This is a genomic window from Roseiflexus sp. RS-1, from assembly GCF_000016665.1.
In the GTDB taxonomy this organism is placed as follows: Bacteria; Chloroflexota; Chloroflexia; order Chloroflexales; family Roseiflexaceae; genus Roseiflexus.
Genome location: NC_009523.1, coordinates 1,440,885 through 1,497,343, shown reverse-complemented (window position 1 = coordinate 1,497,343; position 56,459 = coordinate 1,440,885). Strand labels below are relative to the sequence as shown.

Sequence of the window (56,459 nt, the reverse complement as noted above, 5' to 3'; positions counted from 1 at the left end):
TGCACTGTTTTCGCCAGCAATGCAACATCGCTCACAACCGTCTCAATAATCAGGGATTGACCAGTGCGATGGAGCGCCACAAGCTGTCGTCACAATGCATCGTCTGGTTCAATTCCCAGCGCTCGCAGACGCTCGCGTAGCGCGCGCAGACGCGCTTCGGCTTCCGCCCGCGCCCGTGCTTCGGCTTCCCGCGCTTCGGCTTCCTGCCGCGCGCGCGCCTCCGCCTCCACCCGTGCGCGCGCTTCGGCTTCCCGCGCTCTTGCTTCCTGCCGCGCCCGTGCTGCCGCTTCTTTCGCCCGCACCGCCGCCTGCTTCGCCCGCGCTTCCGCCTTCGCCGCCTGCCGCACCACCGTCACATAGTCCCCGATCTCCCGCCCCGCCGCGTCATAGCAGACCACGTGGTCGCGCCGTATTCCGAGCCATACGTCGGCAATCGCCAGATGCACCCGCCCGTCGGCGTCCGGCGCCTGCAACCGGTACGCCGTACCTTCCAGGCGATAGTCGAGCAGACGCAACCGTCGCGTCCCGCCTCGCCCCGTATCGTCCACAATCACGTACTGCGCCACTCCCGCCCGCGCGTACTGCTCCACCTTGATCACCACATCGTTCTCACGCGCATCCAGCGAGACGATCTCAATGATCAGCGCCGGGCGCGCCCGTTCGACCGCCACCTCAAACGTGCTCCAGTTGCGCCGTTTGCGCACGCCGGGGATGACCATCACGTCCGGTCCGTGTGCGCGCAGGTCGGGGAGGTCCCACGCAATGCGCACGTCGCTGAGCACAATCGCCCGACGGGACGGCTCCAGGCGCGCGCGCAGCACAGCGGTGAGGTACATCCGGTCGGTCTCGTGGCGATCGCTGTGCACAATGAAGTCTCCCACTTCAGGATGGAGCACGTCGTCAAGAGTAAGCGGCACCTGTTCGAGGTGATGGGGATTATCGGGGGTGGGACGCGGCACGAGACGCCACCCGTAGCGGAACGGGTCGGCGTCGGCGTCAGTGAGGGGAACCGGTTGTGGCGTGGTGGTCGTCATAGGGTGTAGTATAACAGATTCTCAATCCTCATCAGCCTCCAGCCTGCCATCGCGTCACCCCACCATCACTCCCTCGCGGAACTGCAAGGCATAGAGGCGCGCATACAATCCCTGGTTCGCCAGTAACTCCTCGTGCGTCCCCTGCTCGACAATGCGCCCGTGGTTGAGCACAACGATCCGGTGGGCAATCGAGACGGTGCTGAGACGGTGCGCGATAATGACCGACGTGCGCCCGCGCATCAGGCGCTCGAACGCTTCCTGCACCAGCGCCTCCGACTCGCTATCGAGTGAACTGGTTGCTTCGTCGAGCAGCAGAATGCGCGGGTTCTTCAGCATCACACGAGCAATAGCGATCCGCTGACGCTGCCCGCCGCTCAACTTGATGCCGCGTTCCCCCACCAGCGTCTCGTATCCGCGCGGCATCGCCATGATGAAATCGTGCGCATTCGCAGCCTTTGCCGCCGCGATGATCTCCTCTCCGCTCGCATCCAGTTTCCCATAGACGATATTCTCGCGGATCGTCCCGCCGAACAGCATCGTTTCCTGCGGAACCAGACCGATCTGCTCCCGCAGACTGCGCTGCGTCACATCACGCAGATCATACCCGTCGATCAGCACCCGCCCGGATGTCGGGTCGTAAAAGCGCGGTATGAGATTGAACAGCGTACTTTTACCTGCCCCGCTCGGACCAACCAGCGCCACGATCTCGCCCGGTTGGATAGCAAGCGCAATGTTGTGCAACACTCCCTGACCGGTTTCGTACTCAAACGAAACATCATCGAACACGATCTCGCCGTGCACCGGCGGCAGAACGCGCGCGTCCGGCGCATCTTTGATTGTCGGTTGCGTATCGAGAATCTCGAACACGCGCCGCACTGCGCCCACTGCTTCGCGGAACTGACCGTACAACCCGGAGAGTTGCGCCAGGCTGGCGCCAATGGTAATCGCATAGATCAGAAAACCGCTGATCGTCGCAAATGACATGCGCCCCGCCAGCACCTCGCTGCCGCTGAACCACAGGATCGCCGCGATGCCGCTGAACCCCAGGAACGCCATCAGTCCGCCAAATGCCGATCGCAGCAGCGCCAGACGCAGCGCCGCTTTCAGGGTGCGCTGCATCGCGCGCTCATAAAGCCCGGTTTCATACGACTCACGGACGTAACTTTTGACCACCCGCACCCCTTGCAACCCCTCTTCGACCGCCACCGTCGCATCTGCCAGTTCATCCTGCACCCGGGTGCTGAAGCGTTGCAGCCAGCGACCAAAGACCGCCGCCACGGTGACGACGCTGATCGCCAGCGCCAGCACAAACCCCACCAGGCGCGGATTGAGCAGAAAGACGATGATGATCGCACCGAACAGCGCGACGATGCTCGAAAGGAATTGGGTGACATTATTCGTCAGGATCGACCGCACCTGTGTAACATCGCTGGAGATGCGCGACACGATTTCGCCGACGCGCTGGCTGGCAAAGAAACTCAACGAGAGCGTGTGCAGGTGGCGGTACAACTGAACCCGCATATCAAGCACGATCCGCTCACCGACGACGTTCAAGATATACCCCTGGAGAAACGTCAGGAACGCCTGCACAAAAAAGAGGACGATCAACGCCAGCGTCAGATTCGTCAGCAACGTCTGGTCGCCCTGCTGCAAAACAGCCTCCAGCAACTGCACGATGACCAGTGGAAAACCGAGATTGATCGCGCTTGCCCCCGCAAGCGCCAGCAGCGCACCCAGCATGTGGCGACGATACGGGTGCAGATAGTGCAGCAAGCGACGCCAGTCAACCGTGCGCACCGGTATGACATCCACCGCGCATCGTGAATTGCGAGATTGCCGGTTGATCATAGGGCGTATCTTTCTCTCAAAATGAAGGCGTTGCAAACAGGAGTTTCAGTATAGCATACGCTTTCGGAGGAAAGCCGGACGCGTTGAGATTCTCCATCCGTTACTGCATCAACTATAATGCGTGTTACTCAGAGCACGAGTCCCTGGACGGGTATGTCGAATAAACGCCTATTCCGCGCAGGCGTCTCCAATCTCAGAGGTCGTGTAAAGGAAGGCTATGAACGCCATCGAAACCGTTGTTGCTGCTGCTGTCGCGCAGATCGAAGCGAGCCATACCGCGCGTGAACAGGCGCTCACCCTGGCGCGCGCGCTGACGCGCCAGTGCGCCAACGCCATTCGTGCCGTCCATCGCCGGGAATTCACTGAAGCCGCCGCGTTGCTGGCGGAAGCCAGCGCGTCAGCGCGCGCGCTGCGCGAAAGCCTCGCCGACCATCCCGATCTCCTGTATGCTGGCTATTCCCAGGACGCGCTCAAGGAGTATGCCGAAGCCGCGCTGGTGTATGCCTTCCTCCACGGCGACCCGCCGCCCGATGCGGCGTCGCTCGGAGTCGATGCTGCGGCGTACCTCAATGGTCTGGCTGAAGCGGCTTCGGAATTGCGCCGTGCTATTCTCGATAGCATGCGCGCTGGCGCGACTGCGCACGGCGTGGCGCTGCTGGCAATTATGGACGATATCTATAGCCTGCTCATCACGATCGACTACCCGGAGGCCGTGACCGGCGGCTTGCGCCGCACGACCGATGCGCTGCGCGCAGTGCTCGAACGCACCCGCGGCGATGTCACTGCCGCGATCCGTCAGGATCACCTGATCGCAGCACTCGAAGCGTTTGAACAACGCCTTGATCGCCTGCAAGCTGCAACACTGCCACGGAATACGCCGCTCGAACAATCCGACGGGGGATAAAGGGCGTCGCTGCGTGTGCAAGGAAAAGATATGACTGCTGCGCTCAATATCGTGCTCCTGGGACCGCCCGGCGCCGGGAAGAGCACGATTGCCGAAGAACTCGTTCATCAACTCCCGCTGGTTCCGATCTCCACCGGCGCACTGCTGCGCGCCGAGATCGGCGCCCGCACCCGGATCGGGCGCGAAGTTGCGCCACTGCTCGAACGCGGCGACCTGGCGCCCGACTCGCTGATGGATCGGGTCTTGCGCGCCCGTCTGGAAACCCTGGACCCTGACGAAGGCATTCTGCTCGATGGCTACCCGCGCACCATGCGCCAGGCGCTTGGTCTTGCCGCAATGCTGGCAGACTGTGATCGGACATTGCACATGGTGATCGCCATCGAAGTTTCTGATGAAGAGGTGGTGCGCCGGTTGGGCGGGCGGCGCATTTGTGAAGGCGCCGGTGAACCGTTCCCTGTCCACATCGACGACCTTGCCAGCATCATGCGTTGCCGTGAGCGCGGCGGACGACTGGTGCAGCGCGATGATGACCGCCCCGAAATTGTGCGTCAGCGCCTCATTGCCTATCATCAGCAGACCGCACCGTTGATAGCGTACTATGCCGGTCAGGGTCTCTTGCGGCGCATTGATGGCGCCGGCGCGCCTGCCGACGTTGCGCGCCGGGCGCTGGCAGTGATTGGGGAAGAACTGAGAACCGGGAGTTAGGGGTATGGGCGCAGCGGCGCTGCGCCTCGACATCGCCTCGCCCCGCGCACACCCCCCTGTACGGGCGCAGCGGCGCTGCGCCTCGACATCACCCCGCGCCTCTCCCCTCTCCCCTAATGCCCGTCGCGCTCCGCTCTCACCTCACTGAGCGCCGCCAACTCCTTATAGTGCTGCCAGCGCGCGCGAACCGACGCCTCCGCCTGATGGAGAAGCATCTCAGCACGCTCTGGATCGCTCTGCACCAGCATGCGATAACGAGTCTCGTTATAGATGAACTTCTCAAGCGGCAGCGATGGATCTTTCGAGTCGATAATCAGCGGATTCTTCCCTTCAGCTGCCAGACTCGGATTGTAGCGGTACAGTGGCCAGTAGCCGGTCTGAACCGCCAGTTTCTGCTGATCCAGACCCTTGCGCATATCGATGCCATGAGCAATGCAGTGCGAATAGGCGATGATCAGCGATGGGCCATCATACGCCTCAGCCTCCATGAAGGCGCGCAGCGTCTGCACGTCATCGGCGCCCATTGCCACCCGCGCCACATAGATATTTCCGTATGCCATTGCGATCAGACCGAGATCCTTCTTTGGCGAGGATTTGCCCTTTGCGGCAAACTTCGCCACCGCGCCGATCGGGGTGGACTTCGACGCCTGCCCGCCCGTGTTGGAGTACACTTCAGTGTCAAGCACCAGGACATTGACCTTGTACCCCGACGCCAGCACATGGTCGAGTCCGCCGTAGCCGATGTCATACGCCCAACCATCGCCGCCAACGATCCAGACGCTCTTCTTCACCAGGACGTCTGCCAGGCTGAGCAGTTCGTGCTCACGCTCCACAACATCCGGGAACTGGCTGCGATCCAGCGTATGGAGACGCTGTTTCAGCAATTCGACCCGCTCACGCTGCGCGGCAATGCCTGCCTCGGTGCTCTGATCGGCGTTCAACAGGGCATCGACCAGGTCCTGCCCGACGACCGGCGCAAACAGCGGCAGCAGTTCGCGCACGTGCTCGATCTGCTGGTCGAGCGCCAGACGCATGCCAAGACCAAACTCAGCATTGTCCTCAAAGAGCGAGTTGCACCATGTAGGACCACGCCCTTCGGCATTCTTCGTGTACGGCGTCGTCGGCAGGTTGCCGCCGTAGATCGACGAGCAACCAGTCGCATTGGCTATCAGCAAGCGATCACCGAACAGTTGCGTCAGCAGTTTGATATACGGCGTCTCGCCGCACCCTGCGCACGCGCCGGAGAACTCAAACAACGGTTGAAGCAACTGCGAGTTCTTGATTGACCCGACGTGCAACGATGTGCGCGGCACATCAGGGATGCTCAGGAAGAAATTCCAGTTGCGCACCTCACGCTCACGCACCTCGACCAGCGGTTTCATGTTGATCGCCTTACGCCCGACCTGTCGCTTGTCCTTCGCCGGACACACCTCGACGCACAGCCCGCATCCGGTGCAGTCTTCCGACGAAATCGCCAGGGTGTATTTGTAACCGGGGAATTCCTTGAAGCGCGCTTCGGCGCTGAGGAACGTTTCGGGAGCACCTTCGAGCAGCGCCGGTTCGTACACCTTCGTGCGGATGACTGCGTGCGGGCAGACGTAGGCGCATTTGCCGCACTGGATGCAGATGTCGGGTTCCCAGACCGGCACCTCCAGCGCGATTGTTCGCTTTTCCCACGCCGCCGTGCCGGTGGGGAAGGAGCCATCGACCGGCAGTTTGCTCACCGGCAGCGAGTCGCCCTCATAGGCGATCATTGGAGCAAGCACTTCTTTCACGAACTCTGGCGCCTGTTCAGGCACCGGCGGTCGGCGGGTGAACGGCGACCGGAACCCGGCGAATTTTTCAACATCCACCTGGTACAGGTGTGCAAGCGCGGCATCGACGGCGCGGTAGTTCTGCTGCACCACCGCCTCACCGCGTTTGCCATAGGTCTTCTTAATGCTGCGCTTGATCTCGGCAATCGCGTCCTCACGCGGCAGCACGCCCGAAATGGCGAAGAATGCCGTTTGCATCACAGTGTTGACGCGCCGCCCCATGCCGCTCTCTTTCGCCACCCGGTCACCGTCGATCACATAGAACTTCAACTTCTTGCGCACAATGTCGTCCTGCACTTCGCGCGGCAGGTGGTACCAGACCTCGTCCGGTCCATACATGCTGTTCAGCAGGAAGACCGCGCCGGGTTCAGCCGCTTTCAGCACATCGATGCGTTCGAGGAAGGAGAACTGATGGCAGGCGACGAAATTCGCCCGCTCGATCAGGTACGGCGCGCGGATCGGATCGGGTCCGAAGCGCAGGTGCGACACGGTCATCGAACCGGATTTCTTCGAGTCGTAGACGAAGTACCCCTGCGCGTAGTTGTTGGTTTCTTCGCCGATGATCTTGATCGAGTTCTTATTGGCGCCAACCGTGCCATCAGCGCCCAACCCGTAGAACAGACAGCGCACCGTGCGCGGCGACTCAATCGAGAACGACTGATCGACATCCAGGCTGGTGTGGCTCACATCGTCGATGATGCCGACCGTGAAATGGTTCTTCGGCTGATCCTTCGCCAGTTCATCGAACACCGCCTTCACCATGGCGGGAGTGAACTCCTTGGATGCCAGACCATACCTGCCGCCGATTACCGGCAGATGACGACCACTCTCCGCCATTGCCGTTACAACATCGAGGTAGAGCGGCTCGCCGCTGCTGCCCGGCTCCTTCGTGCGGTCAAGCACCGCAATGCGCTGCACCGTCGTCGGCAACGCCGCCACGAAGTGCGCCACCGAAAACGGACGATAGAGACGCACGGAGACAACCCCGACCTTCTCGCCGCGTTCCGCCAGAAACGTCGCCGTCTCGCGCGCAGTTTCCGCACCAGAACCCATGATCACAATCACGCGCTCGGCATCCGGCGCGCCTGTGTAGTCGAACAGGTGATAGGCGCGTCCCGTCAACTGTGCGAACCGATCCATCGTTTCCTGAACGATGCCCGGCGTTGCTGCATAGAAGGGGTTGACCGTCTCACGCGCCTGGAAGTACACATCGGGATTCTGCGCCGTGCCGCGAATGACCGGCTGATCAGGGGTAAGGGCGCGCATACGATGCGCCGCAATCAGCGCCGGGTCAATCATTGCGTGCAGGTCGTCATCCGTCAGTTGCTCGATCTTATTGATCTCGTGCGACGTGCGGAACCCGTCGAAGAAGTGGAGGAATGGCACGCGCGCCTTGAGCGTCGCCGCGTGCGCCACCAGCGCCAGATCGTGCGCTTCCTGCACCGACGAGGAGGCCAGCAGCGCCCATCCCGTCTGACGTGTCGCCATCACATCCTGATGATCGCCGAAGATCGACAGCGCATGGGTCGCAATCGAGCGCGCCGCAATGTGAAAGACGGTTGAGGTCAGTTCACCGGCGATTTTGTACATGTTCGGGATCATTAACAGCAATCCCTGCGATGCGGTGAAGGTCGTCGTCAGCGCGCCGCGTTGCAATGCTCCATGACAGGCGCCGGCCGCGCCGCCTTCCGACTGCATCTCGATGACCAGGGGCGTCGTGCCCCACAAATTTGGCTTTCCGGCGGCAGCCCAGGCATCCGCCAGTTCACCCATGGGCGTGGAAGGTGTGATCGGATAAATAGCAATGACTTCACTCAGGCGGTACGCAATGCTGGCGGCAGCCTCATTGCCCTCCAGCGTGACCCAACTCCGTTTCATATGGTCCTCCTCGCAAGCCAGAGCGTGTGACGCAGAGACGGCCCGGCGGATGCAGGCATGTCAGCCGACTCTGGCGAGAGATATGACAGACAAGGAACGCAGAGCGCTGTGTAGCACGCTTGTAGTATACGCTGCACCAGGAAGCCGGGGGGTAAAGAAGACACAACGGAGAGTAATGCTTCCTCGCTATAGTTTGTGGGAGTTGCCACAGGTAAACAACCGAAAATGGACGTGTGTTGAGGAATGTTTACTGTGTGTAGCGACGTTCCGCCCCTCTCCTGGCGGAGCGCGTGTTACGATACACATATCTCGGGAGATAAGCGTTCAATGCTGGCGCTTAGACCGCATTTGGGGGAAATGCACGGGTCACTCCTGATACTGCGTGAGTCTTTCGTGTTTCCGCAATCGACATCGTTGTGGCGGAACGGGCACGGACGATTGACCGCATCCGCCCAATCTGGAGACAAGGCGATGTCGCCTTGCAACAGTTCTCACAATGAGGTGAGCGATGGAACGCTATGAATCCGGGCTTGTTTCCCCTGGACAGATCGACTCGCTGTTGAAACTGCGCCTCGTTCTGCTATTCGCTGAATATCCCTGGTTGCGCATGAGTGCTGCTACAGCGCAGCAACGCCTGCGTGAAAGCCCCTGGGCAATCGCCGACGCCCTCGATGAACTGGCAGGCGCCGGGTTGCTGAACCGGGTGGAGTGCTGCGGTCAACCGATGTACCGGTTGACCACTGCACCAGAACAGCGCCTGCGCCTCGAACGTCTTGCCCGCAGTTTCGACGATCCCCAGCGGCGCGATGAGATCTACGACCTGGTGCGCGCCACGCACCAGGAGCGCCGCTTCCGCGACATGGGCATGGCGCGGATGGGGATGACGGGTGTGCAGGAGTTCGACACGGTCATCATTTGATGATTACCAGACCGCCATGACGCGCGTCGGTCCACCGGAACCGGACGCGATTTTCGGCGCGCCCACGAAGAGCGTTGCGCCACTTGGCGGGATTGACTCCAGATTTGCCAGGTTCTCCAATCCCCACCGGTTGGTCGGGAGAATCGTATAATGCACGGCAAACGTCGTCGAAGGACCATGGTCGAGGCTCAGGGTATCCACCCCGATGCCCGAAATGCGCCGTTCGGTCAACAGGAAGTCAATCGCCTCCTTGCCAAAGCCGGGGAAGTGCATCACCCCGCTGCTGTCGGTGTTGCGAAACGCCTCGACCGAACCGGCGCGCGCTCCCCAGCCGCTCGCCATGAGCACGGCGGCGTTGTCGGGAATGCGCCCATAACGCCGCTCCCACGCCCGAATATCGTCCGGCGTCACCACCGCATCTGGATCACGGCGCACCTTTTCGGTAATGTTGATCACCACCGCTGGCACGACCAGGTTCTCGATGCGCAGCTGATCGACAAACAACCCATTGGGGGCGAAATGCACCGGTGCGTCCATGTGGGTGCCTGAATGCTCCCAGTAGGTCAGGATGCTCCCGTAATAGCCATCTTTATCGTGCGAGACCGCCTGTTGAATGCGGAACGGCGCCGCTCCAGGGAAGAGCGGAAACTGTGTGCCAAGGACGTGGGTCAGGTCCGCTACGTTGCGAAACGTGGTGCGCCGCACAGTCGCCGCGTGCGCCGAACCGACCGGCAATGCCGCAGCGACGGCGGCGCCCAGACCAAACTTGAGCAGGTTGCGTCGGCTGATCTCAGGGGACCGCATGCTGGCGAGGGTTTCCGGGGGGCACATGTCCAAACCTCCTTGTGATACGTATCCTCTCCAAAACTGCTGGGCAGCGGGTGACGGCGGAGCCAAGATCTGGTAGACTACCAACATATGCAGATACCTGACCTCAACCCCGACAGCATTGCCGATCTGGCAACCCGCCAGATCGTGATCCAGTTGCTGAACGTCATCGAGACGCTGGCGGCTGAGAACGCCGCCCTGCGGGTTGAAAACCAGAATCTGCGGGATGAGGTGGCACGGCTGAAGGGACGCTCGGGTAAGCCCGACATCAAACCACCCACGCCGCCGCCCAGCCCGCCGCCTGCGGATCATTCCTCGGAGGCCGAGCGCCGCACGCGCACGCCACGGGGCAAGCCGAAAAAGAACGCGACCCTGATTGTCACGCACGAGGAGCGCTGCGGGGTGGATCCGGCGACCCTGCCCCCCGATGCGGTGCGCCATGGGACAACCGATTCCATCGTGCAGCGCCTGCGCATCGACGTGGAGGTGGTCCGCTTCGTGCGGGAGCGGTGGTACGTCCCCAGCACCAACACGCTCATCACCGCACCGTTGCCGCCCGGCTACCGGGGTGGGTTTTGCCCCACGACCCATACCATCGTTCCCGCACTCGGTCACGGGGCAAACGTCAGTCAGCCCGCGCTGCTGCGCTTTCTGCGGGATGTCGGTCTGAAGATTGGCACGGGCACGGTGGCGCGCATGCTGCTGGATCCGAAGGGACGCTGGGCGGACGAAGCCGCCGCGATTCATCAAACCGGCCTCGCCACCGGGTCGTGGGTCGCCACCGACCAGACCAGTACCCGCGTGGATGGGCAGAACGAGGTCTGCCACGTTGTGGGCAATGCCTGGTTCACGAGCTATCATACCCGTCCCGGCGGCACGCGCCAGGATGTCCTGGCGGTCATCTGGGGCCAGGAACTCCGCTATCGCCTCAATGACGAGTCGCTGGCGTGGCTGCAGGCTCGCAGCCTGCCGCACACCCTGCTCCGCCGGCTGCGGGAGGCCCTGCCCCGCGGCACGGACATGACGGCGGCGGAACTCCAGCAGCACCTGACCAACGCCGGGATCACGCTCACCCCGCAGCAGGTACAGCCGGTCGGCGATGCGCTGGCGCTTGCCGCCTATCACGCCCAAACCCAGGCGCCCGTCCTGCGCTGGTTGCTGAGCGATGATGCCCCCGTGTATGACCACCTCACGACCACCCACGCCCTGTGTTGGGTGCATGATTGGCGGCATTACGCCAAGCTTGCCCCACGGGCGCCCCATCATCAGGCCGAACTCGCCGCGTTTGGGGAACGCTATTGGACGTTCTATCGCGACCTGCTGGCCTATCAACAGGCGCCCACTGCGGCGGAACGCGCACGGTTGGCGGATGCGTTTGACGCCTTGGTGGAAAAAGAGACCGGCTATGCGGCGTTGGATGACCGGATCAGCAAAACCGCCGACAAACGGACCCAGTTGTTGGCGGTGCTGAAACATCCCGACATTCCCCTGCACAATAATGATATGGAACTGGCGGCGCGACGCCGCGTGCGCAAACGCGATATCAGTTTCGGCCCTCAATCCCGAGACGGGGCACGGGCGTGGGATACCTTCCAAACCCTGGCCGCCACCGCCGCCAAACTCGGCGTGGGGTTCTTTCACTATCTCCGCGACCGCATCGTCACGCCGGAGACCACCCCCACCTTAGCCGAACGGGTAGCGCAACGGGCGGGTATCGCTGTGCCTTCATCGGCCTGATCCAGCGCTTTTGGAGAGGATACTGTGATACGATACATTGACGCTGCTCGAAGGAAGCCGCTGCCGGGTATGGCACGCCCCGCCAGACTGCCCATCAGCAGTGCTGACACGGTGCGATCTGAGCCTTTCCCTGTGGCAGAAGGCGCAAAGATTGTTGCGGTAGAGTGTAGTATACTCGAAAAACGTTCAACGTTCAACGTTCAACGTCCCACGCTCGATATTCAAACGTTCAACGTTCAACGTTCAACGTTCAACGTTCAACGCTCAACGCTCAACGTTCCAACGTTCAACGCTCAACGCTCAACGCTCAACGTTCAACGCTCAACGTTCAACGCTCAACGTTCAACGCTCAACGTTCAACGTTCAACGCTCAACGTTCAACGCTCAACGTTCAACGCTCAACGTCCAACGCTCAACTCCGGTCGGCAGGTGAAAGCGCTACACGGGGGCAGTCCAGCACACAAATCGCCGATTATCGGTCGATGCCACCGCCTCAATCACTGCCAGATTGTCGAACCCGTCGAGACGCTGCAAACGCGCAAGCAATTCCGCATCGCCGGTCGCGCCTTGCGGAATGATACATTCGCCGCGCTCGCTTACCAGAATCCAGAACACATCCGTCTCAAACGGACCCCGATCAGACGTTTCGATTAGAACCGCGCGCAACTCATCCCAGCGCACAACATCGACCCGTCCATCCTGATGATGACAGGACACTCCGTGTTCATCGATCTCGACCAGATACTCCGGCTTCACTGCGCCTCCTGCGTGATTCTATCCTGCAGCCCGACATCACCGCAAACCGCGCGCCCGGAGATGATGGTCGAGCCAGGCGGCTTCTTCGGGCGTGAGAGGCGGCGGGGGCGGATCGGCGCGGTAGTCGATCACCCGCTCATAATGGGCGCGCCGGTAGACCTGACGCAGCACGGCGCCAACGTCGAGCGCGACATCCGGGTCAGGATCAGCCAGGGGAACCGGGAGCACCGGCAGCGGGTCGCTGAGCGCAATCGGCCACACCTCGACCAGGGGACGGCGAGAGGCGCGGCTGAGCAGCGCGCAGTAGGCGGTCGGCGGGAGCGGCCGCGCCAGGCGGGGACGGACACCGGCGCGCAACAGGTCGATTTCCAGCAGATGGACGCTGCTGGCAAAGAGTTCCTGGCGCTTCTTTTCATAGGCGTCGGCGCCATCCGCGCCTGCCCGCTTATTGGCGGGCGAGAGCAGTTCAATGGCGGTAATGAGAGTTTGCTGCAACACCGAGCGAATCTCAATCCGGGCATAGCGGGTCGGCACCGTGATCTGCGCCGGAATGGTGAGCGGGGCGGGAGTGATGGCGGTAGTGACGGCGCCAGCATCGGCGACATCGTCGCGCACGATGCCGACATCGGGAACGAACACCTGACGGGCCGGTGCAATCTCGATGTTTTCGAGCGCGATATAGGGCGTGATGAGCGCAATATAGTTTGGACCGAGTTGCTCCTGAATGGCATCGCACATCGCACTGATCAAGCGTGCGTGCACATCGGGCCACAGGGCAGGCAGCTCCAGGTAGGGATCCATGCCGGGGAAGGGGAGTTCCATCATCACCTCCGGGCGTGTCCGTTGACCGCATGATACCACACAGCCACGCCGTCTGTATGGGTCAGAAGAATGTATGGTCTTTGAGGAAATAATCCGCCATAGCCCGCGCAGGCGGGCTTTGCATTCCATAGCCGAGGGCTTATGGTCTTTGAAGAAATAATCCGGTATAGCCCGCGCAGGCGGGCTTTGCCTTGCATAGCCGAGGGCTTCAGCCCCACGGCTAGTTCGGTATAGCGGATTAAATGCTCAATCTCCATCAGCCCCACGGCAAGGGCGCATACCGGATGTATTTCTCAATCTCCATCAGCCCCACGGCAAAGGGCGCATACCGGTTTATATTCTCAATCTCCACGAGCCCTGCGGCAAAGGGCGCATACCGGTTTACATTCAGTAATCGCCCTCCCTGATATACGGTACGCTCCAGAGCGCCACCTGCATCACGACCGATTTGAACCACGCCTGGTACATGCGATCAACGTCTTCGGGAGAGTGTCCCTTCTTTGCCAGGAACGATCTGATCGTCGCCGTGATTGGATAGATGAATGCAACCATGTAGCGGTAGTGGATGTGTGGCACAGCCTGCACCCCGTCAACGATGTTCTTTTTGCTGCGGTGATGACGCAGACCAATTTCATACGCATAATTCAACCATTGCTCGTCATACGGGCGGGTGCAGGTATCGAGAATCCACTGCCCGAAGCGCCTGCGCACAGCCGCCATATAGTCGGCATTTGGATTACCGTGCCCGTCAGTAAAGTAGTACACCAGGTGCGGATGTGAACCGACAAAACCGTACCACAGATCGAGAACATCATCGATCTGATCCGCCAGCACCTCGCCCGCCATCCGCAGGTACTGCTCATCCTCCGGTCCGAACAACACTGCCTGCTTCAAGAGGTCCAGGTCCTGCATGGTCAGGGGAGCATGCGCCACCTGGTCCGTTCCATAGGTATAGCCGGGAATTGCGGTCGCCATCATTGCAGCACCTCCTTCGTGTTTTTATCCCTGCTCTGAAGGCACAAAATCAGGGCACTCGAAATATGTTGCCGGTTCTGCCAGCGGCGCGTCTACGAATGCACAATGATGCGGTCCGCGCGGGTCGTCGGGATGGGCGTCGCGCCGAAAGAATTGACACCCCCAGCACATCTCGTACACGCGCACATAGCCGCTCTGCTGCAAACGCGCGACAATCGCCTGTGTGGCGTGCAGCAACACGCTCTGCTCAGCATCGGGCAATCCATCAACCGCTGCCTCGATCTCATCCAGCACGTTTTCTAGCTGCCCCGCCTGCGCCGCACCCGCCTCGGTCAACAGCAACGTTACTACGCGCTGATCACCCGGCAACGTCACACGCTCGATAAACCGCTTGTTTTCCAACGCATCAGCCACGCCGCTCGCCGTCGCATACGTCACTCCCAGGCGCTGCGCCAGACCGCCAACCGTGCGCACGCCAGGGCGGGCGTACTTGAGAAAGATCAATGTCTGAATCTGGGCTGGCGAAAGGTGCATCGTCTTTCCCCGTTCCCGCAGCAGATAGTCAATTGCCTGCGCGATTCGGTAGAGCGCAATCGTGATCTGTCCACCGACCGTCGTTCGATGCTTCGGATCAAAAGAAGTCATTACTTAGTACTCCTAAATAATTATAGCAGACAATGCCAGTCTGTCAATCCCTCACCATCCATCATACGGGCTTCGTGCACTGCACAGCATCGCATATAATGGAAACCATGAACGATCCGTAGAATACCATCATCACCCTCTGCCTGGCATACCCGATTCAGGCGCTGTACGTCTCTGGCAGTCACTCGCAGAAATCTACGCGCTGCGCCGTTGGATTACATCACTTTTGGACCACACGAGTGACGCGGGTATTGCCGTGTTTGCGGGGATGCACACGGTTCCAGTGCGTCAGGAACATTCCAGAACGACCGCGTGGCGCCCCGGCAGGAATGCATCCTATCGATCAAGATTTGATATGAGAAAAGGAGGTCAGGGGGATGAGGATGCACAAATGCTTCGGAACAAAGAAAACCGCTTATGTCCGCTTAAAAAACCTGCCCTTGAGAGCAGGCGGAGAAGGGGCACAGACGCATCAGAAACCAGCGGTGCGCCGGTCAGAACCTGTGCTCCCGCCCGCCCCCCCTCCATCGCACCCCACAGCATCCTACCGCTGCACCAGCGGCAGCGTGACGCGCCACGTCAGCAGAACCCGCAGCCGGGTCAGCGGGTCGCCGAGCAGGGCATAGGTCAACAGCGTTTCCTGACAGCATACGCTGCCAGTAAAGAGTTCGCGGAAGCCAGCAGCGGTCAATGCGCCCAGTGGAATAGCGCGTTCGATGTCGTTTCCTGCCGAGGACGACCAGAGGGTGCGGAAGAATCCTTCTTGCAGTTTATCGTGCCCATACGATACCCCCAACCCCGTCGGTCCCCACACCGCCACGGCGCCGCCCTTCTCACTCAGCAGCAATGCTTCGTCGATGGTCATGCCGACATAGGAGGGCCACTGGAAGGCGCTGCTCAGGCAGGTGAGCGATAGCACCACCGGCAACCGGTCGCCGTTCGTCAGTTGCAGCACATCCGAACGGTGGAGCAACCAGTTCTCCGGAGCGCTCAACTCGGTCACTGCCCACTGCTGCTGGTGTGCATGCCCGAAGTACGCAACCACCGCCGCACCATTGCCAAAGCGCGCCAGTGCCGCCGCGCGCGCTGCGGCTGCGGTTGGAATCTGCCCCGCGCCATCGCCGAAAAACACGCGATCGATCTGCATGACAGGCGGTTGCAGTGCAATACTCGCTTCCGCCTGTGCCGCAAAATCGCCGCTGCTGTCCGCATCGTCTGCCAGGTACAGCATCCGCCCGCGCCACGCACCGCCGGTCGGCGCTGTTTCGTACCCGATGATTTTGGCGACGAGCGTTTGCAGTTCGGCGGCGCTCTTCACCGGCAAACGCCCAAGCCAGACATCCGGCAACCGGTCGTCGGTCGGGTTTTCACCGTCGAGTTGCGCGTAGCAGGTTTCGCAGGCTGTCTCACCCAGCCACGGATCGACCATCGCCAGATAGGGCGGCATCAGGTTGACGTTCTTTGCACCGCGATTGGTGTAGTCAAACGGATCGGAACTCCCATCGCCGACAAGCGTCACCGCCATCGGCGGCGGCGACCATGTTCGCGCTGCATGTTGCAGAAATGAACGGATCGCGCGCGGATCGACCTGACCGGAACTCCATCCGTCATAGATGGTCTGGACATCGATTACCGCGACGGTATATCCCTGCGCTCGCCGCAGATCGAGAAGTGGCGTCAGCGCGGGGTGCAGCAGCGCCGGGGCAATGTAGACCGCATCGGCGCCAGATGGCAACGCTGGCGGGGTAAAGGGTTCGACCGTCGGCGTGAAAATGGTCCCATCGCCGGTCAGCAGGTACGAGCGCCCTGCACGATCATCCTCGAACGCCGCTCCGGTGATCTGCACCCGCACCGGCGCAGCCGGATCGGTCACGTCGTACAGGGCAAAGCCAGGCGGCGCTCCAGCGATCTGATAGGCGCGCTGACCGGATGCGCCCTGGAAGATCGCTCCCTTCCCGCCAAACTGGAGCAGCACCGGTCTGTACCACTCGATGGTATCAACCGCGACCTGTGCGTAGCCGGTGATGGCGGTCAGGGTCAGGCGCGCTTCGGTTGCGCCGCCAGCAGTTCCCGGCGCTACCAGCGTCAGCGTCGCATCTCCGGCGCTGTTCCACTCTACTGGCGCGCTGCTGCTCGACCCGATTGCGGCAGTCAGGCGACGCACAGCGCCGGATTGCACATGCACGCTTACCGTGAAGGTCATCGTTCCTGCCGCCGCCGGAAGGGTCGTTGTTACCGGAATGCTCATCCGCGCCTGATCATCCTCCGGTTGCCCTGGTTCGGCGCGCAGCAACGCTGCAAACCAGTGGTCGCCGTCACTGCCGGGGCGCCGCGAGTCGTAGTAGCTCGTTCCCCGCACCACGCCCCGCTCCAGCGCGCCGGACGGCGCTTCCCCCGATGGTATGCTGGTTGCACGAGATGCAATCCGCAATCGCGCACCATCTTCCAGCGTAAGCCAGTATGTGTCGCTCCGGTTCCAGCGGTCGCCCGGCGGCGGCGCGTAGAAGCGCAGTTCATCATCAGGATCGCCCCAGGCGCTGTTCCCGTTGACATCGCGCAACTCGACCGGGATCTCCGTGCCGGCGCGACTGAGTTTGATGCGCGCCGGTGATCCGGCGATCGCCGGACTCAGTTCGCTGACTCGGAGAATCTGCAATCCCTGGTGTTCGACGCGCACCCGCAACGCCGGGACAGCGGGGAACGCGGGGGGGCGAGGCGGAATCGAGGAAGGCGACGCCATCGCCTGGGCAAACGCGAGACCCGACTCGCCCACAGTCTCTAGCGGCGCCACCGCTTCGACCAGCACCTCAAGGGTACGCACGGCGCGCGCACGTCCATCCTGCCGATACACCGGACTCAGCGCCAGCGCCACGATCCGTTCGCCGCGCAGACGCGACTCGCGCACCACCACCACCGGCGCAACCGGCACATCATCGGGTGAGCCAGACCATGGTGCATCGTCGAGCGCAATGACGCGTGGCTCGACACCAGCATCACTGAATGCGCGCAGCGCAACCAGAACCGGTTTCACTGGCAGCGAAGGATCGGGAACAGTGGGACGCCAGGTTATCCAAACGCCATTATCAACCGGACGCACCACCGGCGCATCATCCCCGGCGCCGGTTGCTGTGGGAGATGCCATCGCACCGCACACACTGCCGATGATCAGAACAAGAACGAGAGCAAAACGTGTCATCATTGCAATCCAGGCAGCACAAGCGGCAACTCTTCTGCTGCGTTACAGAGTTACGCCTTACGGCTACGAGCCAGCAATCCGCCAGCAATCACGAGCAGCGCTATCAGTACAAGCATCAGCGGCGCTCCACTGGCGACAGATGCACCGGCGCCGGGGAGGGTGACAGGAACAGGCACGGTCAGCGTCGGTGTTGGCGTACCGACAGAAACCAGCGTAACCGTCTGCTGCTGCTGCTCCTGCACTGGCGTTCCCGGCGGTGGCGTCTCTGGCGGGGTCGTCGGCGGCGGTGTCTCTGGCGGGGTCGTCGGTGGCGGCGTCTCCGGCGGGGTCGTCGGTGGCGGCGTCTCCGGCGGGGTCGTCGGTGGCGGCGTCCCTGGCGGGGTCGTCGGCGGCGGCGTCCCTGGCGGCGTTGTTGGCGGCGGCGTGCCCGGCGGCGTTGTCGGCGGCGGCGTGTCAGTAGGACGTACTTCCACCGTTTCGGTCAACGCCAGCAGCGGCGCCTGCGGCGCAGAACGGGGTGCAGCCGCTTCCATCGCTCGTGCAAAACCGACGAGTAATCCGGTTGCCACGATACCGGCGCAGATCACCACAATCAATCGAGGCATGCGGGATGCTCCTTGTCGCTTCAGTACGCGATTGCGGCTATAGTAACAGAGGGTGATCGGTTCTTCAAGCGTCTCTTTTGAACATTGAGTCCACTGCAAAAAGGGGTATGTCACCCTGAAGGCGCAGCATTCGCAGAGGCGGATTCCATAGCGAGTCACGCACACGCATGCTTTGCTATGCATCCATCATAGTTCGTTTTTAGGGTTCTCTGCGCCCTAGTATAATCTAACGGGACACGGTATACCGTTCTGCGCCAGGTTCACGAGATCGCCGCGGAGTGTTGGGTAGCCGTGTCCTTCAACGCGACCAAGCCGAACAGGTATCTGGGCCCTCAAACCCGCATATGCTAGCAAGGCTGGCGCCGTTTTCCTCAGGAGGTTCTGTGTATGGCTTCCCGTGAGTCGCTCTTTATCGGCATTGATGTCTCCAAACAGACGCTGGATGTGGCGTTTGGCGCCGACCCGCACGCGCCACGCGAGACGATACCGTCTACCGACGAAGGTGTCCAGCTCCTGGTCACGCGACTCCAGCGCCTGCAGCCGACCCTGATTGTGCTGGAGGCGACCGGCGGGCTGGAGCGCATGGTGTTCGCCCAACTGCTCCAGGCTGGCGTGCCGACGGCGCGGGTGCAGCCACGCCGCGTGCGCGCCCTGGCGCACGCGGAAGGACGCCAGGCGAAGACCGACCGCCTGGATGCCCGGTTGCTCGCCCGCTTTGCCGAACGGGTGCGCCCGCCGCACCACCAAGCGACGGACGAGCAGCGCGCATCCTTGCGCGACCTGCTGGTCCGGCGGGAGCAGGTGATTCAGATGCGGACGGCTGAGATCAATCGGTTGACGGCTGCCGCGCCGAACCTCCGCCCGGGCATCCAGAAGCATATTGATTGGCTGGATCAGGAGATCCGTGCGCTTGAGCAGGAACGCGACAACGAGGCGGAGCGCACCGACGAGGTGCGCCGGAAACGGGAGCTGCGCGACAGCGTGCCCGGCATCGGCGCGATCACCGCACTGAACCTGCTGCTCCGCCTGCCCGAACTGGGGACCATCAATCGCAAGGAAGCGGCGGCCGTTGTGGGCGTTGCGCCGTATGCCAATCAGAGCGGCGCACAGCACAAACCCCGGCATATCTCCGGCGGCAGGAGGGATGTGCGCAGCGTGTTGTACATGGCGACCCTGGCGGCCACGCGGCGCCGTCTGGTCAGGCGCGCCTTCTATCAGCGCCTGTGTCAAGCTGGCAAGCCGCGCAAGGTCGCCATCGTCGCTGCGATGCGCAAGCTGCTGACTATTCTCGGCGCAATATTGCGTCAGCAAAAGCCCTGGGATCCGGCTGTGCATACGAGCGCCCCTTGACAAGCAACACAGTTACTCGGCGTCTCAGCGGTGCGTTTTTGCAGCGAAGTCAACACTGCCTTCACACCGCTTCACGAGACTATACCGCTTCACCCAGTTTCACCGCCTCGAAAATGCGCATTCGATGCAACAAGAGCACGATCACAACAATCGTCGCTGCCAGCAAACCGCCGGAAATACCGTACACCAGCGCGATCCGCTCCCAGTCGATCTGCACCACGAATGGTGGCGTCTCAGGATAGACCCCGGTACGCACCTGCAAGAATGGAATAAACAACCAACTTGTCAGAATACCGACCAGCGTGCCGGGAGCGGCGCCAAAACCGACGATCAGCGTCTGCTCAAAGACCAGCAGCACGCTCAACTGTCGCGTACTCAAGCCAATTGCGCGCAGGACTCCCAACTCCACCAGGCGACGCTGGAACGAGAGAAGCGTATAGGCGACAAATCCAATCACCGTCACCACAGTTGTCGCCAGAAAACCGACCGAGAGCAACCCGAACAACCCCTGTCGCTCCGGTCGGCGCAGATCGAGATCGAGCAACGTCTGCGGCGTCGAGCGGATCATGCGCAGCCCGTACCCGATGCCTGCCGCCGCCACTGCTTGCAGACTGGCGTCGGGCGCCAGCGATAGCCAGACTTCATACGGATACAGCCCGCCCTGTGAATCGAAACTGTAGTCCAGGTTCCCGATCACAAATGGCGGACCCTGATCGTAGAGCGTTGGAAAATACCTGAGCATACCAACGACCGTAAATGTGATATTTTGCGTCTGCCCGCGATCATTCATCGCCAGCGTAAACCGGTCGCCGATCCGCAGCCCTTGTTGTGTTGCGAATGTTTCAGAAACCAGCGCCGCATCGGGATAATCCGCCAGACGGTTCATCAACGCGCCGAGGGACTCATCGGCATAGTCAGGTCGCCACGCATCCGCCAGCACTGCTGCCAGGGTCGTCCGATCAACGCCGTAGAAAATGCCGCTGATTGGTCGCGCGCTCCCCACGATAATGTCTACCTTGCCAGGCGCAACGCGGGTGGCGCCGGTCACGCCGGGGATCAGCAGATACTCTTCGATCGGCACGAACAGGTACGCCGTGCTGGGTGTCGTATCGGCTTCGCCCGTTGTGCCCAGCGTGCCTCCGCTCAGATCAAGACTGGTTTCCGCCGGGGCGATCTCGCGATCGCCAGCAATGTTTGCCGATGTTATCGCCGCGCCAGGATATACGAGACGCACATCCGCCGCGCCTCGATAGTACGCCCGTTCTTCACTATGACGATCCAGTGTGAGCGCCATCGACGATGTGAATGTTGCAAGCGCCAGGGTCAGCGCAACGAGCAGCGCCGGTCCGCCATAGGCGCCCGGCGTGCGCGACAGGAAGCGCAGCGCCGTCACAAGCGCCACTCCCGGCAACAGCCCCGCAATCCATGCCAGCGCGCGCAGCAGCAGCGGTAGGAAACGCATACCGACCAGCGTGCCGGCAAACACCATCAGCGCCGGAGCGAGCAGCAACAGCGGGTTGCGAAAGGGGTCATCCGTGCCGACAGTCACGCCCGGCACACCGATCATACCGCTCAACCGTAACTGTTGATAACCATAGACTGCCGGTATCAACAACAGAATATCGAGATAGAGACGTTGCCAGAGCGGTGGGCGGGTTGCGCGCGCGCGTTCGATCTTGTAGGAAATGATCGTCCGACCGGCAGCGCTCAGCGCCGGGATCACAACGGCTGGCAGCGCCAGCAGAACCGTCGCCAGTGCATGCCAGGGGCTTGCCGGCAACAATGTCGGCGCCGGCGCGTCAAGTGGCGCAAACCGCAAAAAGGAGACAGTCCAGGAGATCACATGCGCCAGCAACAACCCCAACGGCAAACCAGCCGCCCATGCCGCTGCGCCGAGCAGCAGCACTTCGCCGAGCGCCAGCCCCAGCACCTGCCAGCGCGAACTGCCGCGACTGCGCAGAATCGCCATCTCCTGCTGCTGGCGCGCAACGGTCATCCCGGCGACCTGGAGCACAAAGTACCCGATCACGACGAGCAATGGCACTGCAAACAGCGCCAGCGTGACAGTCAACACCCGCACCTGATCACGATGCCGCTCTAGCGCCTCCATTGGCGAGCGCACGAGTTGCGCGCCGGGCAGACGCTGCTGGATGTCGGCGGTGGCGGTTGCAATTCGCTCACGCAGACGCTCGACATCGCTGCTGCGCACACTGCTGCCATCGATCGCCGTGTACCACGCCGCCAATGTCACAAATCGCGCATCCGGCACATCCGCAATCAGGGCAAAACTTTCCTCGGGCACAAGGAAGACATCGCTATACGTCGATGGCGGCTGAAACCAGTAACCGGCGTCGGCATCCGCCGGTCGCCAGATGCCTGCGATCCGCACCAGCACATCGATGCGCGGTCCGCGACCGGTCGACTCGACCCGGTAGAGATCATCGATCAGCAGCGTGTTCTTCGCAGCGGTTGTTTCTGAAACCAGCACGTCGAGCGGTCCGTCGCCGGTGAAGGGACGCGGCAGATCGCCATCAACAATCTGGATATGCCGTTCGATGCCGCTGAGGAAGCCGATACGGGCAAACAGAACTTCCCGCCCTGCACCGTCGGGAAACCCGACACGCAGTTTTTCGGTGGCGGCGAAGCGCACGCCCGGCGGTGCAGGCAGGTCAATCCCCGCCGCTGGCAGATTGCCCGCCAGTTGATCCGTCAGCAGGTACTGTTGCCACGAAATCGATGGATCGGACGCACCGCCGTAGCGATAGACCATGGCGAATGGCGGCAGCGGGTCGGCGACTGCGCGTTCGGTGAGCGCCGCCAGCAAAATGCGGTACCCCGACGCTTCGGCGTAGACCGGAATGCTGACCACCATGCCAGCTGCCAGCGTCATGCCAGACCAGACCGCCAGCGCAAGCCCAAAGTGACTCAGCAACCGTCGCCAGATGACCGGGGGAAACGAGAGGGCAATCGTGAGTTGACGCAGCATACCGTTGCCTGCTCACTCCCGCGCTGCACTCACCGTGTGGCGCAGGGCGCGAAAGCGTTCGTGAGCGCCAGCGAGGGTCGTCGGAACAAGATCATGCTGTTCGCCAAGCGCTTCGAGATAATCAAGGACGGCTTCCAGCGTCCGACTATGTTTATCATTGTCATTGTCATACGCCGGACGATTATCGGACGTGAAACAGAGTGCGCAGAACAACGCGGCATCCTCGATCATGCGCTCGATGGCGCGCTCGATCACCGGTTGGTGCAGCGCATCGAGCGTTCCGGCGTCGATCCGCAACTCATACGGTTGATTGGTGATCTGTCGCTGATCCGGGTCGGTCGTCACCGGCACATCGAGGAACGGCAGGTCGCCGGCGCGCTCGTGGTGCTGCGCATCGACATAGCGCGGGTGATGCACCACATGCTCCCACTCCACCCCAATGCGCGGCAGCATAAAACCGGGCTGCGCAATCGACCCCTGGCGAAAGCCGAGTTCGTAGAGCAGGCGATAGGTAGCGTCGCTCGCCGAATGCTTGCAGGGGCGGAAGGAGCGCGGGCGAACGCCCAGGGCGTCGGCAAAACGCTCGGCTGCGTCGTCGATCAACCGGCGTTGCACATCCGGCGCCAGCGTGCCGAGAAAGTTGCGGTACGATCCGCTCTCCGCCTGCAACGGATTCACGTACAACCCAAGTTCGACGCCGCGCCCCGCCAGTTCTTCGAGCAGCGGCGTGTGTTCGACTGCGCACTGCGGTGCGACGAACAACGTCGGCGGATACCCTGCCCGAAGCAGACGATTGCAATACCCTTCAATCGCGCGCGCGCTCTGCTCCCAGGAGCGTGGTCCTTCTTTCGCCGCGCGAATCGCAATGCTCTCGCAGTCCAGCGTAAAAAGGACATGGATCGTCAGCCGTGTTGCCATCGGCGCAATCACTCTTCAACACACAACTGTTTCAATCCGTCGCCAGATCGGAAACCATCAACGTTTTGCGCGCAAATACATACGTACAAAATAGACGATCAGCCCCTGTTGGTTATCGAATGTTAACGATCATGTCTCAAAAACGTATTGCCAAACCCGATCTTCAATGGTATATTCTCTACAAATCCCACCGATGGAAACCAACAGTGGCGTTGAGCGTGCTGGCACGATGCACGTATCAACACCGTCAACCCTGCAACGCCACAGTGTCGTGATCCTCAATGACGCCTCTTTGCAGTGTTGCACGAACTGCCTGAGCAGCATGTCACAACCGGGCTGAGTATCGGGAGTCGCATTCGGTCGTCTACAGGGAGCGGTTGCACTGGCACTGCAATCACTATCCTGGCGATAGTGCAGCCCGGTGTCTGACAGATCGGTTCAGGCAACAGGCGATCCCCACGCCGCTGGCACCGGCGGGGGATCGATTGCAGCGGCGGCGTGAGCGCCGATGCGGTGGCATTATACCACATGTCCCCCTTCCTGCTCATGCCGTCAGACTGATGTTCGATGCACCCTGGATTGTTGCCGGGGGTGCGCAGCGGCGGCGTGAGCGCCGGTGTATGTCCTTCGCCTGATCTGCACCTGTTCCGCCATCGCCGCGCGCCCGGTACACTCCACATTTGTGCATTCAAGAACGATCCGGTTTGCACTCACGCGCATACCGTTGCGTGTGGTTCGATGGAAAGGAGCACAACGATGCGACAGGTCGCTTTCTACGGCAAGGGCGGGATTGGCAAGTCCACCACGCAGCAGAACACTGCAGCCGCACTGGCATCGATGGGATACCGGTTGATGGTCGTCGGGTGCGACCCCAAGGCGGATTGCACTCGCCTGCTTCTCCGCGGCGTGCGCCAGCCGTCGGTGCTCGACACGCTGCGCGACGTCGGTCCTGAAAGCGTGCAGCTCGAAAAGGTGGTCGTTCAGGGATACGGCGGCGTCAAATGCGTCGAGTCGGGCGGACCTGAACCCGGCGTCGGTTGCGGCGGACGCGGAGTGATTACCGCTATTCAAACCCTCGAAACCCTGGGCGCATACAAGGACGATCTGGATTATGTCTTCTACGACGTCCTTGGCGATGTGGTCTGCGGCGGGTTCGCCATGCCGATCCGCGAAGGGTATGCCGAAGAGATCTACATTGTCTGTTCCGGCGAGTATATGGCGCTCTTTGCGGCGAACAACATCTGCAAGGGCATCAAGAAGTTCGCGGAACGCGGCTATGCCCGCCTTGGCGGGTTGATCTGCAACTCGCGTCTCGTTGAAAACGAGCGGGCGCTGGTTGAGGAGTTCGCGCGCCGACTCAACACGAAGATGATCCACTTCGTACCGCGCAGCAAAGACGTCCAGCGCGCCGAGATCAACAAGAAAACTGTCATCGACTACGACCCTGAACTGCCGCAGGCGCACGAGTACCGTGAACTGGCGCGCAAGATCGATGAGAATGATGAGTTCACCATCCCTACCCCGATCACACAGGACGAACTCGAGGATCTGATGCGCGAATACGGTATCGTGGATTAGCGGCGCGTCAGCGTCATGGAGGCTCTCATGGACGCTTCATCCGCCGGATCGTGTCAGGGCGTCTGTTTTCCCAACATCGACCTGAGCACGCATCCATGTTACAGCCGCGCAGCGCATTTCCGCTTCGGACGCATCCACGTTCCGGTGGCGCCGCGCTGCAACATTCAGTGCAACTACTGCATTCGCCGGTATGCCTGCCCGAATGAAAATCGCCCCGGCGTTACGATGCGCGTGGTATCGCCCGATGAGGCGCTGCAAACTGTGCGCCATGCGGTCGCCCGCGACCCGCGCCTGCGCGTCCTTGGCGTCGCCGGTCCGGGCGATGCGCTGGCAAACAATGCAACACTGACCACATTCGAGCGCGCACGCGACGAATTTCCGCACCTGATCCGCTGTCTCTCCACCAACGGCTTGCTGCTGCCGGATCAGATCGATGCCATCGAGCAGGCTGGCATTACCACGCTGACTATCACGATCAATGCAGTTGACCCGGCAATCGCTGAGCAGATATACGCTCACGTGCGGTATCGCGGCAAGACCTATCGCGGGCGTGAGGCGTGTACGCTGCTTCTGCGCAATCAACTGACCGGTCTGCGTGAAGCGGCGCTGCGCGGGATGGCGGTCAAGGTCAATTCGGTGCTGATACCGGGCGTCAACGATCATCACCTGATCGATGTCGCGCGCACGGTCAAAGATCACGGCGCGTACATCATGAACATCATCCCGCTCATGCCCCTGGCAAAGTTCGCCCACCTGCCGGAACCTTCACCCGCGCTGGTCAATCGGGTGCGCGACGAATGCGCGACGGTCATCGAGCAGTTTCGCAACTGCCAGCGATGCCGCGCTGATGCTATCGGCGTGCCGGGCGAGGAGGGGTGCGGCGCGGGCGAACGAGTCTGTATTCCGAAGTTTCTGGCGCAGCGAAAGGAGCAACGCGATGCAGTTCAAATGCAATCAGACCCTGCCTGAGCGAGCGATCCATATCGCGCTCAAGGGACCGGGCGGGAAGTGTCAGCGCGGCGATGGCACCACCTGTTTCATTGCCAACAACGTGGCAACGACGCCTGGCGATATGACCGAGCGCGGCTGCACCTACGCCGGCTGTCGCGGCGTCGTCGGCGGACCGGTCAAGGACGCTATTCAACTGACCCACGGACCGATCGGGTGCGCGTTCTTCTCCTGGGGCTACCGTCCGCACCTCGCCGACAGCGATTTTCACATGAAGTACACCTTCGTCACCGATATGAACGAAACCAACATCGTCTTCGGCGGCGAGAAAAAGCTGCTTCAGTCGATCATCGAAGCCAATGCCGAGTTTCCCAATGCGAAGGCGGTGTTCGTCTACAACACCTGCTCTACGGCGCTGATCGGCGATGACGGGCGCGACGTCGCCAAACAGGCGGAAGCGATCATCGGCAAACCGGTGGTGTTCTTCGAGTGCGAGGGGTTTCGTGGCGTCAGTCAGTCGATGGGGCACCACGTCGGCAACGAGACGATCTTTCGTCAACTGGTCGGCTCGGTCGAACCGGAGGGCGATTTCAGCCGCTCGATCAACATCATCGGCGACTACAACATCAAGAATGACATCCGCACCTTCGAGTATCTCTTCGAGGCGCTTGGCTTGCGGATCATCGCCCGCTTCACCGGGAACGTCTCAGTGGACGACCTGAAGATCATGCACAAAGCGGCGCTCAATATCGTGCACTGCCAGCGATCCGCCACCTACATCGCCGACATGATGAAGGATAAGTATGGCACGCCGTACATCAATGTCACGCTCTGGGGCATGAAGAACATGGCAAAAGCGCTGCGCGACACCGCCGCGTTCTTCGGGCTTGAAGCGCGCGCCGAAGAAGTGATCGCCCGAGAAGTGGCGCGCATTCAACCCTACATCGACGCCTATCGTCAACGCCTGCAGGGGAAGCGCGTCTTCATCTACCAGGGCGGTCCGCGCGTCTGGCACTGGATCGAACTCCTGCGCGAATTGGGCATGGAGACCGAGACGGCAGCCACAACCTTCGGGCATACCGATGATTACGAGAAGATATTCAACCAGATCGGCGAAGGCGCGCTGGTTATCGACAACCCGAATGTCCCCGAAATCGAAGAAATCCTGACCCGTCGCCGTCCCGACCTGTTCATCTCAGGCAACAAGGAGCGATACCTGGCATACAAAATGGGCGTGCCGTTCGTCAATGGGCATACCTACGACACCGGACCCTACGCCGGTTTTGTGGGCATGGTCAACTTCGCGCGCGATATCGATAAAGCCCTGCATGCGCCGGTCTGGAATATCGTGCATCAGCACGCCCGACCTGCACCCGTCGCCCGCCACGCAGTCCACGGATCTGAGGAGGTGGAGTCATGACCAGCTGTCTGACCCTTCAGGAACGAGCCGTTGCCATCAACCCGACCCGTTCCTGCGCGCCAATCGGGGCAATGCTCGCCAATTACGGCATTCACGGCGCTATCACCATCAACCACGGCTCCCAGGGATGCGCCACCTACCCGCGTCACCAGATGTCACGTCACTTCCGCGAGCCGGTTGAGGTCGCCACCACCTCGCTCACCGAAAAGACAACGGTCTACGGCGGCAAGCAGAACCTGCTCGCGGCGCTCAAGAATATCTGGGAACGCTTCCACCCGACCATGATCATGGTCTGTTCGACCTGTCTCTCAGAAACGATCGGGGACGACATTCCTGCGATCATCGATGAGTTTCTGGACAAACATCCGGACGTCACAATCCCGATCCTTTCGGTCAAAACTCCGTCGTACATCGGCAATCACACGACCGGCTTCGACAACTTTCTCAAAGAGATCGCCCTCAATCTCCCGGATCGCCGCAAGAAGAAAGGCGAGACCAACGGCAGGATCAACATCATTCCCGGCTGGGTCAACCCCGGCGACATCCGCGAACTGAAGCATATGCTGCGGGAGATGGGGTTGCACGGGCTGTGGATCACCGACTACTCAGAGACCCTCGACGGCGGCTACTACGACCCGCGTCCCCATGTTCCGCGCGGCGGCACGACCATCGAGGAACTGCGCAGCTCCTCGAAATCGCTGGCAACGATTGCGCTCCAGCGCCACGTTGGCGGCGAAGCGGCGCGCATCTACGAACGACGCTACAACGTGCCCGCCCATGTGTTGACCATGCCCATCGGGCTGAAGAATACCGATGCTTTCGTCAACACGCTGATCGAGATCACCGACCATACGATCCCCGAATCGCTGGAAGTCGAGCGGGCACGCCTGCTCGATGCACTGGTCGATACGCATATGTACACTACCGGACTGCGGGTCGCACTCTACGGCGATCCCGACCTGCTCGAAGGGTTGGTCGGGCTGATCGCCGAAATGGGTATGACCCCGGCATACATTCTGACCGCTGCCGACAATCGTCCCTGGGGCGAACGAATGGTCGAACTGACGGGAGAACTGGGGGTTGAGAGCGAGATCATTCTCAAGGGTGATCTGCACGAATTGCACAAGCGTATCAAGCAGCAACCGGTTGATCTGCTCATCGGGCACTCGAAAGGCAGGTTCATCGCCGAAGCCGAGAACATTCCGCTGGTGCGGGTTGGATTCCCGGTTGAAGACCGCTTCGGACATCATCGACGATCGATTGTCGGTTACAACGGTGCGATTGCGCTGGTCGATGAGATCACCAACACGATCTTTGAGCGCCGCGCAACGACCATCGTGAGCAACACCCTGATCGAAACCGGCGTCGAGGGACCGACTTCGGTTCCAATTGCGCTGCGCAACGGCACGACGGCGCACGGATAGCCGGATAGCAGAGCGCCGCCGATGCTCCTGGCAACGGCGGCGCCCATGCGTCGTACAGGGGAACGTTTTTCTGGCAGGTTCTTGCATTCCATATCGAGCATCATGACCAACAGCAAACGATCACCAGATATGCGCACAAACGGGTGCAAGCATCTGGCAAGAGCGATCACGAATGAAAGGATCATCCAGATGGACGACGTGTACGGCTGTGACGAAACGGTAGTCAACGGCAGCGATCCGACGATCCTGAACCACGGCGATTACCTGCTCATCGAGCACGAAACGAATACCCGCTACATCTACCGTCGCGCTGCCGACGATGCACCGCTTCACCCGCTCGTCAGCCGGATCAGGCACGGCGGGATCATCTACGCGCTTGAATGGATTGAGGAAGAAGATTGAGACGTTCTGCTAATGGTCTTTGAGTAAATAATCCGGTATAGCCCGCGCAGGCGGGCTTCGCATTATATAGCCGAGGGCTTATGGTCTTTGAATAATTATTCCGGTATAGCCCGCGCAGGCGGGCTTCGCCTTGGCTAGCCGAGGGCTTCAGCCCCACGGCTAGCGCGGGATAGCGGATTTATTTCTCAATCTCCATTAGCCCGACGGCAAAAGGCGCATACCGGATTATAGCGGTTCTCACAAAGGTTGAACCTGTTGGACAAGGTTGAACACTCCTGGGAATTGCGCGCCCCACGCGATGACCGAAATACATTTCGGTCTACACTCCGCTGGACACGGGCATCTCGTGCGACACGGCAGCCCCAGACAGGGGTCAACGTATCTGAGAACTGCTATAAATGCTCAATCTTCATCACTGTCGGGCGTGGGTGAGGCGGAGTTCACGCCCGCGCGAGCATGTATGCCCGCGCTGATGACACGAATCCCCGCTGGCGCGGGGCTGAATGCATCTGCACGCTGTAGCAAGGATGTTTGCCTGCCTGTTTGACCCCGGCAGACGCGGGCAGGCGGCAGCGCCCCCAGTGTGATCAGCCTGATGGCATTGTCGAACATCAGAAATGAATTATGGAAGCCCCTGCGTTCAGGCGAAAACAACCACAGATATTGCTCAGTCCCGGCACTACAACGACTCCAAAGACTCCTGGAAGCGCCGACCGCGCCAATCGCTGCGCCCGCGCTTTGTCCCGGAACACAAAGCCTCTCCTCAACTAAGGGTCTTTCCCGGATAGACATTGCCGTGTCGTCGCTGTAGACTCGCCGTAGCAGTGACGTGCCAGGGCGCGGGCGGTCAGCGGATAACGCTCAGCCTGCGCTGGAGACGATTCTGATGGTACAGGTAATCATCGTAGCACCGGCGTCGATCATTCGCGCTGGCGTGCACGCCATTCTGAGCCGCGCCCCCAACGCTGCGCTCTCTGGCGTCACCGGCGACCTGACAGTTGCCCGACGCTGGATGCGCTCAACCGCCGGACGTCCTCATGCTGGCGTGGACCGCATCGGATCGGAATCTGCTGACCCTCATCCGCTGGCAGCGCCGCCGTGCGCTGCAGGTTGCTGCGCTTGTTCTCACGTCCTGGTGCGACGACGGCGCGCTGGCGCTGCTCGTGAGCGCTGGCGCGACTGCCTGTCTGCCGCTCGCGCTGGACGCGACCGTCCTGGAGCATGCCAGCTGCTGCGCAGCGCACCACGGCTGGCACGGCGACCCGGCGCACTGCATCCGGGCGCAGCGCTGGCAAGCGGACGTCGGCCTGCGCTGGCGGCGCCTGACCCGGCAGAAACGGCAGGTGGCGCTGCTGCTGGCACACGGACAGGATACGGTGGCGATAGCAACGCTGCTGGGGATGAGCCGCAAGACAGTCGAGTATCACACAGGCAGACTGCTGGCGAAGCTGGAGATGAAGACGCGCCTGAACGTCGCGCTCTGAGTGCGCGAGCGCGTGCCGCCAGCGCTGCTTGATGCTAACGATGGGGAGGATGACGGGGAGCGGCAGCGGTTGATGGATCACAGCGCTGGCTCAAAAAAATCGGATACAAAACCTGGGTTTTTCCCAGGGACGAATCCCGACGCAAGGAATATACTTCGACATCAGAGGTCAAGTCTTTTCCAGACAACACGCTACCAGTGCCCAAACCTGCGATGCATTGGCGACCGTCGTTCAGAAGAAGATAACCTCTCCAGGGTATCCATATCGATGCTCTATGCGAAGGAGGTCTGCTATGCGTGCAAGAAGTCTTGGTATCATCAGCTTGCTTCTGGCACTGTGGCTTTCTCTGAGCGCCGGAAGCATTGCAGCAATGCCGTATCCGAATGATGACTCGTCTGGGCACAAGGATGAGTATGTTGGTGAATATACGTACACTTCAACACCAAATGGACAACAACTTTCAGAGCTGGCAGGATTAAGTTCCGACGTCTCGTGTCAAATTGTCGTAAGTGATCCGACATTTCATACACATAATGTCAGCACAGCCGCCTCACAATTATGTTCGGGGGTATTTATTCGGCAGTCTTTGATCGTATGTGTACAGGTCGAACGATGGTTTTTATTTCTTCCATACTGGGCAGATCTCGGATGCAAGTCTAACTCCAAAAGTAGTTTTTTTCTGTCAGTTGAGACTGATCGCTATGGGTATGATTATGGAACGACACGGTACCGAACACGAGCGGTTGGAAGTTTCACCTCTGGTGATGGAACTATTTATACGTCCCCCAACGTGGTTTCCAGAGCGTTCCCCTTTACCTATGAACCTTAGTTCTCATGGACGGCGAGTGTATAAGCATAACCTGATGTCCAGCAGCCTATGGTCAATCAGAATCCTGATATTCATATGCTCAATCGCGCAAGAATGTGCCAGCGCTATCAACTCAGCGATGCTGTTCTAACAGTTGCAGTCGATGAGTGGGTGTTTTCGCTCCATCGGCGCTCTATTGACAGCAATCTCTGGTCTATTCAGACGCATGCGCATGGAGGGGTGACGGTCGCTGGAGGAGGGCCGCTCATGATCGCAACGGCTGACATTGGAGGACGCCGGGTGATCTATGGAATGCTGCCCCCAGCAGTCAGTACTGTGCGGATCACGACGAATGCCAGCCATCCGATCGAAGCAATCGAAGCGCTGGTCTCCGAGGGGTTGTTCTGTGCCCTGACACCACTGTTTACCTTCGCCCTGGTCACATTCTATGATGCAGACGGGTGCGCCCGGCATGTTCAACCGTTGCTGGATCCCGATGTGATACCAGCGCGGCAACCATGCAGGGCGCGCTGGTGGGCGTGGCTGCGCCGATGGCTTGTTTCGGCGGTGTCGGTCCGTGATGCCTACACCTATCATAGCCGATCTCACCGTCGTCGTCAGTGAGCGTCCAGGTGTGGCGGTAGCCTTCGTTACGATCCGTCGCCGCACGCCGTCGGACACGGCGCGCGGTATGGGCGCCGGTGGTGCTGCTCGTGCCCTTCCTGGATCAGATAGCGTTCTTTGTCGTCAATGCCGGGAGACGACGATAACGAGAGAATGGCGCTCCCTGAAACAAAAAGCGGATAAAAAATCCGGAGTTTTTCCTGGAGGCAAACAGTCGGGCAGCAGGTATGTTTCAAACAACGATAGGCGCCTTTCTACGCATCATTGGACGACTGGACTTATTGTGATGCTTACGGAGGGAAAATGCACATTTCGTCGCATCTACGAGGGCAAGATGACCTCGCTCCCAGGAGAAATGTGAACACATAAGGGTCATAGTGGTCAGGAGGAAAACGTAGACGTGCGCCTGCGTCTGTCCCGGATGGGCAGGCTCTTGATGCCCTCGGCTTTCCAGCGACCCAGCCAGAGCGAGACAGCTTCGGGATGGCGCAGGCGCAGCAAGCGTTCTTGGGGCGCTAGCGTGGTGGCATCCACTCCAGCGCATGCCGCCTCGATCCACACATAAGCACACAATTCCTCCGCCAGCACATCACGCCAGCGCACCATCACTCCTGTCACGTTGACGCCCGACGCTACGGCCACACGACATGCTCAACAGCGAGGATTGGCAGAGTTGGACGGATCGCCCAGTACATCGGGCGGAGTCGGGGCAGCGGATGGCGCCGAAACCCCGGCAGACAGATCGGTCTCAGACGACCCGCCCCCAGAGACAGCAGGCGCGTTTGGTTCAGAAAGCGTATCAGAGTGGAGATCGCCGGATAGTGCAGGTACGTCAGACGACCCGTCCCCAGAGACAGCAGGCGATGATGGCGTCGCAACGGTATCGTTGTGCCCATCTACGGTGGGCTGCGCAGCGTCCGACCGTCCCGCGTGCTGCTGCGCAGAACCGCCGGCTGCCAGCGCACAGATGATACCCAACGCCTCCAGACGACGCAGTTCGGCATAGGTGCGGGCAAAATAGATCACGGCTGGCAGAATGATGATTCCCACTGCTATTACCGGCAACAGAGCGCCGCCATTACCACTCGACCCGGTTCCCAACAACCGCGTCCACTCTTCCCAAAGCCACACTAGCGCCCTCTTAACGTCATCCTGGGTGAAGACCAGCGCAAGAATGCCGAACAGCGCCACGGATGCAATACCAAACGAAAAAGTCTGCACCCGCCCATTGATTCCATCAAATTTCCAGCGCGCAATCGCTTCGATCTGATGCCATTCATCCGATCCAGGAGCGGGCATTTTCGGATCATCCTTCACTTTCTCAGCGGCACGGCGCACAAAATGGATGTAACTGGGAATGAGATCGTCTTCCTTGCCGCGACTAATCGATGAAAGGATCATATAAATAAAAAGAGGAAAGCCTCCAGATATGATAAACAAGAGACCGAGGATAAGCAACCAGAATGCGAGGGAGGTAAAAGACCAGAATAAATACATTATCGATGCAGATTGAAAATCTCCCCCGGATATCAATGAAAGAAATGATAAAATGGGAAGGAAAAATACACTATGAATTAGCAATATAAAAGGAAAACGATCTTTGCACCGATAAACAAAATTACCAATAATCGCAACCAAAACACACCAACCTGCAAAACCAAACAAGAGCAGGAACATATACATACCGTCTATATAGACACCTGATCTGCGTAAGATATCCACCAATGCCACCATGGTACGCGGACCGGGATCAAAAAACCAGGAAACAAAAACAACCAGATTGGCCAGCACGAAATGCCATCTGATCGACGTACCCGGACGACGAAGTCTTTCACTCGCGGTTTTGCGCATTTCCTCGAACGACGCATCCACACAGTCATACACACGGGTGAAGTGATCGAACGCCTCCAAAGGCGGCGGTCGCATGTCAGTTCTCCTGATCTGCTGTAAAATACGCACACTGCTTTATCAATTGTATACGATGGAGCATCGCCCAGGTTTCCACTGCGCAGCGCCTGAAAAGCAAACAGGGCGCTCACGCGCCCTGAAAAGCCACACACCCGACGGGAGATCACCGTCGGGCATGTGATCCTGGTACCCCCAGCGGGATTCGAACCCGCGATCTTCACCTTGAAAGGGTGACGTCCTGGGCCGCTAGACTATGGGGGCGGCTCTATCGGAATTATACCAGCATTCGACCTGACCGGCAACTGATAGCCGAAAGTAGTGCAATGACGCGGGGCGTTATGGTCTTTGAGTAAATAATCCGCCATAGCCCGCGCAGGCGGGCTTCGCCTTGGCTAGCCGAGGGCTTATGGTCTTTGAAGAAATAATCCGGTATAGCCCGCGCAGGCGGGCTTCGCCTTGGCTAGCCGAGGGCTTCAGCCCCACGGCTAGCGCGGGATAGCGGATTTAATTTTCAATCTCCATGAGCCCGACGGCACGAGGCGCATACCGGATTAAATTCTCAATCTCCATAACGCCCGGTCGCGTCATCACACCCGACGTGCTACTCCTCCAGTTTTTTCGTCTCACCGGTCGCTGGCGCTTCAAGCGGAACATGCTCAACCGGCGGGTTGACTTCGCCCTCCTGAGCAGACTGCGTTCCGGCGGCGGCGCGCTCGGCTTCGAGTTTCTCGACCAGTTTGTGCAACTGCGCGTTGATCTGCTCCAGACCGTTCACCAGCGTCTCCTGGACATCGTGGAACACCTGGCTCTCGCGCGCCCGTTCGAGCGCCTGACGCCCGCGATCTTCCACCTGCTGAACCCGCGGATCGCTCTGGAGTTTCTCCACCGTCTCACGCATCACAGCCGCAACATTCTGGACGCTCTTTGCGACCGTCGCCTGCATCTGCTTTGCGCGCTCACTCTCGATAAATGCGCGGAACAGCGCTTCAATCTGCTGCCCCATCTCGCGCAGTTCGGTCGCCAGATCGGGTGTTTCCTTCTGCGGCTCGGGTTGACCGGCGGCGGGTGTTTGCTCGCTCATACTCCCCTCCTTACACAACTCACCGAAACTGACCGGGGCGCCCATGTTCTGGCAGCGCCCCCAGTCCTGACACACAGGAAGGACTATCGCCCCCCGCGTCTCCAACCGATATGACGAACCACTGCCGCACCAGGTTGCGCGCTGTATCACCGCACAACCGGTGCGCGCATCAGCAGATAGTCGTATGCGCTGAGCGCCGCCCGCGCCCCGTCGCCAATAGCGATCAGCACCTGCTCGCCAAACGATGTCGTCACATCGCCTGCGGCAAAGATGCCCGGAACAGTGGTCGCCATCCGCTCATCGACCCAGATAAAGCCATCCTGGTCGGTGCGCACGAGATGCTGGACGCACTCACTGCACGGATGCAGCCCCAGATCGGCGAATGCCGCATCGACCGCGATCCGTCGCTGTTGACCATCGCGCGAAACGACGATCTCTTCGACATTCATCGGTCCTGCGACTTCATCAACCGTGTATCCCGCCAGGATTTCGACATTCGGGCGCTGACTGACCGCGTGGACCATCGGCAACGAAGCGGCATTCGGATCAGGAATGATCAGGTAGACCTTCCCGGCGGTGCGCGCCAGTTCCGCTACCCCGCGCAGCGCCCGATGCGTTGATCCGATGACCGCCGCCGTCTTCCCTGCCAGCAGATGGGCGTGGGTCGTCACCGAGTAGCCCAACCCCTGCCCCAGCAACTCCTGCGCGCCCGGCGCCTTGAGACGCACCGGCGTCGCACCGGTTGCCACAATCACCGCCATTGCCTCAAATGCGCCATGGGTGCGGGTTTCCACACGAAATCCTGTTCCCGCGCGCTGCACCGCCAGCACCGTATCGCGGATGGTGCGATCGGTCTGCATGGCAATTTTGCGCTCGAAGATCCGCACCGCTTCTTCGCCCGCCAGATACTCGACTTCCTCCTGACCGATGATATTCTGCCGCCATCCAGCCTTGCCGCCCAACGACTCGTAGATCATCAAAAAATCGAGTTGCTTTCCCAGGGCGTACATCCCGGCTGAAAGCGCTGCGGCGCCGCCGCCGATGATGATGAGTTCGCGCATGGTCGTTTCCTCTCTGTCACCCGGACGATGCGCGCATCCGCCGGATCGCGATCGTCGTTGCGCTTCCTGAATAGTATACCAGACTGCCATTATCGCATAAAAAAGTTTGACAGGCGAACGTCGCTATGGTATACTTCCCTACCGCTGTGCGGAAAACGCACAGGTATTTTATTGTCTGCGTTTGGCCCCGATCTAAGGCGTAGCCCTTGCTGCGACCAGTGACGGGCGAGGTTATTTTTTTGCATAGCGACTGATCAGCCGTAGCCGACGCACGTGCGTCGCGCACGATGGAGGATGGAAGCAGCATGCCGACAATCAACCAGTTGGTGCGCAAGCCGCGGAAGCGGGTCACGAAAAAAGTCAAGGCGCCTGCCTTGCGTTTCAGCCTGAATGTGTTGAAAGGGAAACTGACGCGCGGCAAAGGTTCGCCGTTCAAACGCGGCGTTTGCACGCAGGTCCGAACGATGACGCCGAAAAAGCCCAACTCGGCGCTGCGCAAGATCGCGCGCGTCCGGTTGTCGAACGGCATGGAAGTCACCGCCTACATTCCGGGCGAAGGGCACAACTTGCAGGAACACTCGGTGGTGCTGATCCGCGGCGGGCGCGTGAAGGATCTGCCCGGCGTGCGCTACCACATCGTGCGCGGCACACTCGATGCGCAGGGGGTCGCCAATCGGAAGCAGGGTCGTTCGAAGTACGGTACGAAGAAAGCCAGCGCGGTTCCGGCGAAGAAGAAGTAAGGTTCATAGCGCAGTGCGATCACGGATCGCCTGCGCCGTATGAGATGAGGTAGCCTATGCCCCGTCGAGGCACGATTGAACGGCGTATTCCGCCGCCCGACCCACGCTACAACAGCGTGCTGGTGCAGCAGTTTATTAATAAGGTGATGCAGCGCGGCAAGAAGAGCATCGCCGAGAAGATCGTCTATCAGGCGTTCGACCTTGCGGCGCAACGCTTGAAGAAGCCAGCGCTGGAAATCTTCGAAACCGCCGTGCGCAACGCCGGTCCGGTGATCGAGGTGAAGCCGCGGCGTGTCGGCGGCGCCACCTATCAGGTGCCGGTCGAGGTCAAGAGTGATCGCCGACAGTCGCTGGCCATGCGCTGGTTGCTGATGTCGGCGCGCGCGCGCTCTGGTAAGCCGATGTACGAACGCCTGGCTGCTGAGTTGATCGATGCCTATAACAATACGGGCGCGACGATCAAACGGAAAGAGGATGTGCAGCGCATGGCGGAAGCCAACCGCGCATTCTCGCACTATGGACGCTTCTGAGACGACGGAACGGTAAGCGGATTGCATCAAGACGGCAGGGTACGCCAGACGGTCTCCGACGACCAGATAGACGATACGGCTAGCGCAGAAGAGGGGGGAGAATCTCATGCCTCGTGAAGTGCCATTAGAGCGCATTCGTAATATTGGTATTATTGCGCACATCGATGCAGGAAAGACGACAACGACCGAGCGCATCCTGTTCTACACCGGTCGCACGTATAAGCTCGGCGAGGTGCACGAGGGCACTGCGGTGATGGACTGGATGGAGCAGGAGCGTGAACGCGGCATTACGATCACTGCGGCGGCGACCACCGCCGAGTGGACGGTCGAGGGCGTTCCGTATCGCATCAATATCATCGATACGCCTGGTCACGTCGATTTTACGGCGGAGGTGGAGCGTTCCCTGCGCGTGCTCGACGGCGGTGTGGTGGTCTTCGATGCTGTCGCCGGAGTTGAGCCGCAGTCGGAGACGGTCTGGCGGCAGGCGGATAAGTACCACGTGCCACGGATCTGCTTCGTGAACAAGATGGACCGGATCGGCGCCAACTTTGAGCGCACGGTAGAGATGATCCGCGAGCGCCTTGGGGCGAAACCGGTGCCCATTCAGTTCCCGATCGGTTCGGAAGATCGCTTCCGTGGCATTGTGGACCTGATCACGAATAAGGCAGTGCTTTATGTCGACGATCAGGGGAAGCGCGAAGAGTTGGACGCGATACCGACGGAGATTGCCGACGAAGTTGAGCGCCTGCGCAACGAGATGATCGAGGCGATTGCCGAAACCGACGATGAGTTGATGCTCCTCTATCTGGAAGGGGAAGAACTCAGCGTCGAAGAACTGCGCCGCGCCCTGCGAAAGGCGACGATCAAGGGTCAACTGGTGCCGGTGCTGTGCGGCGCAGCTCTGCGGAATAAAGGTGTGCAACGCCTGCTTGACGCGATTGTGCATTACCTGCCGTCGCCGGTCGATATTCCACCGGTGCGTGGCACGCGCCCGGGTCAGGTCGCCGGTGATGATGGCGTGGAAATGATCACCCGCCCGACATCGGAAGATGCACCGTTTACCGGGTTGGTGTTCAAGATCGTCTCGGATCCGTTCGTCGGGAAGCTGGCGTATTTCCGCGTTTATTCCGGGAAACTGGAAACCGGCTCCTATGTGCTCAACTCGACGCGCAACCAGCGTGAGCGCATCGGTCGCCTGTTGCAGATGCACGCCAACCACCGCGAAGAGATTAAAGAAGTCTACGCTGGCGATATTGCCGCAATGGTCGGTCCGAAACAGAGCTACACCGGCGATACGATCTGCGATCCGAACGACCCGATCGTCCTGGAAAGCATCCGCTTCCCCGAGCCGGTCATTCAACTGGCGATTGAGCCGAAGACCAAGGCTGACCAGGATAAGATGGCGGTTGCGCTGAGCAAACTGGCGGAGGAAGACCCGACGTTCCGCGTCTTTACCGACCAGGAAACCGGTCAGACGATCATCGCCGGTATGGGTGAACTGCATCTTGAAGTGATCGTTGACCGCATGCGCCGCGAATACAAGGTCGAAGCCAATCAGGGCAAGCCGCAGGTGGCGTACCGCGAGTCGATCACGGTTCCGGCGGATGTGGATAGCAAGTTCGTGCGCCAGACCGGCGGCAAGGGTCAGTATGGTCACGTCAAATTGCAGGTCGAGCCACTCGAACGCGGGAAAGGGTTTGAGTTCATCAATGCGATCGTTGGCGGCGTTATTCCGCGCGAATACATCCCGGCGGTCGAAGCTGGCGTCAAAGAAGCCATGGCAAGCGGCGTCATCGCCGGGTATCCGGTGGTCGATCTGAAAGTCACGCTCTACGACGGTTCGTACCACGAGGTCGACTCGTCGGAAATGGCATTCAAGATCGCTGCCTCGATGGGGCTGAAAGAAGCCGTGCGGAAGGGCCGCCCCATTCTGCTCGAACCGGTGATGAAGGTCGAAATCGTGACACCGGAAGATTTTCTCGGCACGGTTCTCGGCGACATCAACTCGCGCCGTGGTCACGTCGAAGGCATGGAGGCGCGCGGCAACGCGCAGGTCATCCGGGCATACGTTCCGCTGGCATCCATGTTCGGCTATACCACCGACCTGCGCTCGGCAACGCAGGGACGCGCAACGTCGTCTATGGAATTCGCATATTACCAGCCGCTGCCGGAGGCTCTGGCAAAAGAGATTGTCGAAAAACGGCGCGGCTAGTTCGTTTCACGAGCACGGCATTTGTAAGCACTCTGCAAGGAGCAGCAAACAGCAATGGCAAAGCAGAAGTTTGAGCGCACCAAGCCGCACGTCAACGTCGGCACCATCGGCCACGTCGACCACGGCAAAACCACGCTGACCGCAGCGATTACCAAGGTCCTCGCCCTCCAGGGCGCGGCGCAGTTCGTCTCTTACGACCAGATCGACAATGCGCCCGAAGAGCGCGCGCGCGGCATCACCATCGCCATTCGCCACGTCGAGTATCAGACCGCCAGGCGCCACTACGCCCACGTCGACTGCCCGGGCCACGCCGACTATATCAAGAATATGATCACCGGCGCCGCGCAGATGGACGGCGCCATCCTGGTCGTCTCGGCCCCCGACGGTCCGATGCCGCAGACCCGCGAGCACGTCCTGCTTGCGCGTCAGGTGCAGGTCCCGGCGATGGTCGTGTTCCTCAACAAGGTCGATATGATGGACGACGAGGAACTGCTCGAACTCGTCGAACTCGAACTGCGCGAACTGCTCAGCAATCACGGCTTCCCCGGCGATGAGGTGCCGATTGTGCGCGGCAGCGCGCTCGCGGCGCTCTCCAGCACGTCGACCGACATCAACGCGCCGGAGTATAAGTGCATCCTCGACCTGATGAACGCGGTCGATGAGTACATTCCGACGCCGGTGCGCGAAATCGATAAGCCGTTCCTGATGCCGATCGAAGACGTGTTCGGCATCAAAGGACGCGGCACGGTGGTCACCGGGCGCATCGAGCGCGGCAAGGTCAAGATGGGGGATACGGTCGAGATTATCGGGATGACCCACGAGGCGCCGCGCCGGACGGTGGTGACCGGGGTGGAGATGTTCCAGAAGACGCTCGACGAAGGGATCGCCGGGGACAACGTGGGAGTGCTGCTGCGCGGGATTGAGCGCACCGAGGTGGAGCGCGGGCAGGTGCTGGCGGCGCCGGGGTCGATCAAGCCGCACGCGAAGTTCAAGGCGAACGTGTACGTGCTGAAGAAGGAGGAGGGCGGACGGCATACGCCGTTCTTCTCCGGGTATCGGCCGCAGTTCTACATCCGCACGACGGACGTGACCGGGGCGATCCATCTGCCGGAAGGGGTGGAGATGGTGATGCCGGGCGACAACATTGAGATGACGGTGGAGTTGATCGTGCCGGTGGCGATTGAAGAAGGGTTGCGCTTTGCCATCCGCGAGGGCGGACGCACCGTCGGCGCAGGCGTCGTCTCGGCGATTGTCGATTAGTTATGAGTTATGGGTTTCCGGCGGCGGGGATCAGCGTTCAGGAATAGAGATCGATGAAACAACCATCCGATCCACGCTTTACCCCACCGCCACTACCCTCTACCTGAGGTGCATATGGCGAAACAAAAGGTTCGCATCCGTCTCAAGGCATACGACCATAAGATTCTCGACCAATCGGCGCGACAGATCGTCGAAGCAGCCGAACGCACCGGAGCGCTCGTCGCCGGTCCGGTGCCGTTGCCGACCAAAATCGAAAAGCATAGCGTCATTCGTTCGCCGTTTATTGATAAAGACTCGCAGGAACAGTTTGAGATTCGCACCCACAAGCGATTGATCGATGTGCTCGATCCGAGCCAGCAGACCATCAACGCGCTGATGAAACTCAACCTTCCGGCGGGCGTGGATATCGAAATCAAGTTGTAAGTCTGGAACAAAAGCAGCCGCTGCGCACAACGAAAACGCGCATGCTGCGGAGGTGCAATTGTGATCGAAGGGTTGCTTGGCCGCAAAATCGGCATGACCCAGGTCTTCGATGCGACCGGACAGGTCATCCCGGTGACGATCATCGAAGTGGGTCCATGCGTCGTCACCCAGATTCGCACAAAAGAGCGGGATGGGTACGAAGCTGTCCAGATTGGCTACCAGGAAGTCAAGGCGAAAAGCCTGACCAGGCCTGAACAGGGGCATCTCCGTGGTGCAGGTAAGTTGCTGCGCCACCTGCGCGAGTTCCGCGCCGATAATATCGCCGATCACAAAGTCGGTGATGTGTTGACGGTCGAGATGTTCACACCAGGTCAGCGCGTCGATGTCATTGGCACATCGAAAGGTCGCGGGTTCCAGGGCGTGGTGAAACGCCATGGCTTCGGCGGCGGACCGCGCACGCACGGTCAGAGCGACCGCCTGCGCGCTCCCGGTTCGATCGGCGCCGGCACCGATCCGGGTCACGTGTTGAAGAATACCCGCATGGCCGGGCGGATGGGCAATCAGCGGGTAACCGTCCAAAACCTGACGGTCGTTGATGTCGTTCCAGAGCGTAATCTGTTGCTCGTGCGCGGCTCCATTCCAGGGGCTAAGAATGGATTGGTCATGGTTCGCCGGGCGATCAAAGGCTCGTAAGAGCAGCGCGCTGAACGCATGAGCAGATATATCGAGGAAGTGCGATGGAAGCCAGGTTGTACAACCAGTCCGGCGAAGAGGTCGGCGTCATCCAGATATCCGATTACGTTTTCGGGATTGAGCCGAATGTGCCGGTTATGCATCAGGCGATGGAACGCCAGCGCGCCAATGCGCGCCTTGGCACCCATAATACGCTCGGTCGCGGTGAAGTCGAGGGGAGCACGCGCAAACTCTACCGTCAGAAAGGCACCGGTCGCGCGCGACAGGGATCGATCCGCGCGCCGCATCGGAAAGGGGGCGGTATTGCGCACGGACCCCATCCGCGCAAATATACCAAAGCCATGCCGCGCAAAATGCGCCGCCTGGCAGTGCGCTCGGCGCTCTCTGCGCGCTACCGCGACGGCGCGATTACTTTTCTGGATCGGTTGACGTTCGAGAAACCGCGCACCAAAGACATGATTGCGGTACTCAACGCGCTCAATCTGACCGGAAAGACCTTGATCGTGCTGGACCAGAAGGATGAGTACGTGCGTCGCTCGGCAAATAATCTGCCGAATGTCAAGACGCTGCTGGCGCACTATCTGAACGTTATCGATCTGCTTACGCACGATCATATCGTGATGCTGCAGGCGGCGGTGGACGTCGCTCAAGGGTATCTCGACCAACCGGAACATGTCGTCGCGGCGGCGGGCGCGAGTGAGGAGGAAGCGTCATGAACCCGCATCAGATCATCAAGCGACCGCTGATCACGGAAAAGAATACGAACCTGATGAGGTTCAACAAGTATTCGTTCGAGGTCGATCGCAACGCCACCAAGCCGCAGATCAAGCGCGCCATCGAAGAAATCTTCAATGTGCGGGTGACGGCGGTGCATACCATGAATGTGCGCGGGAAACTGCGCCGCCGGGGGCGTCAGTACGGCTATACCGCCGATTGGAAGAAGGCGATCGTCACACTTGCGGAAGGCGACCGCATCGACCTGTTCGAGGGAGCATAAACCATGCCGGTCAAAAAGTATAAACCAACCTCGCCAGGTCGCCGCAATATGTCGGTCTCGACCTTCGAGGAGATCACGAAGAAAGAGCCAGAGCGATCACTGCTCGAGCCGCTGCGCAAGAAAGCCGGTCGTAACAACTATGGTCGCATTACGGTGCGGCATCGCGGCGGCGGTCATAAGCGCCACTATCGCCGGATCGACTTCAAGCGCGACAAGATTGGGGTTCCGGCGAAGGTCGCGGCGATTGAATACGATCCAAACCGGTCGGCGCGCATTGCCCTGCTGCACTATGTCGATGGCGAGAAGCGCTACATCCTGGCGCCGCTCGGCTTGAACGTCGGCGATACGGTGATGAGCGGCCCCGACGCCGATATCCGGGTCGGCAATGCGCTGCCGCTGCGCCAGATACCGCTCGGTACACAGGTGCATAACGTCGAACTGGAAAAAGGACGCGGCGGCGTGATGGTGCGTAGCGCTGGCGCAGCCGCGCAACTGATGGCGAAGGAGGGCAACTACGCCACCCTGCGCATGCCGTCAGGCGAGGTGCGCCGCGTGTTCATCGAGTGTATGGCGACGATTGGTCAGGTCGGCAACCTGGATCATCAGAACATTCGCCTGGGGAAAGCCGGACGCAAACGCTGGCTTGGGCGACGACCCGAAGTGCGCGGCGCGGCGATGAACCCGCGCGACCATCCGCACGGCGGCGGCGAGGGACGCGCTCCGCGCGGCATGCCCACCCCGAAGACCAAGTGGGGCAAACCGGCGCGTGGCGTGAAGACCCGCCATAACCCGCGGACCGATCCCTTCATTATCCGCCGCCGGACACGGTAAATATGAGGATAGAGGGTAAAGCGTATGTCGCGTTCTTCTAAAAAAGGTCCTTACGTCGATATCCGGTTGCTCAACCGTATCGAGGAATTGAACCGGGCAAACGAAAAGCGAGTGTTGCGCACATGGTCGCGCGACTCGACGATCTTCCCGCAAATGGTCGGGCATACCATCGCAGTTCACGATGGCCGACGCCATGTGCCGGTGTATATTACCGAGAATATGGTCGGGCATAAACTGGGCGAGTTCGCCCCAACCCGGTCGTTTCGCGGTCACGGCGGGAAGAAAGCCGACAAGCGCGGCAAAATGAAGTGATCGGAGCGCCGTCGCATTGCCCGCAGGCGCGCGACAGGCGCAACAGAGGTTTGATATGCAGGCGAAAGCAGTAACCAAATATGTCCGCATCTCGCCGACAAAGGTGCGCCCGGTGATGGATCTGGTGCGCGGCAAGCCGGTCGATCGGGCGCTGGCGATCCTTCGCTACCTGCCCCACAAAGCGGCGCGCGAGATCGCCCGCACGATCGAGTCGGCACGGGCGAATGCCACCAACAACTACGATATGGCGCCCGATGCGCTCATCGTGAAGTACATCTTCGCCGATGAAGGTCCGGCGTTTAAACGGATCATGCCGCGCGCCCGCGGTCGAGCCGATCGCATTCGCAAGCGGACGACCCATATCACGGTGATTGTCGATGACGGCGAGGAGATGTAGGCAGGCGGCGTCACCGCGCCAGCCCGCAGAAGAGAGAGCGAGGACCTATGGGACGGAAAGTGCACCCGATCGGCTTCCGCCTTGGGTATATCAAGGACTGGCAGTCGAAGTGGTTCGCGGAGCGCAACTATACCGAACTGCTCCACGAAGACGTCATGCTGCGCAAGATCATTGCCAAAGAGCTTGAGAATGCGGGTGTGGCGCGGATCGAGATCGAGCGCTCAGCGAATAAAGTCGAGGTGACGGTCTATACAGCCAAGCCAGGCATCGTCATCGGCAAACGCGGCGCGAAAGTCGATGAACTGCGGGCTGAACTGGAGAAACGGACCGGTAAGAAAGTCAAACTCAATATTCAGGAGATCCATCAACCAGAACTTGAGGCGCAACTAGTCGCCGAGAGCATTGCTGAACAGATCAACAAGCGCGTCTCGTACAAGCGCGCGATGAAACAGGCCGTGCAGCGCGCGATGCGCCTGGGCGCCCAGGGGGTGAAGATTAAGTGTTCGGGACGACTGGCGGGCGCCGAGATGGCGCGCGTCGCCTGGGAACGCGATGGACGGGTTCCGCTCCATACGCTGCGCGCCGATATCGACTACGCACAGGTGCATGCGCACACAACGTATGGTCGGATTGGCGTGAAGGTGTGGATCTATAAGGGTGAGGTCTTCCCCGATCAGAAGGGGCAGACGCAACTACCGCAACCGGCAGTCGCCGCCGCACGTCCAGGTCTGACGGTTGAGGAAGAAGAACGGCCACAGCGCAAAGGCGGGCGTGGCGGACGCGGCGCGAACGCTGGCGCAGCGCGCGGCGGGCGTGGCGGACGGTCACGCAGCTGAAAGGAGCACAATCGTATGTTGATGCCGAAGCGTGTCAAATATCGCAAACAGCAGCGTGGCCACAATCGCGGCATGGCGCACCGCGGCAACACGGTTGCATTTGGCGAATACGGCTTGATGGCGCTCGAAGCGACGTGGATGACAAGCCGTCAGATCGAAGCGGCACGCCGTGCCATCAGTCACCACGTCAAACGCGGCGGGAAAATCTGGATCCGTATCTTTCCAGATAAGCCAGTCACAGCCAAACCTGCCGAAACCCGCATGGGATCGGGCAAAGGAGCGGTTGATCACTACGTGGCGGTCATCAAGCCGGGGCGTATTCTGTTCGAACTGGCTGGCGTCCGCCCTGAGGTTGCGCACGAGGCGCTGGAACGTGCAGCGCAGAAACTGCCGATCAAATGCAAAATTGTTCCGCGCGAAGACCTGGAGGGCGCAGCATGAAAGCCGATGAGTTGCGCAAACTTGATGATCAGCAATTGCGTGCGAAATTGAAAGAGTGCTACGAGGAATTGTTCAACCTGCGCTTTCAGCAGGTGATGGGCAAATTGACGGCCACCGGCCGCCCGCGGGTCGTCCGACGCGATATTGCGCGTATCAAGACGATCCTGCGTGAGCGCGAACTTGGCATTGAAGTCCAGGAGACAGGTCGATGACTGAAGCGCGACGACGACAATTCAAGGTCGGGCGAGTCGTCAGCAATAAAATGCAGAAGACGGTTGTGGTGGCGGTTGACTATCTGAAGCCGCATCCGCTCTATCGCAAAATCATTCGCCGCACCAGCAAGTTCCATGCGCACGATGAGCAGCAGTGTCGGATCGGCGATATCGTGCGCATCGGCGAAACTCGCCCGCTGAGCAAGACCAAACGCTGGGAAGTGGTTGAGATTATCAAGCGCAATGAGGAGGCCTGACCATGGTGCAGCAGGAAACGCGGCTGCGTGTTGCCGATAATACCGGCGCAAAGGAGATACTCTGCATCCGCGTGTTGGGCGGCTCACGTGTGCGCTACGGCCGCGTCGGCGATGTCATTGTCGCTTCGGTCAAGGAAGCGACTCCCGGCGGCGCGGTGAAGAAGGGCGAAGTGGTGCGCGCCGTCATCGTGCGCACGGCAAAGGAGTATGGCCGCCCCGATGGTTCGCACATCCGGTTCGATGACAATGCAGCGGTGATCATCGGGAAGGACAACAACCCGCGGGGGACGCGCATCTTCGGTCCCGTCGCTCGTGAGTTGCGCGAACGCGCATTCATGAAGATCATCTCGCTGGCGCCGGAAGTACTGTGATGGGAGAAGGTGCTATGCATGTCAAAACCGGCGACGAAGTCCTGATCATCACCGGAAAAGATCGCGGCAAGCGCGGCAAAATCAAAGAGGCGCGCCCCAAAGAGCAACGGGTGATCGTTGAGGGACTGAATATTGTGAAACGACACATGAAGCCGCGCGGTCCAACACGACCCGGCGGGATTATTGAGATGGAAGCGCCGATCCATGTGTCGAATGTGATGCTGATCTGCCCGACGTGCGGTCGCGCGTCACGAACCGGGCATCGCTTTCTGGAAGAGACGGATCACAAGGGCCGACCCAAAAAGGTACGGTACTGTAAAGCGTGTGATGCCGTCATCGATGAGTGAATGGCGAGAACGGAGCGACAACTGCGCTCCGGGTTCTCGAGGAGCAGGTGATGGTACCACGACTCAAAGAAAAATATCAGACTGAGGTTGTGCCGGCGCTGATGCAGGAGTTTCGCTATCGCTCCGTCATGCAGGTGCCGCGGATCGAGAAAATCGTGCTGAACATCGGACTGGGCGAGGCGATCCAGAACTCGAAGGCGCTTGATGCTGCAACAGCCGATCTGGCGGCAATCGCCGGTCAGAAGCCGGTGATCACCCGTGCCAGGAAGTCGATTGCAGCGTTCAAGGTGCGTCAGGGGATGCCGATCGGGGTCATGGTCACGCTGCGTGGTCCACGCATGTGGTCCTTCCTTGATCGGTTGATGAATCTGGTGCTGCCACGCCTGCGCGATTTTCGCGGCGTCAGTCGTCGTTCGTTCGATGGACGCGGCAACTACTCGATCGGTCTGCGTGAGCAGATAGTCTTCCCGGAGATCGACTACGATAAGGTCGATAAACTCCGTGGTCTCGAAGTGGTGATTGTGACAACCGCACCTGATGATGAACAGGGGTATGCGTTGCTCAAGCGTCTCGGCATGCCGTTTCGTGATTAGGTGCGTCCAGGCCAGGAGCGCCGATCCTCAAAAAAGGCGCTGACCAGCCCGGACTATTGACAAGGAGATCTGGTTTGGCACGAAAAGCGTTGATTGTCAAAGCACAGCGGCCGCAAAAGTATAAAGTGCGGGCCTACAACCGCTGTAAGATCTGTGGGCGTCCACGTGCATATATGCGGAAGTTCGGTATGTGTCGCATTTGCTTCCGCGAACACGCCCTGCGCGGGTTGATCCCCGGCGTGACGAAATCGAGCTGGTGAGCAGATCCGACGCCTACAGTCAGTCCGGAGATGAAGGAGGACCGCAGTGAGCATGCATGATCCTATTGCCGATATGCTGACCCGCATCCGGAATGCGTGTATGGCCCGCCACGCAACGGTGTCGATCCCGTCGTCGAAGATGAAACTCGCCATCGCGCAAATCCTTAAGCGCGAGGGGTTCATCCAGGACTTCACGGTGCAGGAAGGCAAGCCGCGCAACACGATCGTTATTACGTTGAAATACACTCCCGATCGGCGACCGGTGATTACCGGGCTGAAGCGTGTGAGTAAGCCGGGACTGCGCATCTATACCAAACGCGCCGATATTCCGCGGGTGCGCGGCGGATTGGGGTTGAGCATTCTCTCGACCCCGCGCGGCGTGATGGCGGGACACGAGGCGTGGCAGCAGCGCGTCGGCGGCGAGGTTCTCTGTTACGTCTGGTAGCGCCGAGGAGTGAAATCATGTCGCGTATTGGCAAAAAACCAATCCCGGTCCCGCGTGGCGTCGAGGTGACGATCACCGAAGAGAACCGGGTGACTGTGAAAGGTCCGAAAGGGACACTCTCGCAACAGTTTTCGCCGGAAATGCTTATCACGCATGAGAACGGCGTGATTACAGTTGCGCGCCCCTCGGACGATAAGCGCCACCGCGCCCTGCACGGGTTGACGCGCTCGCTCATCGCCAATATGGTGACGGGCGTGACCGAAGGGTATCAGCGGATTCTGGAGATCACCGGCATCGGGTATCGCGCTGCACGTGAGGGAAAAAACCTGGTCCTTCAGGTCGGATTTTCCCATCCGATCCGTGTAACGCCACCCGAAGGGATTACCTTCGAGGTGCTGGAGCGCCGCAGCGCAAATGAACCACAGCAGGTGATTATACGAGGTATCGATAAGCAGAAAGTTGGCGAAGAAGCGGCAAAACTGCGCGCGCTGCGCCCGCCGGAGCCGTACAAAGGGTATGGCATCAAGTATCGTGATGAGCGGATTCGTCGCAAGGCGGGCAAGGCAGGGAAAGCGCGGTAACGCTTCCAGAACTTTTTTGCGACTCAGCAGCGGCAGGGGATGGTCATCTCTGCCCTCAGGAGCAGATCGCTATGGCAAAACGAACACCACGAGAACTGCGAATCCGACGCCATCGTCGTGTGCGGAAAAAAGTCCACGGCACTCCGCAACGACCACGGTTGTGCGTCTTTCGCAGCAATATGCATATCTACGCGCAGGTCATTGATGACACGGTTGGGCGAACGCTGGCGGCAGCCTCCACCGTGGAGCCTGAACTGCGCGCATCGCTGACCGGAAAGACGAAAACCGAACAAGCGAAGGCGGTCGGCGCCGTGATCGCTGAGCGTGCCAGAGCCGCTGGTATTGAACGGGTCGTCTTCGACCGCGGCGGGTTCAAGTATCATGGGCGGGTGCAGGCGCTCGCCGATGCAGCGCGTGCGGGCGGACTCCAGTTCTGATAACGCCGCCGGTCTGCCCGGCAGCACAGTTGCAGGTTGCAGGCGCCGCCTTCGCCGCAACCTCTAGCCTTGATGGAGTGTGACAGTGATCAAGCGACGCATTAATGCGGACGAACTCGAACTCGAAGAGCGCGTGGTGCAGATCAACCGCGTCTCGAAAGTGGTCAAAGGCGGGCGCCGCTTCAGTTTCAGCACGGTCGTCGTCGTGGGCGACGGTAAAGGGCATGTCGGCATTGGCATGGGCAAAGCGGCTGAAGTGCCCGAAGCGATCCGCAAGGGTGTGGAGGCGGCGAAAAAGAACCTGATCCGGGTACCGCTCTCCGGCACGACCATTCCGCACGAAGTGCAGATGGAGTTTGCCGCTTCCAAGGTGCGCCTGCTCCCGGCTGCTCCGGGCACCGGCGTCATCGCCGGGCGCGGTGTGCGCCCGGTGCTTGAGATGGCAGGCATCAAAGACGTGCTCTCGAAACGGTACGGCAGCAACAATCCGATCAACGTGGTGAAAGCGACGTTTAAGGCGCTGAGTGCGCTGACGTCGCTCGAAGAACAGGCGCGTATGCGTGGGATGACGCCGCGCGAACTGAACCTGCGGCGCATGCGGCGCGAACCGGCGCCCCAGGAGGCGTAGCCGATGTCCAGATTGAAAATCACGTATCGCAAGAGTGCGATTGGGTATAGCCGCGACCAGAAGGCGACCATCCGTTCACTCGGGTTGCGCAGGCTGAACAGCGTCGTCATTCACGACGATACGCCAACCATTCGCGGGATGGTCTTCAAAGTTCGTCATCTGGTCAGCGTTGAAGAAATTGCCGACGACACCTCGCCAGATGCCGAAACGGGCGCTGATCTGGAGCGCGATGGGGGGAACCGATCATGAAACTGCATGATTTGAAACCGGCGCCAGGAGCGCACCGTGAGCGCAAGCGCATCGGGCGCGGCATCGGCTCGGGCAAGGGCAAAACCGGCGGCAAGGGCATGATGGGTCAGAAGGCGCGCTCCGGTCCCAAGCCATCGCCATCGTTCGAAGGCGGGCAGATGCGTATTACCCGCAAAATGCCCAAACTGCGCGGCTTCAAGAATCGCTGGCGGGTTGAGTATCAGGTGATCAACATCGGTCAACTGAACGATGTTCCCGATGGAACCGAACTGACCATTGAGGAGATGGTCGCTCAGGGATGGATCCATCCGGCAAAGCCGGTCAAGATTCTTGGGGATGGCGAACTGGAGCGGAAACTGACGATCCACGCGCATAAGTTCAGCGCCAGTGCGCGGGCGCGGATCGAAGCAGCTGGCGGCGCCGCCATCGAAACGCCATGGGTTGTGGAACGGCGCAGTCGTAGCCGGGGACCCAACCCGCCCCGGCATAGCCGCAAGGCGGAAACGCCGCAGAAGGCGTGAGGCGCGGACGATCCTGGCGCCGACCGCTTTCTGACTAAAGGAGAAGTGCATGCTTGAGTCGGTTGTCAATGCGCTCCGGTTGCCCGATCTGCGTCAGCGCATCCTGTTTACGCTGGCAATGCTGTTGCTCTTCCGGTTGATCGCCCATATTCCTGTGCCAAACATCGATCCGACGGCGCTGGAAAGTCTGCGGATCGCGCTGCAGGGGAATCAACTGGCACAGTTGCTTAATATTTTTGCCGGCGGCGCACTGCAGAACCTGTCGGTGGCAGCGATGGGGGTCTATCCGTACATCACTGCCCAGATCATTCTGCAACTGCTCGTGCCGCTCATCCCGGCGCTGGAAGAATTGCGCAAAGAGGGTGAACAGGGGCGCATGCGCCTGAACCGCCTTACGTTTTACCTGACCATTCCGATGGCGCTGTTGCAGGCCTATGGGCAGACGCTGACACTCGAACGCAGCCTTGGCACAGGGCAGGCGCTCTTCCAGACGCCGTTCGATATTGTGAATAATTTCTTTCCGACCTTTACCATTCTGGTGAGCATGCTGGCGGGAACGATGCTGCTGGTGTGGCTCGGCGAACAGATCCAGGAACGCGGGATCGGCAACGGCGTGTCGATGATCATCTTCGCCGGGATTGTCGCCGGGTTGCCAGGGTTGATCATTCAGGCGTTTACAACCGTCGAACTGGGAGGCGTCGAGCAAATTATCGGGCTGGTGTCGTTCCTGGTCATCGCTCTGGGAACGATTGTGGGGATTGTCCTGATGCACGAGGGGCAACGACGCATCCCGGTACAGTACGCCAAGCGCGTGCGTGGCAATCGCGTGTATGGCGGGCAGAGCAGCCATATCCCGCTGAAGGTCAACATGGCAGGTATGATCCCGCTGATCTTCGCGCAGAGCATCATCATCTTTCCGGGCACGATTGCATCGTATGCCTGCCCGGAACAGATTGCGCCGCCGGGATCAGGCGTCTTCAAGCAGATTGCGTGCTTTACGTATCAAACGTTTAGCCCGCAGTACGGCAGCGGGACGCTGGTGTACTCGATTGCGCTGTTTGTGCTCGTCTATTTCTTTACCTACTTTTACACAAAGGTCATTTTTGACCAGCAAAACATCCCGGAGACGCTTCAGCGCAACGGCGGGTTTATTCCGGGCATTCGACCGGGGAAACGCACCGAGGAGTATCTCGACCAGGTGGTGAGCCGGATTACGCGAATCGGCGCGCTGTTCCTGGGTATTGTCGCAATTCTGCCCTTTATCACGCAGCAACTTACCGGTGTGCCAATCGGGCTGGGCGCCACGGCGCTGCTGATCGTGGTCGGTGTGGCAGTCGACACGATGCGACAGTTGGAAGCTCAACTGGTCATGCGCAATTATGAAGGGTTCATCAATCGCTGACCACCGGCGTTCGACGACGTGCAGAGGGGTGTGCCATGGATATCATTCTGCTCGGAGCGCCTGGCGCCGGGAAAGGCACCCAGGCGAAATATCTTGAGGAGCATACCGGAATGGTGCACGTCGCCAGCGGCGATCTGTTCCGCGCGGCGCTTCGCCAGGGAACAGAACTCGGTATGCTGGCGAAGTCGTATATGGATCGTGGCGAACTGGTGCCGGACGAAGTGGTCATTCGCATGATTGTCGAACGCATCAGTCAGCCCGATTGCAGTCGGGGCGTGATTTTCGACGGGTTCCCGCGCACCCGCGAGCAGGCGCGGGCGCTCGAAGCGGAGCTCAACAAACAGGGACGGCGGATCGATGTCGTCCTTTACATTCGCGTGCCGGAAGATATGCTGCTGCGGCGTATCGCCGGGCGACAGACTTGCAAAACCTGTGGCTCGACGTATAATATTTACTATTTCCCATCGAAACATCCGAATGTCTGTGATGATTGCGGTGGGAAACTGTATCAGCGCAGTGATGATACAATGGAAACGGCGCGTCATCGGCTCGAAGTCTATTTTGCCCAAACGATGCCGTTGATCGAGTACTATCGCGACCAGGGGGTGCTGGTCGAAATCGATGGGCGCCGTGAGATTTCGCAGGTGACACGTAGTATGATCGAAGCACTCAACAAATACGCTGTTAGCGCGACGCCTTCCGACGAAAGCGCGTAGCAAGAAAGGAGCAGCATGTCCAAAAAAAAAGATGTCATCGAGATGGAAGGAACGATTACTGAGCCGTTGCCAAACGCCATGTTTCGCGTAAAACTCGAAAATGGGCACGAGGTGCTGGCTCATATTTCAGGTCGTATGCGGATGAATTATATTCGCATTCTCAAAGGAGATCGGGTGCTGGTCGAATTGTCGCCCTACGATCTGACGCGTGGGCGCATCACGTATCGCTACAAGTGAATTGAGAAGCGTATCTTGTGAGTCTTCCGTGCAGCGCGCGGCAGAGAAGGTGGTATTCTTTTTGATTGTTGAAACGTCGCAGGTTGTTGATGTTCGGTACAGGAAGGAACAAACATGAAAGTTCGAGCGTCGGTCAAGCCGCGCTGCGAATATTGCCGCGTTATCAAACGCAAGGGTGTGCTGCGCGTCATCTGTAGTCGCCAACCCAAGCATAAGCAGCGCCAGGGATGAATGTTCGAGGAAGCGGATCGATGTGGTGGAATGCGTCGTTCCGCAGGAGATGTACGGTTGCGTCGCCTGGCGGCGCGCAACATCAGTCAGTAAGGGGAGCGTATGGCACGCATCGCAGGGGTTGACCTCCCGCGCAACAAACGGATCGAAATCGCCATTACGTATATCTTCGGTATCGGGCGATCCAACGGGGCTGAGGTGCTGCGTAAAGCAAACGTCAACCCCGCAACCCGGGTGCGCGATCTGACCGAAGAGGAGGTTTCGCGGATCCGTGAAATTGTCGAGCGTGAGTATCGCGTCGAAGGCGATCTGCGCCGCGAAATCCAGATGAATATCAAGCGTCTGATGGATATCGGGTGCTACCGCGGTCTGCGCCATCGCAAAGGCATGCCGGTGCGCGGTCAGCGCACCCGCACCAATGCGCGCACCCGCCGCGGTCGCCGGGGTCAGGCGATTGGCATCAAGAAGAAGACAGTGAAGAAGTAAACCGCGTTGCTGGATGACGGTTAGACCCACACTGGCAATCCAACCGTGCATCCGACGCAGGAGACCAGGGAGACAGCATGGCAAAGCAAGCAGCAAAAGGTTCGGCCGCCGCGACCAAACGACAGCGCGGTAAACGCCGTGAAAAGAAGAATGTGCCGCGTGGTCAGGCGCATATCCAGAGTACGTTCAACAATACGATTGTCACGATCACCGATCCAGCCGGGAATGTGATCTGCTGGTCAAGCGCCGGACAGAATGGCTTCAAAGGATCCCGCAAGAGTACGCCGTATGCTGCTCAGGTGGCAGCCGAAAACGCGGCACGCAAGGCCATGGAGAATGGCATGCGTCAGGTTGAGGTCTTCGTGAAAGGACCGGGCGCCGGACGCGAAGCGGCGATCCGGTCACTGCAGGCGGCTGGCTTGCAGGTGACTGCGATTACCGATGTGACGCCGATCCCGCACAATGGTTGCCGACCGCCCAAGCGCCGGCGTGTCTGAGAGATGACTGAGGAGTGATTGATGGCTCGCTATCGAGGACCTGTAGGAAAAGTCAGCCGACGCCTGGGGATCGGCATTACGGATAAGGGTCAGCGCATCCTGGCAAAACGGCCGTTTCCTCCGGGCCAGCACGGACCGTCGGCGCGTCGACGGCAGGTGTCGGATTATGGGTTGCAACTGCTCGAAAAACAGAAGGCGCGCTATGTCTATGGCGTGCTGGAACGCCAGTTCCGCCGCATTTTCGAGAAGGCGCAACGCTTTCCCGGTGAGACCGGCGCGTACCTGTTTATTCTGCTTGAGCGGCGACTCGACAATGTCGTGTATCGCCTGGGTTTCGCAACTACCCGCGCCCAGGCGCGGCAACTGGTCTCCCACGGGCATATTACGGTGAACGGACGGAAAACGAATATCCCGTCGTATACGGTGCGCGTCGGGGAAACGATAGCCGTTCGACCGGAGAGCCGCCGCCGCACGTACTTCAAGAACCTGATTGACAGCGGTGCGCTCGCGCGCCATAAAACACCAGACTGGCTCCGCCTGAATCCGGCGGATCTGTCGGGTGAAGTGGTTGCGATGCCGCGTCGTGAGGATGCAGAGCCGGGCATCAACGAACAATTGATTGTTGAGTTCTACAGCCGCTGATCGGTTCCGGGTTCCTGATGCCGCCCAGCGGAACGCTGGCAGGAGCATCGCGTGGAACCCGGATCGTGTGATCAGCCAGAAAAGGAGGCGATCATGCTGGATATCGCCATGCCAAAGATTGAAGTCGTTACCGCTGCTGAAAATTACGGACGGTTCAAAATCGAGCCGCTCGATCCAGGGTACGGACATACGCTTGGAAATGCGCTGCGCCGCGTTCTGCTCTCTTCCATCCCTGGTGCGGCGATTACGAAGATCAAGATCGAGGGAGTATTTCATGAGTTCTCGACTATTCCGGGGGTCAAAGAAGACGTCACTGAGATTGTCTTGAACATCAAAGGTATTCGTTTGCGTTCCTATGCCGAACGTCCTGTGAAAATATCGCTGTCGAAACGCGGCGCCGGCGTTGTTCGCGCTGCGGATATTGATGCGCCAAGCAATGTCGAGATCGTTAATCCCAACCACTATATCTGTACGATCGATCGCGACGATGCCGCCATTGATATGGAAATGACGGTCGAACGCGGGCGCGGCTACCTGCCGGCGGATCAGCGCGATGCGCTGCCGATCGGCGAAATCCCGATTGATGCGATCTTTACTCCTGTCCCCAAGGTCAATTATGTGGTTGAACATATTCGCGTGGGGCAGGCGACCGATATCGACAGCCTGTTGATCGAAATCTGGACTGATGGAACGATCAAGCCGGGGGATGCGCTCAGCCACGCGGCGCAGGTGCTGGTTCAGTATTCGCAGACGATTGCCGACTTCAATCGCCTCTCGACAGAAGCGGAACCGACTACAGCGCCCAACGGACTGGCTATCCCGGCGGATATTTATGATACGCCGATCGAGGAGCTCGATCTCTCAACACGGACCTACAACTGTCTCAAGCGCGCCGATATTACCAAAGTCGGTCAGGTGCTCGAAATGGACGAAAAGGCGCTGCTGTCGGTGCGGAATCTGGGACAAAAATCGATGGAAGAAATCCGCGATAAATTGATCGAACGCGGCTATATTCCA

61 protein-coding genes and 1 tRNA gene (1 of these 62 only partly in view) are annotated in these 56,459 nt (G+C 60.1%); 45 read left to right on the top strand and 17 right to left on the bottom strand.

Going from position 1 to position 56,459, the window contains the following annotated elements; genetic code table 11:
- Positions 1-89 precede the first annotated feature (89 nt).
- Together ROSERS_RS06275 and ROSERS_RS06270 are read right to left on the bottom strand one after the other, a co-directional pair.
- Positions 90-1,034 (bottom strand): Uma2 family endonuclease, encoded by a 945-nt coding sequence (locus ROSERS_RS06275; RefSeq protein WP_011955977.1) that lies wholly within the window; start codon positions 1,032-1,034, stop codon positions 90-92.
- A gap of 54 nt (positions 1,035-1,088) precedes the next feature.
- Positions 1,089-2,846 (bottom strand): ABC transporter ATP-binding protein, encoded by a 1,758-nt coding sequence (locus ROSERS_RS06270; protein ID WP_041334862.1) that lies wholly within the window; start codon positions 2,844-2,846, stop codon positions 1,089-1,091.
- 253 nt (positions 2,847-3,099) lie between these two features.
- Between ROSERS_RS06270 and ROSERS_RS06265 the strand changes: the two genes are divergently transcribed.
- Together ROSERS_RS06265 and ROSERS_RS06260 are read left to right on the top strand one after the other, a co-directional pair.
- Positions 3,100-3,786, top strand: a complete 687-nt coding sequence (locus ROSERS_RS06265; protein ID WP_011955975.1) for a haloacid dehalogenase — start codon at positions 3,100-3,102, stop codon at positions 3,784-3,786.
- 30 nt (positions 3,787-3,816) lie between these two features.
- Positions 3,817-4,491, top strand: a complete 675-nt coding sequence (locus ROSERS_RS06260) for an adenylate kinase family protein (RefSeq protein WP_011955974.1) — start codon at positions 3,817-3,819, stop codon at positions 4,489-4,491.
- Between the two features lie 113 nt (positions 4,492-4,604).
- Here the strand turns inward: ROSERS_RS06260 and nifJ are convergent, their stop codons facing one another.
- Complete coding sequence (gene nifJ, locus ROSERS_RS06255) at positions 4,605-8,183, bottom strand: pyruvate:ferredoxin (flavodoxin) oxidoreductase (protein ID WP_011955973.1); 3,579 nt, start codon at positions 8,181-8,183, stop codon at positions 4,605-4,607.
- Between the two features lie 508 nt (positions 8,184-8,691).
- On the opposite strand from nifJ, the gene ROSERS_RS06250 reads away from it, so the two are divergent.
- Complete coding sequence (locus tag ROSERS_RS06250; protein WP_011955972.1) at positions 8,692-9,102, top strand: hypothetical protein; 411 nt, start codon at positions 8,692-8,694, stop codon at positions 9,100-9,102.
- 3 nt (positions 9,103-9,105) lie between these two features.
- On the opposite strand, the gene ROSERS_RS06245 is transcribed toward ROSERS_RS06250, so the two are convergent.
- On the bottom strand, positions 9,106-9,933 hold the full coding sequence (locus ROSERS_RS06245) for a cyclase family protein (protein ID WP_011955971.1): 828 nt from the start codon (positions 9,931-9,933) through the stop codon (positions 9,106-9,108).
- A gap of 87 nt (positions 9,934-10,020) precedes the next feature.
- Here ROSERS_RS06245 and ROSERS_RS06240 point away from each other — a divergent pair, with 87 nt between their 5' ends.
- Positions 10,021-11,667, top strand: a complete 1,647-nt coding sequence (locus ROSERS_RS06240; protein ID WP_011955970.1) for an IS66 family transposase — start codon at positions 10,021-10,023, stop codon at positions 11,665-11,667.
- A gap of 438 nt (positions 11,668-12,105) precedes the next feature.
- On the opposite strand, the gene ROSERS_RS06235 is transcribed toward ROSERS_RS06240, so the two are convergent.
- From ROSERS_RS06235 to ROSERS_RS26405, 6 genes are all read right to left on the bottom strand, one after another.
- Positions 12,106-12,423 carry a hypothetical protein gene (locus ROSERS_RS06235; protein WP_011955969.1) on the bottom strand — a complete coding sequence of 106 codons (318 nt, stop codon included), beginning with the start codon at positions 12,421-12,423 and terminating at the stop codon, positions 12,106-12,108.
- Between the two features lie 36 nt (positions 12,424-12,459).
- Positions 12,460-13,245, bottom strand: a complete 786-nt coding sequence (locus ROSERS_RS06230) for a DUF4058 family protein (protein ID WP_011955968.1) — start codon at positions 13,243-13,245, stop codon at positions 12,460-12,462.
- A gap of 387 nt (positions 13,246-13,632) precedes the next feature.
- A complete protein-coding gene (locus ROSERS_RS06225) occupies positions 13,633-14,223 on the bottom strand; it encodes a protoglobin domain-containing protein (RefSeq protein WP_011955967.1) in 591 nt (196 codons plus the stop codon).
- A 21-nt stretch (positions 14,224-14,244) separates the two neighbouring features.
- Positions 14,245-14,865, bottom strand: coding sequence for a MarR family winged helix-turn-helix transcriptional regulator (locus ROSERS_RS06220; RefSeq protein WP_011955966.1), 621 nt, complete (start codon positions 14,863-14,865; stop codon positions 14,245-14,247).
- A 544-nt stretch (positions 14,866-15,409) separates the two neighbouring features.
- Positions 15,410-18,064 carry a C25 family cysteine peptidase gene (locus ROSERS_RS06215; RefSeq protein ID WP_011955965.1) on the bottom strand — a complete coding sequence of 885 codons (2,655 nt, stop codon included), beginning with the start codon at positions 18,062-18,064 and terminating at the stop codon, positions 15,410-15,412.
- Positions 18,065-18,111: 47 nt separating this feature from the next.
- Entirely contained in the window at positions 18,112-18,666 is a 555-nt protein-coding gene (locus ROSERS_RS26405; RefSeq protein ID WP_041333148.1) for a hypothetical protein, read from the bottom strand.
- 387 nt (positions 18,667-19,053) lie between these two features.
- Between ROSERS_RS26405 and ROSERS_RS06205 the strand changes: the two genes are divergently transcribed.
- Entirely contained in the window at positions 19,054-20,016 is a 963-nt protein-coding gene (locus tag ROSERS_RS06205; RefSeq protein WP_011955964.1) for an IS110-like element ISRfsp2 family transposase, read from the top strand.
- Between the two features lie 79 nt (positions 20,017-20,095).
- On the opposite strand, the gene ROSERS_RS06200 is transcribed toward ROSERS_RS06205, so the two are convergent.
- Both ROSERS_RS06200 and ROSERS_RS06195 read right to left on the bottom strand, forming a co-directional pair.
- Positions 20,096-23,002, bottom strand: coding sequence for an ABC transporter permease (locus ROSERS_RS06200; RefSeq protein WP_011955963.1), 2,907 nt, complete (start codon positions 23,000-23,002; stop codon positions 20,096-20,098).
- A 12-nt stretch (positions 23,003-23,014) separates the two neighbouring features.
- Positions 23,015-23,920, bottom strand: a complete 906-nt coding sequence (locus ROSERS_RS06195) for a hypothetical protein (protein ID WP_011955962.1) — start codon at positions 23,918-23,920, stop codon at positions 23,015-23,017.
- Between the two features lie 756 nt (positions 23,921-24,676).
- Between ROSERS_RS06195 and nifH the strand changes: the two genes are divergently transcribed.
- The 7 genes from nifH (at position 24,677) to ROSERS_RS25865 (ending at position 32,608) form a co-directional block, all read left to right on the top strand.
- Complete coding sequence (gene nifH / locus ROSERS_RS06190) at positions 24,677-25,498, top strand: nitrogenase iron protein (RefSeq protein WP_011955961.1); 822 nt, start codon at positions 24,677-24,679, stop codon at positions 25,496-25,498.
- Between the two features lie 27 nt (positions 25,499-25,525).
- Positions 25,526-26,467, top strand: a complete 942-nt coding sequence (locus ROSERS_RS06185; protein ID WP_011955960.1) for a radical SAM protein — start codon at positions 25,526-25,528, stop codon at positions 26,465-26,467.
- Positions 26,436-27,866, top strand: a complete 1,431-nt coding sequence (locus tag ROSERS_RS06180) for a nitrogenase component I subunit alpha (RefSeq protein ID WP_011955959.1) — start codon at positions 26,436-26,438, stop codon at positions 27,864-27,866. Before ROSERS_RS06185 ends, ROSERS_RS06180 begins: the two co-directional genes overlap by 32 nt.
- Positions 27,863-29,290 carry a nitrogenase iron-molybdenum cofactor biosynthesis protein NifN gene (nifN, locus tag ROSERS_RS06175; RefSeq protein ID WP_011955958.1) on the top strand — a complete coding sequence of 476 codons (1,428 nt, stop codon included), beginning with the start codon at positions 27,863-27,865 and terminating at the stop codon, positions 29,288-29,290. Before ROSERS_RS06180 ends, nifN begins: the two co-directional genes overlap by 4 nt.
- 102 nt (positions 29,291-29,392) lie before the next feature.
- Positions 29,393-29,692: a hypothetical protein gene (locus ROSERS_RS06170; protein ID WP_157040987.1), complete on the top strand. Its 300-nt coding sequence runs from the start codon at positions 29,393-29,395 to the stop codon at positions 29,690-29,692.
- Between the two features lie 1,037 nt (positions 29,693-30,729).
- On the top strand, positions 30,730-31,176 hold the full coding sequence (locus ROSERS_RS06165; RefSeq protein ID WP_011955956.1) for a helix-turn-helix transcriptional regulator: 447 nt from the start codon (positions 30,730-30,732) through the stop codon (positions 31,174-31,176).
- A 1,075-nt stretch (positions 31,177-32,251) separates the two neighbouring features.
- Complete coding sequence (locus ROSERS_RS25865) at positions 32,252-32,608, top strand: hypothetical protein (RefSeq protein ID WP_157040986.1); 357 nt, start codon at positions 32,252-32,254, stop codon at positions 32,606-32,608.
- Between the two features lie 381 nt (positions 32,609-32,989).
- On the opposite strand, the gene ROSERS_RS26680 is transcribed toward ROSERS_RS25865, so the two are convergent.
- The 5 genes from ROSERS_RS26680 to ROSERS_RS06135 form a co-directional block, all read right to left on the bottom strand.
- Positions 32,990-33,250, bottom strand: coding sequence for a hypothetical protein (locus tag ROSERS_RS26680; protein ID WP_011955954.1), 261 nt, complete (start codon positions 33,248-33,250; stop codon positions 32,990-32,992).
- Positions 33,251-33,259: 9 nt separating this feature from the next.
- Entirely contained in the window at positions 33,260-34,534 is a 1,275-nt protein-coding gene (locus ROSERS_RS06150) for a hypothetical protein (protein WP_041333137.1), read from the bottom strand.
- A gap of 166 nt (positions 34,535-34,700) precedes the next feature.
- Positions 34,701-34,777 (bottom strand) — tRNA-Glu (locus ROSERS_RS06145).
- Between the two features lie 340 nt (positions 34,778-35,117).
- Positions 35,118-35,597 (bottom strand): hypothetical protein, encoded by a 480-nt coding sequence (locus ROSERS_RS06140; protein ID WP_041333135.1) that lies wholly within the window; start codon positions 35,595-35,597, stop codon positions 35,118-35,120.
- Between the two features lie 146 nt (positions 35,598-35,743).
- Positions 35,744-36,658 (bottom strand): NAD(P)/FAD-dependent oxidoreductase, encoded by a 915-nt coding sequence (locus tag ROSERS_RS06135; RefSeq protein WP_011955951.1) that lies wholly within the window; start codon positions 36,656-36,658, stop codon positions 35,744-35,746.
- A gap of 305 nt (positions 36,659-36,963) precedes the next feature.
- On the opposite strand from ROSERS_RS06135, the gene rpsL reads away from it, so the two are divergent.
- The 33 genes from rpsL to ROSERS_RS05980 all read left to right on the top strand — a co-directional run.
- The gene (rpsL, locus tag ROSERS_RS06130; protein ID WP_011955950.1) at positions 36,964-37,398 is read left to right on the top strand and encodes a 30S ribosomal protein S12; all 435 of its coding nucleotides are present in this window, start codon (positions 36,964-36,966) and stop codon (positions 37,396-37,398) included.
- A 56-nt stretch (positions 37,399-37,454) separates the two neighbouring features.
- Complete coding sequence (gene rpsG / locus ROSERS_RS06125) at positions 37,455-37,928, top strand: 30S ribosomal protein S7 (RefSeq protein ID WP_011955949.1); 474 nt, start codon at positions 37,455-37,457, stop codon at positions 37,926-37,928.
- A gap of 106 nt (positions 37,929-38,034) precedes the next feature.
- Positions 38,035-40,140, top strand: coding sequence for an elongation factor G (gene fusA / locus ROSERS_RS06120; protein ID WP_011955948.1), 2,106 nt, complete (start codon positions 38,035-38,037; stop codon positions 40,138-40,140).
- A 54-nt stretch (positions 40,141-40,194) separates the two neighbouring features.
- On the top strand, positions 40,195-41,400 hold the full coding sequence (tuf, locus tag ROSERS_RS06115; RefSeq protein ID WP_011955947.1) for an elongation factor Tu: 1,206 nt from the start codon (positions 40,195-40,197) through the stop codon (positions 41,398-41,400).
- A 114-nt stretch (positions 41,401-41,514) separates the two neighbouring features.
- Positions 41,515-41,823, top strand: a complete 309-nt coding sequence (gene rpsJ / locus ROSERS_RS06110; RefSeq protein WP_011955946.1) for a 30S ribosomal protein S10 — start codon at positions 41,515-41,517, stop codon at positions 41,821-41,823.
- 60 nt (positions 41,824-41,883) lie between these two features.
- Entirely contained in the window at positions 41,884-42,516 is a 633-nt protein-coding gene (gene rplC / locus ROSERS_RS06105; protein ID WP_011955945.1) for a 50S ribosomal protein L3, read from the top strand.
- A 44-nt stretch (positions 42,517-42,560) separates the two neighbouring features.
- The gene (gene rplD, locus ROSERS_RS06100) at positions 42,561-43,232 is read left to right on the top strand and encodes a 50S ribosomal protein L4 (protein ID WP_011955944.1); all 672 of its coding nucleotides are present in this window, start codon (positions 42,561-42,563) and stop codon (positions 43,230-43,232) included.
- Positions 43,229-43,513 carry a 50S ribosomal protein L23 gene (locus tag ROSERS_RS06095; RefSeq protein ID WP_011955943.1) on the top strand — a complete coding sequence of 95 codons (285 nt, stop codon included), beginning with the start codon at positions 43,229-43,231 and terminating at the stop codon, positions 43,511-43,513. Before rplD ends, ROSERS_RS06095 begins: the two co-directional genes overlap by 4 nt.
- A gap of 3 nt (positions 43,514-43,516) precedes the next feature.
- The gene (rplB, locus tag ROSERS_RS06090; protein WP_011955942.1) at positions 43,517-44,344 is read left to right on the top strand and encodes a 50S ribosomal protein L2; all 828 of its coding nucleotides are present in this window, start codon (positions 43,517-43,519) and stop codon (positions 44,342-44,344) included.
- A gap of 24 nt (positions 44,345-44,368) precedes the next feature.
- A complete protein-coding gene (gene rpsS / locus ROSERS_RS06085; protein ID WP_011955941.1) occupies positions 44,369-44,656 on the top strand; it encodes a 30S ribosomal protein S19 in 288 nt (95 codons plus the stop codon).
- A 55-nt stretch (positions 44,657-44,711) separates the two neighbouring features.
- Positions 44,712-45,053 carry a 50S ribosomal protein L22 gene (gene rplV, locus ROSERS_RS06080; RefSeq protein ID WP_011955940.1) on the top strand — a complete coding sequence of 114 codons (342 nt, stop codon included), beginning with the start codon at positions 44,712-44,714 and terminating at the stop codon, positions 45,051-45,053.
- Positions 45,054-45,100: 47 nt separating this feature from the next.
- Complete coding sequence (rpsC, locus tag ROSERS_RS06075; protein ID WP_011955939.1) at positions 45,101-45,889, top strand: 30S ribosomal protein S3; 789 nt, start codon at positions 45,101-45,103, stop codon at positions 45,887-45,889.
- Between the two features lie 15 nt (positions 45,890-45,904).
- A complete protein-coding gene (gene rplP / locus ROSERS_RS06070) occupies positions 45,905-46,330 on the top strand; it encodes a 50S ribosomal protein L16 (protein WP_011955938.1) in 426 nt (141 codons plus the stop codon).
- A complete protein-coding gene (gene rpmC / locus ROSERS_RS06065) occupies positions 46,327-46,542 on the top strand; it encodes a 50S ribosomal protein L29 (protein ID WP_011955937.1) in 216 nt (71 codons plus the stop codon). Before rplP ends, rpmC begins: the two co-directional genes overlap by 4 nt.
- Complete coding sequence (rpsQ, locus tag ROSERS_RS06060; RefSeq protein WP_011955936.1) at positions 46,539-46,799, top strand: 30S ribosomal protein S17; 261 nt, start codon at positions 46,539-46,541, stop codon at positions 46,797-46,799. Before rpmC ends, rpsQ begins: the two co-directional genes overlap by 4 nt.
- A 2-nt stretch (positions 46,800-46,801) precedes the next feature.
- Positions 46,802-47,170 (top strand): 50S ribosomal protein L14, encoded by a 369-nt coding sequence (gene rplN / locus ROSERS_RS06055; protein ID WP_011955935.1) that lies wholly within the window; start codon positions 46,802-46,804, stop codon positions 47,168-47,170.
- A gap of 14 nt (positions 47,171-47,184) precedes the next feature.
- On the top strand, positions 47,185-47,517 hold the full coding sequence (gene rplX / locus ROSERS_RS06050; RefSeq protein WP_011955934.1) for a 50S ribosomal protein L24: 333 nt from the start codon (positions 47,185-47,187) through the stop codon (positions 47,515-47,517).
- 50 nt (positions 47,518-47,567) lie between these two features.
- A complete protein-coding gene (gene rplE / locus ROSERS_RS06045) occupies positions 47,568-48,110 on the top strand; it encodes a 50S ribosomal protein L5 (RefSeq protein WP_011955933.1) in 543 nt (180 codons plus the stop codon).
- Between the two features lie 74 nt (positions 48,111-48,184).
- Positions 48,185-48,370, top strand: coding sequence for a type Z 30S ribosomal protein S14 (locus tag ROSERS_RS24775; RefSeq protein WP_011955932.1), 186 nt, complete (start codon positions 48,185-48,187; stop codon positions 48,368-48,370).
- 46 nt (positions 48,371-48,416) lie between these two features.
- Complete coding sequence (rpsH, locus tag ROSERS_RS06040; RefSeq protein ID WP_041333129.1) at positions 48,417-48,815, top strand: 30S ribosomal protein S8; 399 nt, start codon at positions 48,417-48,419, stop codon at positions 48,813-48,815.
- A gap of 17 nt (positions 48,816-48,832) precedes the next feature.
- Positions 48,833-49,396: a 50S ribosomal protein L6 gene (gene rplF, locus ROSERS_RS06035; RefSeq protein ID WP_011955930.1), complete on the top strand. Its 564-nt coding sequence runs from the start codon at positions 48,833-48,835 to the stop codon at positions 49,394-49,396.
- A gap of 71 nt (positions 49,397-49,467) precedes the next feature.
- The gene (gene rplR / locus ROSERS_RS06030; RefSeq protein ID WP_011955929.1) at positions 49,468-49,833 is read left to right on the top strand and encodes a 50S ribosomal protein L18; all 366 of its coding nucleotides are present in this window, start codon (positions 49,468-49,470) and stop codon (positions 49,831-49,833) included.
- An 85-nt stretch (positions 49,834-49,918) separates the two neighbouring features.
- Positions 49,919-50,461 (top strand): 30S ribosomal protein S5, encoded by a 543-nt coding sequence (gene rpsE, locus ROSERS_RS06025; RefSeq protein WP_011955928.1) that lies wholly within the window; start codon positions 49,919-49,921, stop codon positions 50,459-50,461.
- A gap of 3 nt (positions 50,462-50,464) precedes the next feature.
- Positions 50,465-50,710: a 50S ribosomal protein L30 gene (gene rpmD / locus ROSERS_RS06020; RefSeq protein ID WP_041333126.1), complete on the top strand. Its 246-nt coding sequence runs from the start codon at positions 50,465-50,467 to the stop codon at positions 50,708-50,710.
- A complete protein-coding gene (gene rplO, locus ROSERS_RS06015; protein WP_011955926.1) occupies positions 50,707-51,231 on the top strand; it encodes a 50S ribosomal protein L15 in 525 nt (174 codons plus the stop codon). The genes rpmD and rplO overlap by 4 nt, the downstream gene beginning before the upstream one ends.
- Positions 51,232-51,280: 49 nt before the next feature.
- Positions 51,281-52,633 carry a preprotein translocase subunit SecY gene (gene secY, locus ROSERS_RS06010; protein WP_011955925.1) on the top strand — a complete coding sequence of 451 codons (1,353 nt, stop codon included), beginning with the start codon at positions 51,281-51,283 and terminating at the stop codon, positions 52,631-52,633.
- Positions 52,634-52,668: 35 nt separating this feature from the next.
- Positions 52,669-53,349, top strand: coding sequence for an adenylate kinase (locus ROSERS_RS06005; RefSeq protein WP_011955924.1), 681 nt, complete (start codon positions 52,669-52,671; stop codon positions 53,347-53,349).
- A gap of 15 nt (positions 53,350-53,364) precedes the next feature.
- Positions 53,365-53,586: a translation initiation factor IF-1 gene (gene infA, locus ROSERS_RS06000; RefSeq protein WP_011955923.1), complete on the top strand. Its 222-nt coding sequence runs from the start codon at positions 53,365-53,367 to the stop codon at positions 53,584-53,586.
- Between the two features lie 114 nt (positions 53,587-53,700).
- Positions 53,701-53,817 carry a 50S ribosomal protein L36 gene (gene rpmJ / locus ROSERS_RS24770; protein ID WP_011955922.1) on the top strand — a complete coding sequence of 39 codons (117 nt, stop codon included), beginning with the start codon at positions 53,701-53,703 and terminating at the stop codon, positions 53,815-53,817.
- A 102-nt stretch (positions 53,818-53,919) separates the two neighbouring features.
- The gene (gene rpsM / locus ROSERS_RS05995) at positions 53,920-54,303 is read left to right on the top strand and encodes a 30S ribosomal protein S13 (protein ID WP_011955921.1); all 384 of its coding nucleotides are present in this window, start codon (positions 53,920-53,922) and stop codon (positions 54,301-54,303) included.
- 77 nt (positions 54,304-54,380) lie between these two features.
- The gene (gene rpsK, locus ROSERS_RS05990; protein WP_011955920.1) at positions 54,381-54,800 is read left to right on the top strand and encodes a 30S ribosomal protein S11; all 420 of its coding nucleotides are present in this window, start codon (positions 54,381-54,383) and stop codon (positions 54,798-54,800) included.
- 21 nt (positions 54,801-54,821) lie between these two features.
- Positions 54,822-55,442: a 30S ribosomal protein S4 gene (rpsD, locus tag ROSERS_RS05985; protein ID WP_011955919.1), complete on the top strand. Its 621-nt coding sequence runs from the start codon at positions 54,822-54,824 to the stop codon at positions 55,440-55,442.
- 93 nt (positions 55,443-55,535) lie between these two features.
- Positions 55,536-56,459, top strand: partial view of a DNA-directed RNA polymerase subunit alpha gene (locus tag ROSERS_RS05980; protein ID WP_011955918.1) — the 5' portion only. The gene runs 48 nt beyond the window's last position; 924 of the gene's 972 nt are visible here — the first part of the coding sequence; its start codon is at positions 55,536-55,538; the stop codon falls past the right edge of the window.

Excerpts from the sequence above, each read along its gene's own strand:
- ROSERS_RS06275 (WP_011955977.1), bottom strand. The coding sequence starts at position 1,034 with ATGACGACCACCACGCCACAACCGGTTCCCCTCACTGACGCCGACGCC.
- ROSERS_RS06265 (WP_011955975.1), top strand. The coding sequence starts at position 3,100 with ATGAACGCCATCGAAACCGTTGTTGCTGCTGCTGTCGCGCAGATCGAA.
- ROSERS_RS06260 (WP_011955974.1), top strand. The coding sequence starts at position 3,817 with ATGACTGCTGCGCTCAATATCGTGCTCCTGGGACCGCCCGGCGCCGGG.
- nifJ (WP_011955973.1), bottom strand. The coding sequence starts at position 8,183 with ATGAAACGGAGTTGGGTCACGCTGGAGGGCAATGAGGCTGCCGCCAGC.
- ROSERS_RS06250 (WP_011955972.1), top strand. The coding sequence starts at position 8,692 with ATGGAACGCTATGAATCCGGGCTTGTTTCCCCTGGACAGATCGACTCG.
- ROSERS_RS06245 (WP_011955971.1), bottom strand. The coding sequence starts at position 9,933 with ATGTGCCCCCCGGAAACCCTCGCCAGCATGCGGTCCCCTGAGATCAGC.
- ROSERS_RS06240 (WP_011955970.1), top strand. The coding sequence starts at position 10,021 with ATGCAGATACCTGACCTCAACCCCGACAGCATTGCCGATCTGGCAACC.
- ROSERS_RS06230 (WP_011955968.1), bottom strand. The coding sequence starts at position 13,245 with ATGGAACTCCCCTTCCCCGGCATGGATCCCTACCTGGAGCTGCCTGCC.
- ROSERS_RS06225 (WP_011955967.1), bottom strand. The coding sequence starts at position 14,223 with ATGATGGCGACCGCAATTCCCGGCTATACCTATGGAACGGACCAGGTG.
- ROSERS_RS06220 (WP_011955966.1), bottom strand. The coding sequence starts at position 14,865 with ATGACTTCTTTTGATCCGAAGCATCGAACGACGGTCGGTGGACAGATC.
- ROSERS_RS06215 (WP_011955965.1), bottom strand. The coding sequence starts at position 18,064 with ATGATGACACGTTTTGCTCTCGTTCTTGTTCTGATCATCGGCAGTGTG.
- ROSERS_RS26405 (WP_041333148.1), bottom strand. The coding sequence starts at position 18,666 with ATGCCTCGATTGATTGTGGTGATCTGCGCCGGTATCGTGGCAACCGGA.
- ROSERS_RS06205 (WP_011955964.1), top strand. The coding sequence starts at position 19,054 with ATGGCTTCCCGTGAGTCGCTCTTTATCGGCATTGATGTCTCCAAACAG.
- ROSERS_RS06200 (WP_011955963.1), bottom strand. The coding sequence starts at position 23,002 with ATGCTGCGTCAACTCACGATTGCCCTCTCGTTTCCCCCGGTCATCTGG.
- ROSERS_RS06195 (WP_011955962.1), bottom strand. The coding sequence starts at position 23,920 with ATGGCAACACGGCTGACGATCCATGTCCTTTTTACGCTGGACTGCGAG.
- nifH (WP_011955961.1), top strand. The coding sequence starts at position 24,677 with ATGCGACAGGTCGCTTTCTACGGCAAGGGCGGGATTGGCAAGTCCACC.
- ROSERS_RS06185 (WP_011955960.1), top strand. The coding sequence starts at position 25,526 with ATGGACGCTTCATCCGCCGGATCGTGTCAGGGCGTCTGTTTTCCCAAC.
- ROSERS_RS06180 (WP_011955959.1), top strand. The coding sequence starts at position 26,436 with ATGCAGTTCAAATGCAATCAGACCCTGCCTGAGCGAGCGATCCATATC.
- nifN (WP_011955958.1), top strand. The coding sequence starts at position 27,863 with ATGACCAGCTGTCTGACCCTTCAGGAACGAGCCGTTGCCATCAACCCG.
- ROSERS_RS06170 (WP_157040987.1), top strand. The coding sequence starts at position 29,393 with ATGACCAACAGCAAACGATCACCAGATATGCGCACAAACGGGTGCAAG.
- ROSERS_RS06165 (WP_011955956.1), top strand. The coding sequence starts at position 30,730 with ATGCTGGCGTGGACCGCATCGGATCGGAATCTGCTGACCCTCATCCGC.
- ROSERS_RS25865 (WP_157040986.1), top strand. The coding sequence starts at position 32,252 with ATGATCGCAACGGCTGACATTGGAGGACGCCGGGTGATCTATGGAATG.
- ROSERS_RS06150 (WP_041333137.1), bottom strand. The coding sequence starts at position 34,534 with ATGCGACCGCCGCCTTTGGAGGCGTTCGATCACTTCACCCGTGTGTAT.
- ROSERS_RS06140 (WP_041333135.1), bottom strand. The coding sequence starts at position 35,597 with ATGAGCGAGCAAACACCCGCCGCCGGTCAACCCGAGCCGCAGAAGGAA.
- ROSERS_RS06135 (WP_011955951.1), bottom strand. The coding sequence starts at position 36,658 with ATGCGCGAACTCATCATCATCGGCGGCGGCGCCGCAGCGCTTTCAGCC.
- rpsL (WP_011955950.1), top strand. The coding sequence starts at position 36,964 with ATGCCGACAATCAACCAGTTGGTGCGCAAGCCGCGGAAGCGGGTCACG.
- rpsG (WP_011955949.1), top strand. The coding sequence starts at position 37,455 with ATGCCCCGTCGAGGCACGATTGAACGGCGTATTCCGCCGCCCGACCCA.
- fusA (WP_011955948.1), top strand. The coding sequence starts at position 38,035 with ATGCCTCGTGAAGTGCCATTAGAGCGCATTCGTAATATTGGTATTATT.
- tuf (WP_011955947.1), top strand. The coding sequence starts at position 40,195 with ATGGCAAAGCAGAAGTTTGAGCGCACCAAGCCGCACGTCAACGTCGGC.
- rpsJ (WP_011955946.1), top strand. The coding sequence starts at position 41,515 with ATGGCGAAACAAAAGGTTCGCATCCGTCTCAAGGCATACGACCATAAG.
- rplD (WP_011955944.1), top strand. The coding sequence starts at position 42,561 with ATGGAAGCCAGGTTGTACAACCAGTCCGGCGAAGAGGTCGGCGTCATC.
- ROSERS_RS06095 (WP_011955943.1), top strand. The coding sequence starts at position 43,229 with ATGAACCCGCATCAGATCATCAAGCGACCGCTGATCACGGAAAAGAAT.
- rplB (WP_011955942.1), top strand. The coding sequence starts at position 43,517 with ATGCCGGTCAAAAAGTATAAACCAACCTCGCCAGGTCGCCGCAATATG.
- rpsS (WP_011955941.1), top strand. The coding sequence starts at position 44,369 with ATGTCGCGTTCTTCTAAAAAAGGTCCTTACGTCGATATCCGGTTGCTC.
- rplV (WP_011955940.1), top strand. The coding sequence starts at position 44,712 with ATGCAGGCGAAAGCAGTAACCAAATATGTCCGCATCTCGCCGACAAAG.
- rpsC (WP_011955939.1), top strand. The coding sequence starts at position 45,101 with ATGGGACGGAAAGTGCACCCGATCGGCTTCCGCCTTGGGTATATCAAG.
- rplP (WP_011955938.1), top strand. The coding sequence starts at position 45,905 with ATGTTGATGCCGAAGCGTGTCAAATATCGCAAACAGCAGCGTGGCCAC.
- rpmC (WP_011955937.1), top strand. The coding sequence starts at position 46,327 with ATGAAAGCCGATGAGTTGCGCAAACTTGATGATCAGCAATTGCGTGCG.
- rpsQ (WP_011955936.1), top strand. The coding sequence starts at position 46,539 with ATGACTGAAGCGCGACGACGACAATTCAAGGTCGGGCGAGTCGTCAGC.
- rplN (WP_011955935.1), top strand. The coding sequence starts at position 46,802 with ATGGTGCAGCAGGAAACGCGGCTGCGTGTTGCCGATAATACCGGCGCA.
- rplX (WP_011955934.1), top strand. The coding sequence starts at position 47,185 with ATGCATGTCAAAACCGGCGACGAAGTCCTGATCATCACCGGAAAAGAT.
- rplE (WP_011955933.1), top strand. The coding sequence starts at position 47,568 with ATGGTACCACGACTCAAAGAAAAATATCAGACTGAGGTTGTGCCGGCG.
- rplF (WP_011955930.1), top strand. The coding sequence starts at position 48,833 with ATGTCGCGTATTGGCAAAAAACCAATCCCGGTCCCGCGTGGCGTCGAG.
- rplR (WP_011955929.1), top strand. The coding sequence starts at position 49,468 with ATGGCAAAACGAACACCACGAGAACTGCGAATCCGACGCCATCGTCGT.
- rpmD (WP_041333126.1), top strand. The coding sequence starts at position 50,465 with ATGTCCAGATTGAAAATCACGTATCGCAAGAGTGCGATTGGGTATAGC.
- rplO (WP_011955926.1), top strand. The coding sequence starts at position 50,707 with ATGAAACTGCATGATTTGAAACCGGCGCCAGGAGCGCACCGTGAGCGC.
- secY (WP_011955925.1), top strand. The coding sequence starts at position 51,281 with ATGCTTGAGTCGGTTGTCAATGCGCTCCGGTTGCCCGATCTGCGTCAG.
- ROSERS_RS06005 (WP_011955924.1), top strand. The coding sequence starts at position 52,669 with ATGGATATCATTCTGCTCGGAGCGCCTGGCGCCGGGAAAGGCACCCAG.
- infA (WP_011955923.1), top strand. The coding sequence starts at position 53,365 with ATGTCCAAAAAAAAAGATGTCATCGAGATGGAAGGAACGATTACTGAG.
- rpmJ (WP_011955922.1), top strand. The coding sequence starts at position 53,701 with ATGAAAGTTCGAGCGTCGGTCAAGCCGCGCTGCGAATATTGCCGCGTT.
- rpsM (WP_011955921.1), top strand. The coding sequence starts at position 53,920 with ATGGCACGCATCGCAGGGGTTGACCTCCCGCGCAACAAACGGATCGAA.
- rpsK (WP_011955920.1), top strand. The coding sequence starts at position 54,381 with ATGGCAAAGCAAGCAGCAAAAGGTTCGGCCGCCGCGACCAAACGACAG.
- rpsD (WP_011955919.1), top strand. The coding sequence starts at position 54,822 with ATGGCTCGCTATCGAGGACCTGTAGGAAAAGTCAGCCGACGCCTGGGG.